Source organism: Streptomyces tropicalis (genome assembly GCF_029269835.1).
Classification (GTDB): domain Bacteria; phylum Actinomycetota; class Actinomycetes; order Streptomycetales; family Streptomycetaceae; genus Streptomyces; species Streptomyces tropicalis.
Genome location: NZ_JARJBB010000007.1, coordinates 1 through 57,671 on the forward strand (window position 1 = coordinate 1; position 57,671 = coordinate 57,671).

Consider the following 57,671-nt stretch of genomic DNA (forward strand, 5'->3'; position numbering starts at 1 on the left):
GAGCCTGTCGGCTCTTAAGTTGGCCTGACGGCCAACTACGGGCCTGACGGCCCGTTAGGTTGCTGTCGCCGTGCCTGACGGCACGGCTGTGTATGTCAGTGCGGGGGTTGGCCCGGGCGGGCCAACCCGGTTGGTATCTAGGGACGTTGGCGGGCCTGGCGGCCCGCTCGCCAAGAGAGAGTGTTCTGCCTGGCGGCAGAAAAAGATACTTAGTGAGGGCCTCCCCTGACGGGGAGGGGCAGGTGGCTGGGCTTAGGTGCCGGCGCCTGTCGGCGCCGTGATGTCATAACGAGGTGGTTGCACAGTTATCTGGGTTGCCTACGCTCCCCTGCCGGGGAGCTGGAATGAGTGGTGTCCGGCTGGCGCCTGACTCGGTGTCTGTTTCCTTTGATGAAGTGGGCGTTCTCGCTTTTCATTTTGTTTGAACGGGGAGTACACGCCTGACGGCGTGCTAGTTGATCGGCATGGCAGGTTGGAAGGAGAAGACCGGAGCGATCTCGGTGGCGTCCTGGTGGGCTAGCAATGCCGGCCTTCCCGGAGCTGAGACGAGGGTGCTGCGCAACCGGGGACGGGGGATCTGTGCGTTGATCACGCTCAGCTGCGGGAGCCTGAGGAGCGGCCGAGCAGTACGGCGAGCACGCGGAGAGCCGCCTGCCGACGGCTGCGTGTACGGGCGCACACCGCGATCAGGGCGAGTTCGGTGAGCGGGAGAGCGCGGGTGGCCAACAGCGCTGTGACGAGAGGACTATTGACCAGGGTGAGCAGCCTTCGGTGAGTGGGAGGTGCACCGCCCCATCGAGGCGTCGGAGACGGTGCCGGGCGTGCTGCCGCTGTATGTGCGGCGCTCCCACGACGAGGTGCTGCGTTCGGTGGTGGCGCGAGCCGGATGGCGGTGCTGGTCGGTGAGTCGTCCACGGGTAAGACGAGGGCGTGCTGGGAGGCGGTGGCGGAGCTGCCGACCCGGTGGCGGCTGTGGCATCCGTTCGATCCGTCACCGGCCCAGGCGCTGGCGAACGAGATGCGGGAAGGGATCGCTGCGCGTACCGCGATCTGGCTCAACGATCTGAGTGAACTGGCCGCGCTTGCCACAGAGCCGGCCGAGGTAGAGGAGGCCGCCCGGGGGGCTTTCGCCGTGGGCGAGGCCACGTTGTTGAAGGAGCTGGCCGAGCGAGCCGAGGCCGACGGGCGCGCCGCTGACGCGGCCCGGTTGTACGGGGACGCGATCGGCATCTTCGAACGCCAGCGTCGCCAGCGGGAGGAGGGTGTGGGTCTGATCGAGGGGCCACGACCTCCTTCTGCAGACGCGCCGGATCGGCCACGTAGGCCCCGGGCCGTGCGCACCATGGCAGTCCTGGGCCTCGCCCGCACGCCATCGGCCGGTGGCCCTGCCAGACAACCGGCGCGGTGGTGGGAACTGGGCGAACTCGCCGCGCATATCACCGGCGACGCGCACGGGCTCGACGAGGGGCGTCTCGCCGGCACGCTGACGCTCAAAGGGATCGCTGCGGCTTGCGGCCTGCCCGGATCGGAGTCCTCGGCAGGCCGGCGACTTCTGTGGGAACAGGTCGGGGTCAGTGCCGACATGCTGTCGGGCACCGTCATCGTGTGGAAGCTGGCACCGCCAGGACCCGATCCCTGGGCCTCGATGATGCGTGCCCGCGGCGACCTCGGCCTGGCCACCCACCTGACCATGCACGAGTTGCGGACCGCCGCCGTCAGCGCGCCGCTGGCCGCGCCGCAGACCACCGTGCGCTGGTGCGAGAACCCGCAGGTCCTGCAGGCAGCCGCACGCTACGGACTTCCCGGAGTTCTGGTTTGCGGGAGCGGCAATCCCTCAAGCGCCGGATGGGAGCTGCTCCAACGTCTCCTCACGGACGGCGCACACGTTCTCTACCACGGCGACTTCGACTGGGCCGGAATCACCATCGCCGAGCGTGTGCTTCGGCTGGGCGCCTACCCATGGCGCATGAGCGCCGCCGACTACCTCACTGCGCTCGCCTACCTGTCGACAGACCGTCTCGCTCCGCTGGCCGGAGAACCCGTGGCCACCCCCTGGGACCCTCGCCTCGAGCAGGCAATGAGCGAGAAAGGTCTCGCCGTGCACGAGGAGGCGCTCCTGCCCCGCCTCCTTGCCGATCTGTCCGGCTGAGACCTCGGGGTGACAGACACGTCCCGCCGGCCCCGGAATCCTGCCGTGTCGGCTGTCACACCGGTCGCCATGCGGATCCCGCTTTCGGCCGCTCCCGTAATCGCCGGGCTGTGGCGGAGCAACTCCTCGAAGACCTAGGACACCAACGCTGAGCGTCCCCTGGTACAGGCACATGTCGGTGATCCGCTCCAAGAGGCATGCCGGCGCCAGTCTGGGAGCCGGCGGCCGGTGGTGTTCACAGGCCGAGCTCGGCCAGGGCGGCTTGGCGCTGCGGAGTGAGACCGGAACGGCGCCGTCGCAGGTTGCTCAGCCACTGTCCCAGACGCACCTGTTGCCCTTCCACCTCCTCGATGTGCCGCTGAGGGACGTCGAGATGCCCCTCCCGCTCGCGGAACACCCGGGCGGCCGCCAACCCCCGCTGGAAGGCGCGTTCGCGCGCCGACAGAGGGTCCTTTGTCGCCGGTTCCGCGGGCGCATCGGGCAGTTCGAGAAGTCCCAACTCCTGAAGCACTCTTCTTTGTCCAGGCTGCAGGCGGTCGAAGCGCGCGCGCTGGGCTTCGAGCCATGCCTGTGTTTGGGAGGTCGTGTCGTTGTCTGCCAGGCTCTGGCGGGCGGCGTGGTAGGCGCGTTGCCAGGTGATCGGCCAGGACGGGTTCCACCACGGGTCCAGGGCAGTGAGGGCAGCGGCGCGCTGGTCGGTGAGGGCAGCGGCGCGGGCGCGCTGGGTGGCCAGCCAGCGGCCGAGGGGAAAGCCGTCATGGACTTCCTCGACGGGTGCGGCCAGATGGCCCTGGCGGGCGGCGTAGGCGGCGGCGTGGGCGAGTGCGCGGTCGAAGGCCTGCTGGCGGGGGTCCCAGATGATGCCGAGGCGTTCGAGGGCCTGTACGCGTGCGGTGTCGAGCGTGCCTTTGGTGTGCAGGTGGCGTTGCCAGGTCAGCCAGCGTCCCAGGGGGTAGCCGGTGAGGTCTTCGTAAGTCTGGGGGACGTCGAGGTGGTGGTGGGTGTGGCGGTAGGTGCGGGCTGCGGCTAGGCCTCGGCGCCATTCGGCGCTCTTGGGGGCAAGGACCCGCAGTGAGAGGGCGAGGGCGACTTCGTCGGCCTGGGTGGGGCGGTCGAAGCGGAGCCAGGCGTCGGGGTCTTCGGAGGGGATGGTGGGGCGGTGGGTGCGGGGGTCTGACAGGCGGGCGTCGAGGCGGTCGTCGTGGGCGCGCAGTGCCTGGATGGTGCGCCACAGTGGGGTGTAGGCGTCGGCGCCGAGGAGGTCGTCGGGGTCTTCGTCGGGGGTGAGGTAGACGGGGACGACGAGGGTGGCTTTCTTGCCGGCGCCGGGTTGCTGGCGCAGGGCGCGGCCGACGGCCTGGACGGTGTCGACGGGGCTGTTCTTGGGGTCGGCGAAGACGACGGCGTCGATGGCGGGTACGTCGATGCCCTCCCCCAGGACACGTGCGTTGGACAGGACGGCCGGGGCTTGGGGGGCGGTGTGGGAGGCGAACTCGAGTAGGAGGCGGCGGCGGACCTGGGGGGTGTGGCTGCCGCTTATCCAGTCCGCCCACAATCCCTCGGGCCGCAGTTCGGTGGGGAGCGTGGCGGCGGTCTCGTGCAGGGTGGTGGCGAAGGCGCGGGCGTCGGCGACGCGGTGGTGGAAGGTGAGGATGCGGCGTAGCCGGTGGTCGTGGATGGCGCGCAGGGCTGCGACTTGGCGGCCCGCCAGGCGCAGTCCGTCGATGCCGGCTCCGGGGCCGGTGGCGAGCCAGTCGCGCAGGTCTTGGTCGGTGACGACGGGGACGAGGATCTGGTAGTCGGCGAGTAGGCCGAGGTCGATGGCGTCGGAGAGGTTGAGGTGGTAGGCGACGGGGCCGAAGAGGGTTTCGTCGTCCATCGAGGCCACGGTCTCTGCGCCGTCGCCGTCCTGGGCGTCGTCGGGGTCCCAGATGCGGGGGGTGGCGGTCAGGTAGAGGCGGCGGGTGGCGGGGACCTGGTCGTCGTGGTGGACAGCGGCCCAGGCCTTGCCGAGACGGCCGGCGGTGCGGTGGGCCTCGTCGACGACCACGAGGTCCCAGGCAGGAAGGCGGTGGTCGTGGTGGGCGGCGACGACGGCGGTCAGCGAGGCGTAGGTGGCGTAGGCGGTGACGGGGCCGGGGCGGGGCGGGGTGGCGAGTGCGGTGAGCTCGCCGGGGTCGGTGGTGAGGGGGATGTCGGCGCCGAGCGGTTCGTGGTCGAGGGCCTGGCGTTGGGAGCACACCGCGATGGCCGTGCCTTTGCGTCCGGCGTTACGCCAGGAGCGGATGGTCTGCGACAGCAGGTCCAGTGTCGGCAGGAGTACCAAGACTCGTCCGTGGTGGGCGATGCGGGAGGTGGTGCGGGCGGCGATGAGGGTCTTGCCGGTGCCGCAGGCTGCGATCACGCTCGCGCGGGCGTGGTCGCGGAGTGTGGCGGTCGCGGCAGCGATGGCCTCCTTTTGGTGAGGCCGTAGTTCGATATCGGGGGCCATGGAGGGTGTATCGCTCCGGGGGTCGGCTGGGCGTTCCAGGAGGGTGGGGGCGTGAGCTGCACCCTCCTGGATGCAGGTTATTCGGCTGCTTCGGTCAGGTGGGCGAGAGTGGAGCCGGTGGGGCCCTTTTTGACGTGCAGTCGTTGGGTGATGCGGCGGCGTAGTTCGGGGATGTGGCTGATGACGCCGACGGTGCGGTCGTGGGCGCGCAGGGAGTCCAGGACGTCGAGGACGTTGTGGAGGGTGTCGTCGTCGAGGGTGCCGAAGCCTTCGTCGATGAAGAGGGTGTCCAGGGGGTTGCCGCCGGCTTCGTGGGTGACGACGTCGGCTAGGCCGAGGGCGAGGGACAGGGAGGCGAAGAAGGATTCGCCGCCGGAGAGGGTGTCGGTCTTGCGGGGGCGGCCGGTCCAGGAGTCGGTGATTTCCAGTCCGAGGCCGGAGCGGGCGCCGTGGGCGGCTTGGTGGTCGGAGTGGCGGAGGGTGTAGCGGCCTTCGGACATCAGGTAGAGGCGTGTGTTGGCAGCGGTGACGACTTGTTCGAGGCGGGCGGCCAGGACGTAGGCCTCCAGTTGCATGCGGACTCGGGTGCCGGATGCGTTGCCGGTGGCCAGGTCGGCGAGGTGGCGGGCGGTGTTGTGGGCCTGTTCGAGTGTCTCCAGGCGCTTGACCGCTTCGCCCAGGGTGGTAGCGAGGTCGGTGAGTTCGGTGGTGCGGGTCTGGGCGGTACTGGCGGCGGTGACCGCTTGGGCGTGCTGGTCATCTGCGGCGGCGCGCTGGGACGCCGCAGCGTCGACGTCGGCGGCTGGTTGGGCGGTGGCTTCCTGCAGGGCAGGGTCGTCGAGGACTGCTTGGTGGGCGGCGCGGGCCTGGCGCCACTGGTTGATCTCTTCGTCGATGTTGTTGAGGTCCTGCTCGTTGAGCAAGGCTTCGTCGGCGGCAGCGAGCGTGTCGAAGCCTTGGAGTGTGGCGGCGTCGGTGGCCTCGCTGGTGCGGGTGTGCAGGGCCTGGGCGGCGGTGGCGGCGGTGCGGGATGCTTCGGCTGCCTGCTCGAGGTGGTCGGCGGTGCGGGTGAGGTCGTCGATACGCGCGGCCAGGGTGGAGGCGGTGCCGCGGGCGGTCTGAAGTTTCTCGGTGAGTTCGGCCTGCCGCTGGGACTGGGTGTCGTAGGTGGCATTGCGGGCGGACAGGCCGGCGGTGGCGATGCTGTCCAGCTCGGTCATGGTGGCGTGCTCGCGGTCCAGCTTGAGGAGTTCTTCCTCAACGGTCCTGCGGTCGGCGGCCTGCTGAAGGGCGTCGGCCAGCTGCGTGGTGAGGGCTTCGTGTTCGGTCTTGAGGTCGGCTAGCGGAGTGTCGCCAGCTTCGCCGCTGGCACTGGCGGCGTTCTCGCGTAGCTGCTGCAGCTGGGCCGCGATCGCGTCACGCTGCTGCTGGGCTCGCTGGTGGGTCTTCTCGGCGGCTTGTTCGTCCTCGCGCGTGGGCTGTCCGTCGGCAGCCTGAGCGGGCGCCGGGTGGGAGCACGAGCCGCAGACCGGGCAAGGCGTGCCGTCGGTGAGGCTGGCGGCGAGTTCGGCGGCCATGCCTTCGGTGCGTTGGCGGCGGATGTCGATGTGGGTCTGGGCGGCCTGCTCGGTGTCTTTCTGCGCGGTGGCCAGGCGCTGCTCGGTGGTGGTGATCTGCGCGAGGTGGGCGTCGCGGCGTTCGGCAGCTCCTACGCGGTCGTTGAGGGTCTCCAGCTGGCCTTGGTGGCGCCGGCTTTCTTCCTCGGCTTGGCGGGCAGCTTCCCGGCGGCCTTCCAGGGCAGTGCGCTGGGTGGTCTCCTGTTCGAGCCAGTCGCGGGCGGTGCGCTGCTGGACGGTGAAGTCCTGCCGCTCGGCGTCGATGCGCTTCAGGTCGGCGGTGAGTTGGTGGAGGGTGGCTTCCTCGGGGAGCAGGGTGTTCAGCACGGCGATGTCGTCGCGCATGTGCTGCCCGGCTGTGGCCAGGTCGGTGGCCTCCAGCGCGACGTGCTCGGGAAGCAGTCGGGAGCGGGCGGCGCTTTCGCTGTCCTGGGCGCGGGTGTGGTCGGCGCGGGCGGTGGTGGCGGCGTGCAGCAGTGGTGCTAGCTGCTGGGCTCGCCGGGCCTGTTCGCGGCGCTGGTCCAGGGTTTCCTGGTGGGAGGTCTGCTCGTCCAGCAGGTCCAGCTGCTCGCGGGCGGCGGCGTGGGTGGTCTGCTGCCTGTGCAGTTCGCGGGCGGCGGCTTCCCGGCCCTGGTGGGTGAGCTGGTTCTTCTTTGCCGTCTCGGCGTCGCCCTGGGCGGTGAGCGCGTCGGCCTGGCTGGCTTGGATGAGGTCCTGGGCCCAGGTCAGGGCGGGGCCGGTCAGGGTGTGCGCGGCGTCAGAGGTGGGGGCGTCGTGCTGGGATTTCAGGTCCGGGCCGGCGGCTTGGTGGATGCGGGCCGCTAGGTGCAGCACCTCGTCGCGGGTGGCGTCGCGGTTCTTCTGGGTGGTGCGGCTGTGGTCGTTCAGCCAGCGTTCGATGAAGGCGTACCGGTCGGTGTGGAAGAGCTTGCCGAGGAGGTCGCGGCGCTTGGATGCGTCGGAGTAGAGGAACTTGGTGAATTCGTTCTGGGGCAGGAGAACCACCTGGCAGAACTGGGTCCGGCTCATGCCGAGCAGGTCTTTGATCTCCTTGCCGGCTTCCTGGTGGGACTTGCTGGCCGGTTCCCAGTGGCCCTGCCCGAGAGAGTCGGTTGTCCACCTGCTGAGCCGGGTCTCGGCCTTCTGGGCGGTGTCGCCCGTGCCGTTTTTCTTGGGGCGCATCTGCTGGGGGACGCGGTCGATGAGCAGCCTGTGGCCGGCAATGGTGACGTCCAGGGTGACCTGGGTCAGCACGTCGGTCGAGGCGTGGTGGCTGCGCAGCGTCAGGTCGCGGTCGACCGGGGGTTCGCCGTACAGGGCGAAGCAGATGGCGGTGAACAGGGTGCTCTTGCCTGCGCCGGTGTCGCCGTGCAGGAGGAACAGGCCGTCGGCGGACAGTGCGTCGAAGTCGACGGTGTGGGTGCCGGCGAAGGGTCCGAAGGCCTGCAGGGTGAGGTGGTGCAGGCGCATTAGACGGTTTCCTTCTGCAGTTCGTTCACGCGGGCGGCGTCGACTGCCTGCTGGAGCAGGGCGTGTTCGTCGGGGGTGGGGCCGGTGCCGCGCATGTCGGTGAGGAAGTCGCTGGCGATGTCGAGTTCGCTGCGGCCGCGGAGGCGTTCGGTGTAGGTGGGGGTGTCGGTGGCCTGGGCAGGGATGAAGACACGCTGGTGCTTGAGGCTGAGCGTGTGGGGGAAGCGGCGGCGCAGCCGGGCCATTGCCTCGAAGGGCAGGGCTGTGTCGGTGAGTGTGACTTCGATCCAGGCGTCTTTCAGGTGTTCGTGGGCGGGGTGGGTGAGGAGATCCTCGAGGAGGCCTTCGATGCGTTCCAGGCGGTGGGGGGTAGGGCAAGGCAGGTGCCTCAGGGCGGGAGCCGTGCCGGAGAAGGTGAGGTCGACCAGGGTGACGGACTTGTTGTGGGTGGTCTCGGAGAAGGAGTAGGCCAGCGGAGAGCCGCAGTAGTGGACGCGGTCGGTGACTTTCTGGGGGCCGTGGAGGTGGCCGAGGGCGACGTAGTCGATGCCGTCGAAGACGTCGGCGCCTACGTGGGCGACTCCGCCGACGCTGATGTCGCGTTCGCTGTCGGACTCCTCCGCCTGGGGTTCCTCGCTCTGACCGGTGCCGGGGGTAACGAAGGCATGGGCGATGACCACCGAGCGGGTTCCGGCTGGCTGGCGGTTGGTGAGGTCGGCGTGGATCTTGTCCAGGGCGGCGGTCAGCACTGCGCGGTGGGAGGTGGCCTCCGCCTCCAGCTGGGTACGGACCATGGAGGGCTCAAGGTAGGGGATGCCGTACACGGCGACGGGGCCGTCGGTGTCGTTGAGGAGGACTGGGACGTCGCAGGTGGCCGGATCGGTGCGTAGATGAATTCCGGCGCGGGCGAAGAGGCCGGATCCGACGCCGAGGCGGTGAGCCGAGTCGTGGTTTCCGCTGATCATGATGATCGGCACGTCGAGGTCGGCGAGCTGGTGCAGGGCGCTGTTGAACAAGCGCACAGCGTCCAGACTGGGGATGGCCCGGTCGTAGATGTCGCCGGCCACGAGGATGGCATCGATGTCCTCGGCGCGAGCTGTGTCGACTAGGCGGTCGAGGAAGGCGCGCTGGGCTGGGATCAGGTCTTCTCCGTGGAACCGGCGGCCCAAGTGCCAGTCCGAAGTGTGCAGAAACCGCATGAGCACAGACAGTAACCACCGAGAGAGAGGTTACGGGCGGTTTTCCTGATAAACGGGCGTCGCAGCGCAAGCCGTGACGTGACGTGGGAGGCCTCTGTGTCAGTGGCAGGGGGCAGGATGTGCGGTGGGGGAAGGAGGATGTGATGTCGTTATCGCGTTCTACCAGCAGTGGATCCATGGCGGCGCCGGGCGGATGCCGCTGGTGCGGGATCGAGGCACGGGGTCACGGCCGGCAGCATGTGGCGGAGGCGGGATGGGATGAACGTGCAGGTCATCGCAGACCCCTTCGGCCGACTGCTGTGGGCCTCACCGGCCCTGCCCGGTGCCGTCCACGACATCCGCGCGGCCCGAGAACAAGGCATCGTCGGCGCCCTCGCCGAGGCCGGCACCAAGTGCTGGGCCGATAAGGGTTACCGGGGTGCCGGCGGCACGGTCCGCATCCCGTGCTGGGGACGGTAGGAGACCCTCTCCGCAGGCCAGAGGGCAGTGAACCGGTCCCACGCGAAGATCCGCGCCCTCATCGAGCAGTCCGTCGCCACCCTCAAGCCCTGGCGGCTCCTGCGCAAACTACGGTGCTCGACCAACCGGATCACCAGCCTCGTCCAGGCCGTCCTCACCCTCCATCTGACCAGCTCAGAGCGAGGATGGAAAAAGCTCAGTCTGCAATGCGCGGGTTAATGAGAATTTAATGCCACCAAGAGCACAACCGGCCTCGATCGCGACAATTCGTAATTTTTCTGACAACCCATGTGAATGAGGTCGGTTGGACCCGCTGACGGCACACGTCGGGCATCTGGACCATTGTGGAGAGTCCTTGCTCGGGTCAAATGGCACCGTTAGGGTGTGATCTGATGGGCAACCAGGTACTTCGTCGCCGGCGCCTGTAGGCCAGGTGGGTCGTCGCGCAGTAAGAGCCGCATTGCGCTTTCGCGTCGCCGTATCGGCCTTTCGCTGGATGATCACCCACATCGAAAGCTATATTTTCTGAACAGCCTGGGGGATGCTTTTCCATGTCCATTTCCTCGCCAGATGCGGACGACGTCGTAAAGGTGGTCGAGGACCTGTCGAAGCGGGTCCTGAACGTCTACCGGGCGGATCCTGGCCACGTCCTGGAACACGCGAACAACGAGCGGCGCATCACGCAGGGTGGCTACGGCGAGCGACAGATCTACGAGCTGGTCCAAAACGGCGCGGACGAGAACATGGACCGCTCGCCCGGGGGCGTGGGGACCATCCACGTGCTCCTGACCGCCAACCGCCTTTACTGCGCCAACACCGGCACGCCGATGACCCCGGCCGGTGCCGACACGATCCTGCGGATGGCGGTGTCGCGGAAACGGACCGGGAAGATCGGACGCTTCGGGGTCGGTGTCAAGTCTGTGCTGAGTGTGTCGGACACGCCTTGCTTCTACAGCGCCTCCGGCTCGTTCGGCTTTGACAAGGAGTGGTCGGCCAGCATCATCCGGAAGACGGTCCCGGGCCTTTCGGTGCAGGACCCCACCCCGGTGCTGCGGATGGCGCAGCCGCTGGACCTGGACGCGGAGCGTCGGCGTGACGAGCGGCTCGACGAACTGATGGCGTGGGCGTCAACGACGGTGGTGCTTCCCCTGCATGACGGTGCGGACGAGCGGCTGGGTCGGGACATCGTCAACTTCCCGGCGCACTTCATGCTTTTCTCCCCGCACGTGGACCGCCTCGTCCTTGAGGACACCCGTACCGGCCACGAGCTGTGCCGGGAGATCAGGCAGGAGACGCGGGGCGTCGAGCACCGAGTCATGGAGCAGCGCAACGAGGCGCTTCACAGCAGCGAGCGCTGGTTCGTCTTCAGCGTCGACCACGAGCCCAGCCCCACCGCCGCGCGGACGGCGGGAGAGCTGCACGATCGGCCTGTCGTCACCATTTCCTGGGCGGTCCCCGACAAGGGTGTCCCGCAGCGCGGGAAGCGTGGAACCTTCTGGGCGTACTTCCCGACCCACTACGACACGACCCTGACCGGCATCCTCAACGCTCCGTGGAAGACGCCTGAGGATCGCCAGAATCTGACCAAGAGCGACTTCAACGAGGAGTTGGTGACCAGAGCGGCGGAGCTCGTGGTCAACTCGATTCCGAATCTGTTCGAGGAGAAGGACCCGGGGTCCTACCTCACGCTGCTCACGGCGCGTGGCCGGGAGGCCTCCCAGTGGGGCGACGCGATGCTGAGCGAGAAGGTACTGCAGGTGGCCGCCTGCCGGCCTTCCCTGCCGGATCAGGACGGATTTCTACGACTCCCCAAGCAGCTGCGGCTGCACCCGGAGAATCTCGCGCCAGCCTGGCTCGAACAGTGGGCGAGTCACCCGGGGCGTCCCAAGAACTGGTGCCACCACAGTGTGGAGAGTCGGGAAAGGCGATCGAGGGCACGGGACATCCTCGAGCAGGCCCTCGTCGCTCCGTCCTCGCTGCGCGAGTGGCTGGAGGCACTCGTCTCGGACCGCAGCGTGGAAGGGGCGACGTGTGCGCTGAAGCTGGCGGCCTCCCTCGTGGAGACGGGCAATCAGCTTCAGGCGGCCGAGGCGCGGGAGGCCAAGATCCTGCTCACCGAGCGGGGCGACTTCCGCTCGCCTTCCACCGGCAGGGTGTTCCGCCGGCACGGTGGCGTCCGCCTTCCCAACGAGACCACGGTGTACCTGCACGACGCGATCGCGCAGGACCCCGAGGTGCTGCACGCGCTGCAGGTCTTGGGCGTGGAGGAGGCCAACGCGGCCGGACGGTTGCGAGCCGCCGTCAGCTCGGGCTTCGCCCGGTACCGCAACAACGACTGGGAGGACTTCTGGGCTCTGGCACGTACGGTCGAGGGCGACGAGATGGTCACGGTCGTCAAGGAGCGCCACCCCGAACCGGAGAGCGTGCTCAAGGTGCGCACCGCCACCGGTCAGTTCCGCTTCGTACGCGACTGCATCCTGGCGGGACCTGTGGTGCCCGAGAACGGGTGGCGCGATGCCTCGGTTCTGGTCGACCCGGTCTTCCACGCGGCCGACACGGAAGTACTCAAGGCTCTGGGTGCGGTGGATCGCCCGCTGCCTCGGATGAGCCCTCGCTCGGACGCCTGGTTCAACGACTACAGCGGCGTCGTGTATAACCGGTTCTGCGCTTCCCTTTCGCCGCGGGTGTCCCGTCCTCGGCCGTCCTCCGTGAGCCTGATCGGCCAGGATCCCCCCGGCCCCCTGCACCTGCTGGCGGAGCTGTCGACGGACGGTAGGGCCGCCTTCACACGGGAGCTGCCCGACCTTGGGATCGTGCCCGACTGGCGGTGCATGCGGACCAGCGGTCAGGGTGACGTCCTGCGCGTGGAGTCACCCCTGGTCTGGATGCTCCGTGAGCAGGGCATGCTGGGCACCTCAATCGGGGTGCGGCGGCCGCATGCCGCGGTGAGCCCCGAGCTGGATGTGGACGGCCGTCTCCTTCCCGTTGCCGAGGTTGCCGTGGCGTACGCGCGTGCGCTGGGGCTGCCCTCCAAGATCCACGATGTGCCCGCCGGTTTGTGGAGTGAACTGGCCGAGCGCGCGGACTCGGGGACGGATGCCGCCTTCGTTGGAGGTGCCTACGCTTTTCTGGCCACATCGGCGCCTGCAGGCACTCTCGAGGACGGGCGCCTGTTCCGCTGCCGGGTGGGCGAGAACTGGGAGATGCAGCACAGCAAGAGTATCGCCGTCACGTTCGAGGAGGATCAGTACGAGGTTTTGCTCCGTGAGCGCGTGCCGGCGCTCCTGGTCCCCACGGACGCCGACGCGCATCTGCTCGTCGACCGGTTCCGTTTCCGGGTCCCCTCCGAACTGCTGATCGAGGAAATCCACTCCGTCCCGCTGACGGAGCCGGTCCCGGTGACGGACGTCTTTCCTCGGCTGCGCCAGGTGCTTCCTCGGGGAGCGGCCTGGAAGCTGGCGCACTGCTCCGAGCTGGTCAGGATTGTCCGTGGCCCGGAGGAGGGGCGGCGCGAGCAGGCACTGACCGAGACGCTCGACGGGCTCACGGTGTTGTTGTGCGGGGAGCGTGACGAGGAGTCGACCCTGCAGGCCGTGGACCGGCTCCTCGGGCTGCGGCTGGGGGCCGATGGATGTCGGGGGCTCCTGCGTCAGCAGGCGCGGGACCGTGACGACAAGAGGTTGCTGATGGTCCGCCAGGAGGCGGATCTGTCCAGGAAGCTCCTGCTCGCCGTCGGCGATGGCCGGTTGATAGACGAGCTGCCCCCGGGGCTGGCGCTCGCCGATGCGGAGCTGCGCAAGGTCCCGGTCGACGGCCTGCGGGCGGCCGAGCTGCTCCTGGCGGCTCATGGGGAGGACGTCTTGCGCGTCCTTGCACCGGCGCTCGCCGAGGCGGGTTTCAACGTGCCGCAGATGTGGACGGGCGGTTCGACTGCACGCAGTTTCGTGCGCACGTACGGCTTTCCGGAGTCCTGGGCTGGTGACCCGCAGACCCCCGGCAGCCCGAACCCGTACGAGACGGTCCCAGGTCCGCGTAAGCCGCTGAAGTTGCACGCCTACCAGGAAACCCTGGTGCAGCGCATGTACGACCACCTCGCCCAGGGCGAGGAAAAACGAGCCATGCTGCAGATCCCCACCGGCTCGGGCAAGACGCGGATCGCCGCCGAGGCCGGCGTCCGGGCGCTGCGCGACGGTCTCCTCGACGGCCCGATCCTGTGGATCTCCCAGAGCCAGGAGCTGGCGGAGCAGGCGATCGAAACCTGGGCCTACGTCTGGCAGACCGAGGGAACGGATCAGCCGCTGCGCATCACCCGCTTGTGGGGCGGCATCCCGGACGCCGTTCCCGTCGCCGACGGGCCGCAGGTGGTCGTCGCCATCGACGACACCGCCGTCAACCGGCTCCCGAAGGAGGACTACGCCTGGCTGCGCGAGTGCGCCCTCGTCATCGTCGACGAGGCTCACTTCGCCGTGCCGAAGACCTACACACGGATCCTCGACGCCCTCGGCATCGACCAGTACCGGACCTCGCGCCACCTGATCGGCCTGACGGCGACCGCCTTCCGCGGGGACAGCGACGACGAGACGCGGACCCTGGCCTCCCGTTTCGGGCACAAGCGCCTCGACTTCGGCGTCTTCGACAACGACGACGCCTACCGGCACCTGCAGTCGTTGAAGGTTCTGGCCGAGGTCGAGCACGAGGAACTCCCTGGCGGTTCCTACGTGCTGTCGTCGAAGCAGGTGAGCGAGATACAAAGGACGCACGCGATGGCCCTGCCCGCGGACGTCGTCAGTCGCCTCGCCAAGGACGTCGAACGCACCCGGCGCATCGTGGACCGGATCGAGGAACTGCCCTCCGACTGGCCGGTCCTGGTCTTCGCCACCTCGGTGGAGCACGCCCAGGTCCTTGCGGCCCTCCTGCAGGACCGCGGCATCACGGCGGCATCGATCGAGGGGCGGACGCCGCCGAGCATCAGGCGGCGTCGCATCGCCGCGTTCAAGGACAACAGGATCAGAGTTTTGACCAACTACAAGGTGCTGACCCAGGGATTCGACGCCCCGGCCGTCCGTGCCGTCGTGGTCGCCCGCCCCACGTTCAGCCCCAACACATACATCCAGATGATCGGCCGGGGCCTGCGCGGTGAGCTCAACGGAGGCAAGGAATCCTGCCTGATCCTCAACGTGGCCGACAATATCGAGAACTTCGGTCGGGGACTCGCCTACACGCGCATGGAGCACCTGTGGCACGGGGAAACCCTCTGACCGCATCCACGACCGTCACGGCGGACGGACGGATGCCCGGTACCGCGTCGTCGAAGAGCCGGCACAACGCACGACGTCAGTGACCGTAGGTGCGCCAAAACCGGCGAGCACTTCACGCCGGTCGGGTGGATCGGACCCCTGGCCTTGGAGGGCCTCGCCGGCGAGACCTTATCGTCCCTGCCTTCGCGTACACCGCCTCGGTGGGGTGCGGAAGCGACTGCGGTCGCCGGCCGGGCCCGCACCCCCAAGGCAGCTTGAGCTCCCAGCGGCTAGGCCAGGGCCTCGCCTCTGCCCAGGCCGGGGCCCTCCTCCCCGTGCCGCCCGGATGGTCAGTACAGTGATCGCCACTATCGACGGTGGGGGTACGGGGGGCGTCATGGCGCGGCTCGGCATACACCGCGACTTCCTGATGGAATTCGCGGGACTCGAAAAGCACGTGCAAAAACGCGTCTTCGAGGTGTTCGAGAAGTTCGCCGCCGCCACGCACGCCGGGCTCCACCTGGAGAAACTGACGCACCAGCGCGATCCGCGCCTGCGCACCATCCGGATCACCGACTTTTGGCGCGGCGTCGTCCTCAAATCCGATCAGGGGGATGGCTACCTGCTGCTGAAGGTGTTGCCGCACGACAAGGCCAACCATTGGGCGGCAAACCATCGCGCCTCCGTGAACGCGGCCAGTCAGGGCATCGAGATCCGTGACGACGTGGCCTTGGAGCGGGCGACCACCGAACTCTGGGCGGCGACACGGCAGGACGGCACGCGGCTGTTCGGGGAGTCGGCCTACCCGGACAAGGTGTTGCGCAGCCTCGGCGTCGACGCCGAGATCATCCCCATTGTCCGGCTCATCCCCGACGAGGCTCACTTGGAGGCCTTGCATCGGGTCCTTCCCGAGCAGCAGTACGACGTCCTGCTCGGGCTGGCCAGCGGGATGTCCCCCGAGGCCGTGGACCGCGAGGTGGTGCAGGTGTATGCGACGGCGTCCCGGGATGCGACCGACCAGGCGGCCGATCCCCTGGATGCGGCCATGACCCACGCGCGCGGCCGCATCGCCCTGGTGTCGGGCACGGAGGAGCTGCGCGAGATCTTGGAGAGGCCCTTCGATGCCTGGCGCGTGTTCCTACACCCCAGCCAGTACCGGATCGCCTACCAAGAGTCCTACCGCGGTCCCGCCCAGGTTCTCGGGGGCCCGGGCACCGGGAAGACGGTGGTCGCCCTGCACCGCGCCTTGCACCTGACTCGGCGGCTGCCGGCCGACGCGCCGGACGGCTGCATCCTGCTCACCACCTACACCCGGGCGCTGGCGGTGGAACTGGAGCGCTGCCTGGGCCTGTTGATTGCCGACGACCGGCTGCGTGCGAAGATCACCGTGATCAACGTGGACGCGCTGGCCTACGACGTCGTGCGCGGCACGCACGGCGGCAACCCCGTCAAGCTGGTCACCGACCAAAAGGAGATCAAGGCCCGCTGGGCCCGCATCATCCGGCGGCTGAACCTCAACTTCGCCGACGTGTTCTTGGACCAGGAGTGGCGCCATGTCGTCCTGGCCCAGGACCTGCGCAACCCCGAGGCCTACCTCAAGGCCCCCCGCCACGGACGCGGCACGGCCCTGCCGCCCATCCAACGACTGCAGGCGTGGCGCGCCATCGAAGCGTTCGAACAGCAACTACACCAGTTGGGCGAGCGGACCTTCCTGCAGATCTGCGCAGAAGCCACCAGCCGCCTGACCGACCAGGCCGAACCGCCATTCCGTCACGTGATCGTGGACGAGGCACAGGACCTCCACCCGGCCCAGTGGCGCTTTCTGCGTGCGCTCGTCCCGGAGGGTCGCGACGACCTGTTCATCGCGGGCGATGCCCATCAGCGCATCTACGGCAACAAGGTGTCGCTGCGGTCCCTGGGCATCTCGATCACCGGGCGTTCCCACCGGTTGCGAATCAACTACCGAACCACGCACGAGATCCTGGACTGGGCCTCGTCCCTGCTCACCGGTATTCCCGTCGACTCGGTCGACGACGACGCCTCGCTGGCCGGCTACCGCTCCACTCTGCACGGTCGCCGCCCCACCCTCGCGCCGCACCCTTCCAAGGCCGAGGAGATCGCCGCGGCCGTCGCCCGGATCGCCGAGTGGACGGCTTCGGGGGTGGCCCCCGAGGACATCGCCGTGGCCGTGCGCTCCATCCAGCTGGGCCGGGACGTGGCGACCGCGTTGGAGCGGGCCGGCCTCCCCACGCACGTCCTGGGCAGCTCGGCACCCGGAGCAGGGGTACGCATCGCGACGATGCACCGGATGAAGGGACTGGAGTTCCGCTGCGTCGCCGTGCTGGGCGTCAGCGAAGGCATTGTGCCGATGCGTGCCGCGATCACCCCCATCGACGTCGACCCGCAACAACACCAGGAGGACATCGCCACCGAACTGAGCCTGCTGTTCGTGGCCTGCACACGCGCTCGAGAGGACCTGCTCGTCTCCTGCCACGGAACCCCGAGCCCGTTCCTCGCTCCCGTTGCCGACGACGGGATGGGAGCAAAACGGTGACCGCGCAGCCGGGTCGTGGTCGGCGAGCACGACCTTCCCGATGACGACGAAGGTGCCTTCCCGCATCTCGGACACGTCGGGGCAATTGTCGTAGCCGGTCGACCCGCGCTCTGCCGGGGGGACCCGACACGGCACAGGGAACTCCCAGGTGACAGGATCGGCGCCATGAGCACCGAGACCAACTAGGTGTACCGCGTGGACGAGCCGCGCGGCTCGGCAGGCCGGCACTCCTACGGCGACGACCCCGAACGGTGGCGGAGGACGATCACGAGCGCTCACCCGACCGAGGGCCCCCAGCACGCCGCCGCCCTCGTCGTCACCGACCTGATCACCGAGTGGGACCGGGAAGGCTGCAAGTTTGGAACACACGTCCACGTGCTCGTGTGGGAAGGCGTGGAGGGAAGCAAGGAGGACGTCACCCTCCGCGGAGGTCCGGCCGGACCTCCTCGGAGGGTGACACAGGCACGTGGGAGTGGTCGCAGGTCTGGCGACGTGGTGCGCTGCGGATGCCGCCCCTCGTGCTCTTGCGCCCTCCGTCTGAGCACGTGCGTGCAACCGCCCGGACCTCGTACCCGGGGGCGGGTCATCGCACCGAAGCCTGCTGCGCGAGGAGAGTGCCCGGGAGAGGTCTTGGTTCAGCTCAGATTCCCGGTTTCGGCCAACTCCGCCAGCGCGTCATCGGCGCGGCGCAGCACGATGCGGCCGTCACCGGCACTGTAGGCAAGGACTCGGGTGCCGGGGGTCAGGCCAGCCTCGACCAGGATGCCCATGGGGATCTCGGCTCGGCCGTTTTCGTCGATCTCCACTTCGGAGGGTTCGCGCAGCATGGAGCCAGTCTTCCACTCTGACTGTGTCCTGTTCCGCCGCCGATCGGCCAGGGCGGGGTTGCATGGTGCGTCGGACCTGTGGCACAAGGCCGCGCCACTCGCCGAGGGTGTCGGGCTAGTCTCGGCACCGTCCGCCAAGATCCCTATGTTTGGTCTGGAGAGGTGCACGCGGCATGACGATGGCAGGGTTCGACGATGTCGAGAAGCCGGCACCGCCACAGCAGCATCGTGCCGACCGTCTCGTCCCGCGCCTGCGTTCATTGGAGATCTGTGCCGGTGCGGGGGGACTCGCGCTCGGTCTGGAACGTGCGGGTTTCGACCCGGTGCTGCTCTTGGACGACCGACCGGTGGCCTGCGAAACACTCCGCGCAAATCGTCCCGAATGGGATATACGGGTCGTCGATCTCATGGCCTTCGATCCCGCGGAAGAGCAGCAGGTGTACGACGTCGACCTCCTCGCTGGCGGGCTTCCCCGAGTCAAGGGAACCGCGGCGGTCAACCGCTCACGCGGTAGTGCCATCGAACTGGGCCTGTTCAAGGCGGCCATCGAGCTGGTGTACGGGGTGCAGCCGCGGGCTGTGTTGTTGGAGAACGTGCCGGATGTGGTGACCAAGGAGGCGTATGCGCCGTTGCGTGACTTCGTGGCGGCGGAGCTGGGGCATCTCGGCTACGAGCACGCGTGGTTCGTCCTGAACGCTGCCGACTACGGTGTTCCGCAGGATCGGGAGGAGGGGGTGCTCGTCGCGTTCAAGGGCGATGGTCTGGGCCGCTTTCGCGCCCCCGAGCGCCTGCTGGAGCCGCCGCTCACGGTGGGAATGGCGTTGGGTGAGTCGATGGCCGCCGGCGGGTGGGACGGTGCGGCCGCGTGGGCCGCGCAGGCTGACCGTCTGGCCCCGACCATCGTCGGGGGGTCGTGGGAGCGCGGTGGCCCCGATCTCGGCATGACGGGTTCCAAGCGGGCGTGGGCGCGCATGGGTGTGGACGGCGGCACGATCGCGGATGCCGTGCCGGGGCCGGACTTCCACTGGGATCCCGCATTGGGGCGCGAGGGCATGATGGCGCTCACCGTCGAGCAGGTCGCCCTGCTGCAGGGCTTTCCCGACGACTGGAAGATCATGGGGCGCAAAACCGCCCGCTACCGGCAGGTGGGCAACGCGACCCCGCCTCCGCTCGCCGAGGCCTTGGGGCTGTCAATCCGAGCTGCCCTCCTGGCTCAATGAGCAGGTGCGGCACCGCCGCCGGCCGGGTCGCTATACACTCCCAGATCATGACCGCCGCACAGCCTCACCAGTCCTCATCTGCACCTTTGCGTATCGTGGACTTGTTCGCGGGCCCCGGAGGTCTGGACATCGCCGCCAAGATCCTCGATCAGAAGACCATCGGCATCGAGTGGGACAACGACGCCTTCGAGACGCGGAAGGCCGCCGACCTGCTCACCGTGCACGGCGATGTCCGTGACTACGGTCCGAACAGCGAGGAGGTGCGCGAGGCGACCGTGCTGGCGGGCGGGCCACCGTGCCAGACCTTCACCGTGGCCGGCTCGGGCGCCGGGCGCCGAGCACTGGACCTGGTGTTGTCGCTGGTGGAGGACCTCGGCAGGGCAAAGGACGTCGAAGGCCTCGACCTGGTCATGAAGGAGGCCGAGGGCTTCGACGACGAGCGAACCGCGCTGGTTCTGCAGCCGCTGAAATGGGCGCTGGAGGCCCATTTCCGGGAGCAGCCGTACGAGGCCATCGTCTTGGAGCAGGTGCCCGCCGTGCTTCCGGTCTGGGAGGCGATGGGCGAAGTTCTCGAACGGATCGGCTACCAGTTCCCCCTGGTCGAGCCGGCGACGCCGGAGGAGGATGGCCAGCTGCTTTTGGGCGAGGTCACCGGTGCGCGCCGACCGGCCAAGCCGCCTCGGCGCGCCTTCGTGCTCCACACAGAGGAGTACGGGGTGCCGCAGACCCGCCGCCGGGCCGTGCTCCTGGCGCGTGTGGGTGAGCGTCCACGTTTTCCCGAGCCCACCCACCGTCGTTACCGCAAGGGCGTTGCCGCCTCCGTAGGTGCCCCGGAACTTGAGCCATGGGTATCGATGGGCAAGGCCCTGGGGCGCAAGGACCACTTCGTGGTCGTGTCGAACTACGGGACCGGCGGGGATCCCAAAGCGCGAGGCCGGCGCGAGGCGACGACCCCGTCGGCCACGGTCACGGGGAAGATTTCCCGGAACCGGTTGCAGACCCGGGACGGCAGGGACATCGGTCGCTTCACCCATCAGGAGGCGGGCCAACTCCAGTCGTTCCCCCGGGCGTACCCGTGGCGCGGCGGCGCCATCGCCCAACAGATCGGGAACGCCATCCCGCCGCGGCTGGGCGTGCACATCCTCAGCGCCGCGCTCGGGCTCGAGCCACCTGGCCAGGAGGTGTGGAAGCGCTTGGAGAACTGGACGCCTCCCGCGTCTTCCGGCACGGAGCAAGCACCGGGCACGGCAGGTTGATCACAGGCTGGGCGCTGGGCCTCGGTTGCCTGCTACGGGATGACGCTGGGGTCCGCCGGTCGCAGGGTTGGCCGCTGTCTCCTGGGGGCCTCGGCCAGGAGTTTGTCGAACAGGGCGACGAGGGTGTCCACGGACTGTGCGCTCACGCGTCCGTCGTCGGGCCCGTCCGGCAGCCGCTCAAAGGGTACAGCCGGGGCGTCCTGGGCCTCGGCGATCCAGTCCAGGACGGCTTCCTCCTCTCCCCCGGGGTCGGGTGCCAGAACGTCGTAGACGAGGGTGCTGCCTGCGGTGTTGACGGCGGAGGACAGCGCGTTGACATGATCGCCCGGGCGTGGGATGCCGTCGGCGATCAGGCGGTCGAGGATCCGCACAATCGCCAGAGCGGTGGGGCGGTGGTCGATGACGTCCAGCCGCAGGGTGGTGTTCAGGACGTCCTGCACACGGCAGGCGGTTTCCACCGGGCGGTAGTCGGCGCCGTCGCGGAAGAGTTCCGCCGCCCACCACAGACGAGAGAAGGCCTGGGTGTAGTGCGCGCCGCTGAAGCGGGAGGTGGCGGTGGTTTCGGTGCCCTGGTGGCGCCAGAGGACGTAGTCCGGTGCGACGAGCAGGGCGAGGTAGTTCCACAGCCGGCCGTCGGCGGCCTCGGCCCGGGTCAGGCGCAGGGTGGCGTGCAGGCGGGGGGCGAGCCAGGCATCGGCAGCGGTGCGCTGGTCGTCGAAGCGTCGCATCGCCTCCTCCAGCAGTTGCCGGAGGGGGGCGGTGTGCCGGCGTGCCTCGGTGGGGGGCAGCAGGGTGGCGGCCTTGCGCAGGGCGACCTGAGGCGGTGTCTCCTGCCCGGATTGAATGGCGTGGCTGAGGTATTTGGCCACGACCGCGTCGGGGAGCAGGCCGAGCACCTGGGGGATGTGGTGGGGGGTGGCTCGGGGCATCAGTTCACGCCCTTGTCCGTGCGGTCGACGGTGCGCACCGCGTTGGTCAGTTTCTTGGTGACGCGGCTGCGTTTTCCGGCCGCGTACTGGATCGCGCTCTGCAGTTGGGACCACCCGAATCCCTGGGTGCGGCGCTCGTTGATGTCGTAGAGGGCGTCGGTGGGTTGGCGGCCGGGCAGGACATCGGGGAGCATCGTGCGAACGACAGCCTCACGCCAGCCCGTGGGCATGACCGGGGTGCCGTCCTCGTCGACGTCGAGGTCGCTGATGGCGGTGTGGAACATGGCCGTCCAGGCGTCCTGGGCGATGTGGCTGGCGGTCATGTCGCGCAGCACGCGTTCGGCCGTGGTGCCCCCCTTGGCGGTCAGGACCTCCATCAGGCCTTCGACGGCGGTGGTGTTGAGGTAGACGGTCGGGGTGTCGGCGCTGGTCTCGACGATCCAGGGTGCCCCGTGGAAGGGGCGCAGCCACTCGTGCGGGCCGTCGCGGAAGTCCACCTCGACGATGTCGATCTCCCGGCGTCGGATGGGGGTGGACTCGCGCAGGTCCACATACCAGTCCTGTTCGGCGGAGCCGACCAGTCGGCCGGCTACACCCTCGACAGTGGCGATGGCGTGCACGGTGAGCGTGGCGCGGCGCAGGTGGTGGTCTTTGCCGAGGTCGATGGTGCCGTGCCAGTCGCCGCCGGGCGTGCGGGCCAGGCGGGCGGTGGTGCGCGTGTTGGTGGCCTTTTCAGTGAGGACGGCCAGGCAGGTGACGGCTGTGAAGGGGCCCTCAGCGAGCTCGGACTCGGGGAGGTGGGCCTTGAGGTGGAGCGTGGCCCGCGTCCAGTGTTCGCGGCCTGATCGGTGCAGGGCGACAGTGCGTTCGCTCGTCGACACCTGCGCGTACGGCAGCGGGGTGCCGTCCACGGTGACGGCAGTGATGTCGAAGGCGATGTCGCCGAACAGGGTCGGGTAGGGGAAGACGGATTTCACGCGGCGCCTTTGCGGGGCTGGAGGATGTCGACGGCCAGGCGTGCGAAGGCGCCCTTGACGGGGTGGGTGGCGGGGTCGGTCACGCCGGTGAAGACTGCGGTGCGCACGCCGGGTTGGACGATGATGTGGCCGCCTTCGGCGCGGCAGCTTTCCGAGCCGACCAGCAGCGACCAGTCGATGGTCGGCCTGCCGCCGGAGCGTACGTCGAATTTGGCGACGGGGGTGAGCAGCCAGGGGTCGTCGGCGTCGGGGAGTTTGAGGGTGACCGTGACGTTCCAGGCCCCGGTGTCTTCCAGGTGGGCGCTGAGGGTGCGCACCGTGGGGAAGGACTGCGTGCGGCGTGGGCCGGCGCCCGCGGTGGTGTCGGTCTCGAGGGTGAGCAGTTCACGCAGGACGCTCGGTCCGCCGCTGCGGGTGGCCTCGCGACGGACGGCGAGGGAGCGTGCCGCCTTGTCGATGCCGTGGCGGAATTCTTTGATGCGGCTGAGCGCGCCGCGCTCGTAGCTGGTGGTGAGTTCCTCGGTGCGGTCCCAGCGGTCGTGCTCGGGCGGTTCGGAGGCCCGCAGGAACGCCTCCGCCAGGTCGACGTCCTCGCCGGTGCGGCCGGTGGCGTAGCCGGCCAAAAGGACGGCCTGGAACGGCATGGTGCCCAGCGGCAGGTCGCGGGGCCGCTGTTCGGTGATCGTCATGCGGTTGCCGCGCATGCACACGATGCGGTTGAAGCGCTCGTCGGCGTCGTCGGCCGGGGTGAGCAGCAGGACGGCCAGGTGTTCGCGGCCTTTGTCGCGGACGCGGCCGGTGCGTTTGAGAGGGGTGACGATGAGGGGAACCTCGGCGTGGGCGACGTGATCACCGGCGGTGAGCTCGGGAACGGTCTCACCGTCGAGGTAGGCCTGCAGGGCGCGGGCGAGGGCCGGATGGTGAGCGTGAGGGTCGACGCGCTCTTCGGGTATGACCACCTGTCCGTTGCGCAGCGTGGTAACGCGGGCCTCCAGCAGGGAGCCGGCGTCGCGCCCACCGATCATCGCGGCCCAGAAACCGTCGGCGAGGGAGCGCACGCACTTGTCGTGCATCTCCTGCAGTGTCCCGGCATCCCCGGAGGCGTCGTGGGCGCCCACCACGAGGAACGACGTGCCGGGCTCGTCACTTATGCGCTCCAAGTGCAGGTCGCGCACGGTGGACTCCTCGGCCCACCAGGATCGGGCGACGTCTTTGCGTTCGGGATCGGTCTCGGGCTCACCGAACCATGCGGGTCCCGCATAGGCCTCGCCGTCAAGGGTGTGCCACGGCAGGTCCAGACGCCCCACGACGCGGCGGTGAGTGCGGCCCTCATGTGCCTCGCCGAGCGTGGAGTTCACGAGGACGAGGCCGAAGCGGCTGGTGGCCCAGAGCGTGGCTTTGCCCAGCCCGTACGAGCCGCCGGCGCGACCTCCAGCGGTCTTGTGCGAGTCGAGGGTACGGCGCACGACCGCGGCGTAGCGGCCATCGCCGTATTCGGGGCCTGTCAGGCCAAAGGCGTTGTAGTCATCGATGCGCAACAGCAAAAGGGAGCGGCTGTCCGCCAGTTCATCGAGCGCGGCGCGCAGCCCGCGGGAGACTTTCTGTCCACCGGCGGCGGCCTGCTCGTAGTGCGCGCTCAGCTCGTCCCAGTGCACGGACTTGAGGAAGGCGTCCAGGTGGTCGCCGCTAAGTTCGTGGAGCATGTAGTGCACGCGCACCGGCTGTTGTGCCTCGAAGCGTTCGTCGAGTGAGTTCTGCGTGGCCTCGCGCGCGAGGACAGACAGGTCGGCGTCGAAGGCGAAGGCGGCGACATTGCCGTATTCGCGGCCGCCGTCGGCGTGGGCCGGCCGGTGCTGCCATACCAGGGGCAGGTCGAGGGGGACGTCGGCCGTCCTGGTCACCAGGGAGGCCAGATCGGTGCCGAGGATCTGCGCGATGTGCGCCTTGACGTCCTCGCGTGGCTCGGCGCGTCCGGTGATCCACGCGGAGACCGCGGCGCGTGTCTTGCCCAGCTCGACGGCGAGCTGGGCCTGCGACATGCCCGCGCGCCGCAGTTGCCGTCCGAGCCACGGCCCGAACGCTTCTGACTGTTGCCCTGTCATGGCGGTGGGTCGACCTCCGTCGGTCTCGTCGGCTCATCCCGATGCGGGCATGCCGGGGGATGCTACCAGGCATCTTTGACATCCACCCGCGCGTCAAAAACCAATAGACGATGGTCCTGCCGGTGGCCCCTATAGCAGGCGCCACTGACAACACCACTGCCAGTTGACGGGACCTCAGAAGTTGCCCGAAGCGACTGGACATCGCAGGCCACACGGGTATAGCGTCCCGCCGACGACGAGGACAGCACCCCGATCGGGCTTGGGGAAGCCCTGGTGGTGCACCGCTTTCGTCGGAATGCCAACACACGGCTAAGGGGGGCCTTACTCGTGCACAACCATCGATTCCTCGCAGGACCACCTCGGCGACCGTCGGGCCGCTTCGCGCTCGCGTAACTACCGCAGACCCGACGCTTCACGCAACCACAAGCGCACGGCAGTGCGCCCGAGCCGAGCGCTCCCCCGGCCCACAAGGGCTCGAGCCGCCGTCTCGTACACCTTTCCGGCACCCGGCCCAAGGCCCGCTTCGCTGTCGAGGGTCGGTGCCGGTGTCGCCATCCGTCTTCGAGGAGTACGCACCTTCGTGAACAGTCATGCGGACAGAGCCGTCCTGACGAAGATCGCCGAGCTCACCGAGCTCGCCCTGGGTACCTACGCCTTCAATCCCGACCGTGTCGAGGAGGACGCCAACGGCGAGCGCCGTATCCACCAGGGCGGATACGGGGACCGACAGCTCTTCGAGCTGGTGCAGAACGCCGCGGACGAACTGCGCGAGCAGCAGGGGGGCAAAATCCACGTGATGCTCACCGAGGACCACCTGTACTGCGCGAACGAGGGAACCCCGATCACGCCGGACGGCGCGGACACCATCTTGCGCATGGGCGTCTCCCGCAAGCGAGGCGGACAGATCGGCCGCTTCGGGGTGGGCGTGAAGTCCGTCCTATCGGTGACGCGCACCCCGCAGTTCTTCAGCACCTCCGGGTCGTTCGGATTCGACGCGGACTGGTCGGCGGCCGAGATCCTCGCCGCCGTCAACAAGGGACGCGCCGATCGGGGACTCGCGCCGGTGGACACGGTCGGCGAAACCCCGGTGCTCCGCGTGGCCAGGCCCCTGGACGTGGAATGGGAGTGCGCCCGCGACGAGCGCCTGCGCGCACTGCTGTCCTGGGCCACGACCGTCGTACGGCTGCGCCTGCTGCCGGGAGCGGCGGAGCGTTTGGGCCTGGACATCCATCAGGCGGGCCGGGGACGCAATGACGGCGCCCGCGAGGAGTTCCCGCGTCTGTTCCAGCTCTTCTCCCATCATGTGGGCACGGTGGTGCTGGAGGACGTCCGCGTGATGCCGAAGGTGCGCCGCGAGATCACCGTGGAGCACGACGGCGCCTTGCACACCGTCCGTGAGGCGCGCGGCGGCTCCCCCGCCCAGGTGGAGAGGTTCCGTGTCTTCATGGTGCCGCACCAGGTGACGGACGAGTCCCGTAACGCCGCCGGTGAGCTGCACGCCCGCGTCACCATCGACGTCTCCTGGGCGGTACCCGAGTACAAGGTCAACGACCAGGGCATCCGGCAGGTCCCCAACGAGCGCGGATGGTTTTGGTCGTTCTTCCCGACCAAGTACGCCACCACGCTCAGCGGTGCGCTCAACGCGGCCTGGAAGACCAACGAGGACCGGCAGAACCTGCTCACCGGCAGCGCACTCAACGAGGAGCTGCTGCGGGTCGCGGCCAACCTGGTGGTCGGCTCCCTGCCGGAGCTGGCCGAGCCCGAGGACCCGGCGGCCTACCTCCCGCTGCTGCCCGGCCGCACCAAGGAGTCGCCGAACTGGGCGTGTGCCCGACTGACCGAACTCGTGTGGAGGTTGACGGCCCAGAACCCGTCCCTGCCCGACCAGGACGGCACGTTGCGCATCCCGGCCGAGCTGCGTATCCACCCCGAGGGACTGCCGAGGGAGGCTCTGGAGCTGTGGCGTGCGTATCCCGGTCGTCCCCGTAACTGGGTGCACCACTCCGTGGAGGTGGGCGGGCGCCGCGGCAAGCTGACCCATTTCCTGACCGCCGCGGACAGGCCGGTGGAGTCGGTGCGCGACTGGCTGGAGACGCTGGTCGAGGACGGCACCGTCGAGGCCTCCGCCGCCGCGATCCGTCTGCTGTCCCATCTCCTGGACAAGCTGCCGTCCGACCAGACGCAGGATGCCCGCCGGGCGCGGATCGTCCTGACCGCCGGGCACGGTTTCGTCGCGCCCGTTGCGGGCAGCGTCTTTCGCAACTCCGGCATCGACGGCCTGCCCGACGACCTGGTGTACGTCGACGAGCGGATCGCCTCCGACCCGTCCCTGCTCCTGCACCTGGACCGTGTGGGGATCCGCGACGCGGACAGCCGCGGCCGGTTCGAGAGCGTGCTCGACCAGGGCTTCGCCGGCTACACCGCCGACTCGTGGGCCCGTTTTTGGGAGTTGCTGCGCAGCGCCGGCGGCAGCGCGCAGGTGCTGACCATCCGTGCGAAGGTGCCGAAGCACGACGAGATCCTGCACGTCAAGACGGTCGCCGGCGCCTTTCGTCCCATGAGGGACTGCCTGCTGCCCGGCAAGGTCGTACCAGCGGACGGCTCTCGGGACGCGGAGATCGCCGTCGACCTGTCCGTCCACGACGCCTCCACCCTGCGGGAACTGGGCATGAAGGACCGCCCCGCGCGGGGCCACCACCCCGAGCAGGACCCCTGGTTCGAGACCTACCACCGCGCCCTGCACGAGGCGTACCTGGAAAGCCTCGACTCCACGGCCCACCGTGTACAGATGAGTACCGTGCGTCTGGAGGGCTCGCCGACGGCCGGTCCGCTCCACCTCTTCGAGCGTCTTTCGTCCGAGGGCAGGGCCGCGTTCCTCGACGCCGTGCCGACCGACGGGCTCGTGGAGTCCTGGACGCGGCAGATCGGCCGCAATGTGAGCACCCGCACCCGGGTCCCCTCCCCCATCCTGTGGCTGCTGCGCCGGAGCGGGACGGTGCACACCTCCAAGGGACTGGTGTCGGTGTGTGACGCCGTCGGCCCGCAGCTTGCCGCCTACGCGCACGTCCTGCCCGTTGCCACCCAGCTCGAGCAGGACAAGGCGCGCCGTCTGGGACTGCCGACCTCGGTGGAGGAGGTCGCGCCGCGACGCTGGTCCCACCTTCTGGAGCTGGCCAAGAGCAGTGAGGACGACGCCCTGGTCGGCCGCACGTACGCCACGTTGATCCGCGTCGCACTGGAACTGGTGGTGGTCGAGGAGACGGTGCGCTGCCGGGTGGGCGAGGAGTGGCAGATGCGCCCGGACAACGAGATCGCCGTGGCCCTGACGCGCGCCGAGTACGAGGAGCTGATCCGGGAGAAGCACCCCGCGCTCCTCGTCGACGCCGAAGGCGATCGCGAGCAGGCCGAGTTCATGATCACCGAGTGGGGGATGCGGCGGGTTTCGGACGTCGTCGAGAAGCGGGTGCGCGTCGTGCCGGTGGGCCTGCCGGTGCCGCTGGTCGACGAGTACCCGCCGCTGCGTCAGCGCCTGGGCAGCCGCGCCAACGGTCTGATGTTGCAGCGCTGTTCGGAGCTGGAGGAAGTCGTCCGCACCCCCAACGGCAGCCGGACCAAGCCGCTGGACGGGACCCGGCAGGAGCACACGGTGCTGGTGCCCGACCGTTTGTCGGTCGAGGAGGCACTCGTCATCGCCGACCGCGAGTTCGGCTGGCACATGGGGGTCTCCGGGTGCCGGGCCTTGATCCAGAAGTACGAGGCGGACCAGGCCGACCGCGCCTATCAGGCCCGCCTGGCCGCGATCCGCCGCAGCGACAGCGTCATCGACAAGATCGCCATGATGATCGACGAGGAGGACATCAAGAGGGAGTTGCCCACCGGTCTGCTGGCCAGCGAGATCTCCGAGACCGGCCGTGAGCCCGATGCACGCCGGCTTGCCGAGATGGCCTACAACGCGCACGACGAGTCGGTGCTGCGAGTGCACGCCAAGGACATCGCCGCCCAATACGCCAACGCACCGCGCTACTTCGATGGCAGCGCCTCGGCGCTGCGGTTCGTGACCGATCTGGGCTTTCCCGACTCCTTCGCCGGCGCGCGCGTGCCCTCCCCGCCGGCCAGGGAGGAGGCGCAGGGGCCCACGGAATTCCCCGCTCTGCACGCCTACCAGGAGCGTCTGGCGTCGAAGCTGACGGAGCTGTTGACGCTGCCGACGCCGCAGCGGGCCATGCTCAGCCTGCCGACCGGAGCGGGCAAGACCCGTGTCACGGCCGAGGGCGTCATCCGTTGGATCCGCGAGGCGGGCACCCCGGCGGGGCCGATCCTGTGGATCGCGCAGACCGAGGAGCTGTGCGAGCAGGCCGTGCAGTCCTGGAAGTTCGTGTGGGAGAAGGTCGGTGCGGACCAGCCGCTGGTCATCGACCGACTGTGGAGCAGCAACTCCGCCACCCCGGTCACAGGCCGCCCGCATCTGGTCGTGGCGACGGATGCGAAGTTGCGGGTGTGCCTGCACACGGACGAGTACGCGTGGTTGCGCGGGGCGTCTCTGGCGCTGGTCGACGAGGCGCATGTGGCGACATCGCCCGAGTACACGAAGATTTTCGAGCAGCTCGGCCTGACCCGTTGGGGGACCTCCCGTCACCTGGTCGGTCTGACCGCCACCCCGTTCCGCAACGACGCCGAACGTACCCGGCAGCTCGCTCAGCGGTTCGGCAATCGCCGACTGGATGAGGGGGTCTTCCTGGGCGAGCCGATTCCGAGTCTGCAGCAGCTGGGCGTGTTGTCGCAGGTCGAGCACCGGGAGCTGGACGGTGCGCGGATGCAGCTCAGCCCGGACGAGTTGCGGACCGTCGAGCAGTTCAACGGCTTTTTGCCCAAGGGTGCCGAGCAGCGTCTGGCCGAGGACGAGGCCCGCAATCAGATGCTCCTGGACGAGATCGCGGCGATGCCCGAGGACTGGCCGGTGCTGGTGTTCGCTACGTCCGTCTCGCACGCCAAGTTCCTTGCGGCCAAGCTCGGCGACCGGGGCATCCGGGCGGCGGCGATCGACTCGGCGACTCCGACCGCCGAGCGGCGCAAGCGCGTGGAGGCCTTCCGCAGAGGCCAGATCCGTGTCATCACCAACTACGGCGTGCTCACGCAGGGATTCGACGCGCCGGCGACGCGGGCCGTGGTCATCGCCCGTCCCGTCTACAGCGCCAACAGCTACCAGCAGATGATCGGCCGTGGTCTGCGCGGGCCACGCAACGGTGGCAAGGGCACTTGCCTGATCCTCGACGTGCGCGACAACATCGTGAACTACGACGCGGGTCTTGCCTTCACCGAGTTCGAGTACCTGTGGAAGAAGGGACAGCAGTGACCGTCTCGGAAGGGGTGGGCCTCTCTCTCACCCCCGCCCAGCTGTCCGTCGTGACCAAGCCCTGGGATGCAAGGTCGCTCGTCACGGCGGGCGCGGGCGCGGGCAAGACGACCACCCTCACCTACCGGCTGGAGCATCTGACCGGCACCGAAGAGCTTTTGGCGGGCGAGATCCTCGTGTTGAGTTTCTCGCGCGCCGCCGTGCGCGAGCTGCGCGAGCGCGTCGACAAGCTCGCCACCACCGCTCGTCGGGTGCGGGCCCAGACCTTCGACGGCTGGGCGCTGTCCGTGCTGCTGCTGGAAAACCCTCAGCGTGACGACCTGGGCGGCACCAGCTTCGATCGGCGCATCGCGATGGCCACCGAGGCGATCGAGCGGGGCGTGCTGGATGCCTCGGAGCAGGGGGTGCCCGCGCACGTCGTCATCGACGAGGTGCAGGACCTGGTGGGCGTGCGCCGCGACATGGTCGAGGCGCTCCTCGACCGGTACGCGGACAACTGCGGTTTCACCGTGGTCGGCGACGCCGCGCAGGCGATCTACGGCTTCCAGGTCGCCGACCCCGACGAGCGTGCGAACGAGACGAATCTCTTCTTCCGCTGGGTGCGCGTTTCGTTCAGCGACGATCTGGTCGAAGTGACCCTCGCCGACAACTTCCGCGCCCGCACCAAAGAGGCCCGTATCGCATTGCCGTACGGGCCGCGACTGCAGACCCTGCCGGCCGAGAGGGGCGAGGCGGCGAAGGAAGCCGAGGCGGTGTATGCGCAGCTGCGCTCCGACCTCGCCCTCGCCCCCGACTTCGGCCCCCTTGATGATGCGTTCACCCTGGCCTCGTTGCGGCAATTCGAGGGCACCACCGCGATCCTGTGCCGTGACAACGGCCAGGTCCTGCACTTGTCGGAACGGCTGCACACGCTGGGGGTGGATCACCATATCCAGCGCTCGCCCCGCTCGCGTCCCACACCGGCGTGGGTGGCCCAGCTGCTGCTGGCGACCAGCGCCGCCCAGCTGACCGAGGACCGTTTCCGCGACCTGGCCGTGCTTGCGCCCGCCTGGGATGCGTCGCGCACGTGGCATGCGCTGCGGCGCTGCGCCGCCGGTCCCCGAGGCACCCTCGACCTTGAGGCGCTGCGCCGCGCCGTTGCCGAGGGCCGGCTGCCCGACGAACTGACCGCACCCCCTTTCCATCCACTCGTCATTTCCACCGTGCACCGGGCCAAGGGTCTGGAGTTCGACCGTGTCCTGATCGTCGAGCCGCCCGCGCCGTCGGAATGGCGCGGGGAGCACGCGGACCCGCCGGCCGAGGCGCGTCTGCTGTACGTGGCGATGACCCGGCCGCGCGACGACGTCTACCGGCTCGCCCGCCCGCACACCTGGATGATGCGCAAGCACAAGCCCACCGATCGGTGGTACGTCGGCGGCCGACAGTCCTACGCGCGCTCCGGAATCGAGGCGGGCGATCTGGACGTGTGCCGCGCCACGCCCGCGGGCGCCGACGATCCGGTCAGCGACCCCCCGGCCCTCCAGCAGTACCTGCGCGAGCGGGTGCACGGCGGGGACGCGGTGGAGCTGCGCCGACTCCACGACCTGCCCGCATCCGACGTCGAGACCCCGCCGTATGGGATTTTCCACGATGGCCGGCCGATCGGAGTCGTCTCCGAGCGTTTCCGCCACGACCTGTGGCGCCTTTTGAAGATCAATGTGGGGTGGAAGGTCGAGCGGTGGCCGTGCCGCGTCACCGGACTGCGCATCGACACCGTGGAGAGTGTCGCCGGCTTCCCCGCTCTCACCGAGCGCCTGGGCCTGGGCGACAGGGGCGTCTGGCTCGCCCCGCGCCTGTGCGGCTTGGGCCGCTTCGACTGGACCCACGCCGAATCCGTCCCGGAAGGACACCACCACCCGTGACCGCACCGTCGCCGCACACGGCGCACTACCACCTGCGTTCCGACCTGCGCGCCGCGCTGCGCAAGGACCTGCTCGGCCCGCACGGGACCGAACAGGAGGTCCTCACCGACGACGCGCCGATCACCGCCTATCCGATCGGCGTCCTCTTCCCCCAGCCCTCCGCCGACGACATCGATGCGCAGCAGCCCCTGACGCTCGACGAGGAGGACGGCGTCGACACCCCGCCCGACGTCGTTGCCGGCGACGACGTCGAGCAGGGCGCCACCGACCTGGGCATCGCGCTGGCCAATCTGCGCAAGCCCTCCTCCATGGGCTTGACCTTCGCCGTCGATGCGACGGAGTCCCCGCAGGTGACGGTCACGGTCACGGCGGCCCGCTACGTTCCCGAGGACGAGGCCGGCCACCGGATCGAGCCGCGCCGCAGCGAGGCCCGCAGCACCGAACGGCAAAAGGAGCGCTGGCGTCGCGAGGTGCTGGTGTGCGAGCCGGGCGAGTTCGACGTGCGATGGCCCGGTTCCATCAAGGGCAAGCTGTACGACGGCCTGGAATGGCGGGCTCTGGTGCGCCCAGCTGTCGAGGGCACGGTGACGGTCACGGTGACGGTGGTGAACACGCTGACGGCCGGCGAGTTCGATCTGCAGGACGCCTACTGCTTCTTCCAGCCGGAGGTCAGCGTCCACGGCGCGGAGGGCACCCGTCCCTTCGTGGAGCGCCCCGCCCGCCGCGGCCCGGTCGACGACGAGCAGGCCCTCAGCCGACTTCTGCATCGCCACGCCCCCGTGTTCGCCACCGGCCACGGCACATCGGTCGCCTGGGACTGGCAGGCGCCGCCGCTGCGCACCCCCCTGCCCAAGCGAGCCGCAGTCGCATCGGTGCGCACCGAGTTCGTGCCCACGCACGACGTGCTGCTCACCGACTCCAACCCGCACATCGACGACCGGGCGCTGACCATGCACGGCCTGGGCCAGGGAACACAAGAGGACGTGGTGGCTGCCCTCACCCGCCTGCTTCAGGGGTATCAGGAGTGGATCGAGGCGCGCGAAGAAGAAGCCCGCGCCCTGGCCGGCACACCCCACGAGGCGGCGGCGCGGCAACAACTGGAGCTGTGCCGCCTGGCGTTGGGGCGGATGCGGCGCGGTGTGGCCTTGCTGGGCGACGACCGCAAGCCGAATGTCTTTGCCGCCTTTCGGTGGGCGAACCAGGCGATGGCGCAGCAGCGGGCGCGCACGGCCTGGATCAAGCAGGGCAGAAACGGCCAACCGCAGATCGAGAAAGGCAGGTGGCGGCCCTTTCAGATCGCGTTCATGCTGCTGTGCCTTGAGGGCATCGTCGATCCCAACCATGAGGACCGCGAGGTCGCGGACCTGCTGTGGTTCCCCACCGGCGGCGGCAAGACCGAGGCCTACCTCGGGCTGATCGCGTTCACCACGTTCTGGCGCAGACTGCGCGACGGGGCGCGCGGTGGCGGGGTGACCGTGGTGATGCGCTACACCCTGCGTCTGCTCACGCTTCAGCAGTTCGAGCGGGCCGCTGCACTGATCTGCGCGATGGAGCAAGTGCGCGCCGAGCACGAGGCGCAGTTGGGCATCGAGCCCATCTCGCTGGGCATGTGGGTGGGCAAGTCGGCCACCCCCAACGATTTGGACAGTGCCCAGGACCGCCTGGACAAGCTGTGCCGCGAGCCGGGCAAGTCCCTGCAAAAGGAGAACCCGGTCCAGCTGCAGACCTGCCCGTGGTGCGGCCAGCCGCTGACCGCCTTCGACTACGAGGTCCGCGCAAGCACCCACCGCATGATCGTGCGATGCCCGAGCACGAGCTGCGCCTTCCACACCGATGCCGGACTGCCCGTCCACCTGGTCGACGAGGCGATCTACGACGCGCATCCCACCCTTGTCATCGCAACCGTCGACAAGTTCGCCTCGATGCCGTGGCGCCCGGCCACGGCCGCGCTGTTCAACCGGGACGAGCCGGCCGGTCCGCGCCCGCCGGAGCTGATCGTCCAAGACGAACTGCACCTGATCTCCGGCCCGCTGGGGACGTTGACCGGCTTGTACGAGACGGCCGTGGACGTACTGGCGGACAAGCCCAAGGTGGTGGCATCGACGGCGACCATCCGCCGGGCCACCGAGCAGGTCGGAGCCCTGTTCGACCGTCGCACGGCCCAGTTCCCGCCCGCCGGCCTGGACGCACGCGACTCCTGGTTCGCCGTCGAGACCCCACGCAAGGACAAGGCATCCCGCCGCTACATCGGACTGCTCACCCCGAGCACCAGCCAGGCAACCCTCCTGGTGCGCACCTACGCCGCCCTGCTGGACGCCGCCGCCCGCACCGACGCCGATCCGAAGGTCAAGGACGCATACTGGACCCTGGTGGGCTACTTCAACAGCCTGCGTCTGCTGTCGGCCGCCGAGCTACAGGTCCTCGACGACGTCCAAGACCGCCTGGAACTGCTCGGCACCCGCGCCTCGGCCACACCCCGCCTCGCCTCCCAACTGATCGAGCTCAGCAGCCGGGCCGACTCCAGCGCCATCCCCCGCCATCTACGCCAACTGGAACGAGAGTTGCCCGAAGCGGACACGCTGGACGTGCTGCTCGCCACGAACATGATCTCCGTCGGGGTCGACATCGACCGGCTCGGCCTGATGGCAGTCATGGGCCAGCCACAGACCACCGCCGAATACATCCAGGCCACCAGCCGCGTCGGCCGCCGCCACCCCGGCCTGGTCGCGGTCATGTACAACTCGGCTCGCTCCCGGGACCGTTCGCACTACGAGAGCTTCCCCGCCTTCCACTCAGCCCTGTACCGCGAGGTGGAGTCGACCAGCGTCACCCCCTTCTCCTCACGCGCCCGCGACCGAGGACTGCACGCCGTCGTCGTCGCCCTGGCCCGACTGCTGTTGCCCGCCGCCCGCCCCAACGAGGCGGCCGCCCACATCGCGGGATTCGTCGACGATCTCAACGCCCTCGTCCGCCCGTGCATCCTCGCCCGCGTCAACGCGGTCAACGATCTCGAGCGCAAGGCGACGGCCCAGAGCTTCGACCAGTTCGTGCAATGGTGGCTCAACGAGGCAGCCGACCACCCCGAGCTGGTCTACGAAGCCAAGCGCGGCACCCACCAACCCGCCCTCCTCGCCGGCTTCGACGACGAGGACCCCGAAACGGCTGGCTGGTCCACCCTGTGGAGCCTTCGCGACGTCGACGCCGAATCCACCCTCTTCCTGGAGCACTGACCACCATGACCCCGCCCCCTCCCCCGCGCCGCCGACGCGGCACCGGCGCCGCCGTCGTCCGCCCCCGCAAGCTCGGCGGCGTACGACGCTCCCAGATGGTGACGACCTACGGTGTCGGTGCGATGATCGCCGTGGACAACGAGTCGTTCATCGTCGCCGGACTCGACTCCTGGGACATCTCTCAGGCCCCCGAGGTCCTGGAGCGTCGCCTGACCCGCCTGCTGAAGGTGCGCTCCTTCCGCCAGCCGCCCGCCCCAGACCCGGACCGAGCAACGGACGGGGTGCACGTCCGCCGGTTCCCGAACATGTACTCGTGCCCCAAGTGCGCCACGCTCCAGCCGTTCTACAAATTCAACTCCCCGCCCCGTACAGCGCGTTGCGGGATGTGCGAGGAGGACCTCGTGCCCTCCCGCTTCGTCCTGGCCTGCAACAACGGCCACATCTCGGACTTTCCGTACTGGCGGTGGGTCCACCGCGGCAGCGGCCACACAGGCGGCCTGTGCGGCGGCACCCTCTCCTTGGGCACCAACGGCAGCACCGCATCCTTGCGGTCGGTCGTCGTCTCCTGCAGCTGCGGCGTGCCGGACGTATCCATGGAGGGCGCCTTCCGCAGCCGCGTCCTGAAAGATCTCGGCATCCGCTGCGAGGGCGGCCGCCCGTGGTTGAAGGAGGTGCCCCCCGAAGGGTGCGACCAGGCACCGCGGGCCATGCAGCGAGGCTCCTCCGCCGTATGGCATCCCCTCGTCGCCAGCGCCTTGTCCATCCCGCCGTGGGGCGAGGGCCTGCACAAGCTGGTGGAGAAGCACAAACTCCTCGGCGCATCCGAGGACACCATCCGCTGGTTCGCCAAGAACCACGCCGCCCTGCTCAAGAGCGTCAACGCGACGGCAGAAGACATCATCCATCTCGTCCAGGCCATCGAGGACGACGATGTAGCGGCCGACCAGGACGACACTCCCACACCGAAGGCCCGCAGCGCGCTGCGGCAGGAGGAGTACATCCGGCTGGTCCGCGGCAACCCCGAGCGGTACACGGCCGAATGGCAGCCCTTCGTATGCGAAAAGCCATTGGGTTCCCCGGCCGTGCTGCAACCACTGGGGCTGCGCGACACCATGCTGGTCAAGCGGCTACGCGAGGTGCGGGCCCTGGCGTCGTTCATGCGCGGTGACTTGCCCTCCGAGGCGGATCCCGCCCACCGCATGGCGCCGCTGACCCTGTCCGACGACATCGACTGGCTTCCGGCCGTGGAGGTGATCGGCGAGGGCGTGTTCCTGCGCCTGGACGAGAACAGGCTGCGTTCTTGGGAGACCGATGAGACGGTGATCGCCCGCGCGCGGCGCATCCGCGACAATCACCTGACGCTTCTCAGGCGCCGCACCGGTGCGTCCAAGACCGCAGGAGGGGAGCAGCAGGACGCGGAAGAGATCGACTCACCCGTCTCCCCGCGCTATCTCCTGCTCCACACCCTCGCACACATTCTGATCAACGAGTGGAGCCTGGACGGCGGCTACCCGACATCCGCCCTGCGCGAGCGCCTGTACTGCGACGACAACATGGCGGGCCTGCTGCTCTACACCGCCACCAGCGACTCGGCCGGCAGCCTCGGCGGCATTGTCGCCCAAGGCGAACCCGACCGCCTGGCCCACACTCTCAAGGCCGCCCTCGCCCGCACCGCCTGGTGCTCCAACGACCCGCTGTGCATGGAGTCCGAGGCCACCGGCGTCGACAACGTCAACCTCGCCGCCTGCCACGCCTGCGTCCTGCTGCCCGAGACCAGCTGCGAAACCAACAACAGCCTCCTCGACCGGGCCATGCTCGTAGGCACACCGACCGGCACGGTGCCCGGATACTTCCACGACCTCATGTAAGCCCCCGCTGGGGTGGGGCGAGGCAACCCGCCCCACCCCACTCCGGCAGAAGGGCCTCAACGCCGTCGGCGCCGCTCTTCCACCACCGCACGCACCCGCTCCGCCGCCTCCCACGGCGACTCGTGCTCCCACACCCGTACCGCCAGCCACCCGGCCTGTCCGAGCCGCTCATCGGTGTCCGCGTCCCGTACCCGATTCCCCTCGATCTTGGTCCGCCAAAAATCCGCATTCCGCCGCGGCCAGGTGCCATGCTCCGGACACCCATGCCAGAAACAGCCATCCACGAACACCGCCACCCGCGCCGGCCCGAACACGATGTCCGCCTCCCGACGCACCCCCTTCACCGGCCGCCTATGCACCCGAAACCGCAGGCCCGCCGCATGCAACGCACGACGCAATGCCAGCTCCACCTGGGTATTCCGGCTCTTTTGCAGGCTCATCCGCGCCCGAACCTGTGCCGTCGTCTCCAACGCCTCCACCCAGACATTGTCCACCCGCCCCACCTGCCCGATCCAAGCGAGCAGCGCCACCGGGTGGCGCGAGCCCCCGACCAATGCGCGAGCCCGACACCAACCAGGCCACGCCACGCTGCCTCCCAGGTCGGGGATGTCGTGAACGCAGAAGCAACGCCAGTCGAGACAGTGCATGTCAGCCAAGGCTGTCGCACCCACTTGCCCAGCGTTAAGCAACCCACCTGCGCTACCGGCCACAGGACTCGCTGTCGATGCAGTTCCGCTTCGACGACGTCGTGCGCACCCCATGCCCCGGGTACAGCCAGGCCCAGCGCGTACATACCGCCCCACCATCGCCGGCCGGCCGCAGCGCCTGGAGCTGATCAAGCCCTGCACGCCCTGGCCCGGGCTCGCCGACATCGAACTCGCCACCGCGGAATGGGTCGACTGGTTCAACAACAAGCGCCTCCACACAGCCATCGGAGACATCCCGCCCCACGAGCACGAAACCAACCACTACACTCAACCACCAGCCTCAACCGGCGGCTGGAGTCAACGCATAGAGCCTCCACCGATCCCGGAGCGCTTCACGCGGGCAGGCCACAATTGGGCTATCAACACCGCAGTTCCGCCTGATCACGGATCGCGTCGCCTCATCACGCTGACGTGCCCATCCGGTCCCCCAGGGGACGCATGCCACGAGCGATCAGACCGAGGATGGGCGCGGGCTCGTGCCTGTGCGGTCCCACCGGTTGCAGATCGTGCCGGCGAGAAGTTTGCCATCTCACCGACATACGGTCTCGGCTCCCTCCTGCATTGGTGTCCCTGGCACGCTGCAACCTGGCTGCGGTCCGCGACAGCTTTCAGTGTGCTGACCTCGCTGTATGCCGGCTCGGATCCGCAAGACCGGAATCGGCCCGGGCCTAGATCGTTCCCTGTGGCATGTATGTCGCAGAAGCTGTCACCTGCATTAACAGCCACTCTCCAAGTCAGCCGGTGGTCGCGCCGGGAACGGCGAGATACGGCGAGGCGCCATCCTCGTCCTGTCGTGCGCCGGAGCCGCCCCTTGGTCTCGACGACAACACCAGCGTCACATCGTGAGCTGCCGCACGCCGAGGCACCCACTGCCTCGGCGTCAGGCAGCGGCGGCGCCCCACCACTAGAGGGCATCTACGAGCGCCTGGCGCGCTCCATGAGAACAGACAGTGAGGGCAGCGGTCGGCGCCAGCATCGGCTTGAGGCCCCTCCCCCAAGCCCCGCCAGCGCGGCCAGGGCCCGGTCCTCACCCAAAAGTGGGTAACAACGCCGCCACCTGCCAGGCACGGGCCTACACCGGCCCCACAGGCCTCGGCCCCAAGAAGGTCTCCCTGCGTTGCGCAGCCTGGGCGACACTGGGCCCAGCCGTAGCCGCGTCACCTGGGCTCCATCCGGTCGGGGTGTGGCACGGGTGGCGCAGCGGCTCACTCGGACGCCTCATCGAGCACGACCGTGGGGGAACCGCGCTTTAGCGTCGTAGTGCCCTGCCCATGACAGGACGGCAGCGCTAAGGCGGCCCCCTACCTGCGCCCTGGTTACGGGGCCGCCCATCACCCGCAGATGAGGTCCAGCAGCAGTCACCGGGTCGCACCTCGAAGCGTCACCCACCCGGTGCTGACGACACCCGCCGGCAGGACACGGCCACACCCTCCCCGGACAGAACGCCCAGCGGTCATGGGACCGGCATGGATTCAGGTGAGCCCTTGGAAAGCAGAGGCACCTGGGCCTCCACGGATTACGGCAGGTCAAGCCCTGCCCCCGCAGCCGCCGAGTTGACCTGGAGGTCTTGGCGGCGCAGGTGGCCCAGTTCGCTGCTCCCCGCACCTGCACAAGCGAACGAAGCACTACCAGATCGTCGCACCCCATCCCCGCAGCAACTGTCGCGCGTTCCACGTGTCACGAGGGCGTAGATCCGAGGAGAGAACTTCCACGAAGTTACCGTGGTCGACGAGCACGATGGAGCCTCCAGGATCCGCGAGCGTCTCGTCCACACTGGCGGTGCTCATGGCCCCGCACGGCGTCGCGGAGGACACCCGAAAACAAGTGATCTTCTGGTCGTAGCCGAGGATGACCCGGTCACCGACCACGACGGGCACGGAGGCTCCCTGGACGTCCACATTCCAGACGAGTTTGCCGGAGCGCGCGGCAAACCGCCGCAGGTGGTCATCGTCTTTGAGGAACAAGGAATCACCGGAGACCGTGAAGCCCCCGGGCGAAAAACTGTGCGCGAGCGACGTGCTCCAAAGACGCTTCCCGGTGAGGCCCTTGAAAGCCGAAAGTGTCTTGCCGGAAGCTGCGTAGACGACATCGGCCGTCGCGGTGATCCGCACGGTGTCGTATCCGCTGTCGTCCCCGGGTATGCCGATCTTCCAGCGGTCCTTGCCCGAACCGGCATCGTAGACCTCGACCGCCCCGGGCCGCGCCAGGTACACCCTGCCGTGGTTGACCAGGAACGGTGGAAGGTCTTCGAGGGAGTACGGTGTGCCGTCGCCGTTCTCATCCACGCCCCACCTCTTCTTCCAACGGAGCTTGCCGGTCCTGCTGTCGAGCACCCTCAACGTGCCGTCCGTGGCGGCAACCAGGATCTGCCGGCCGGCCACCACGGGCCTGCTGAACTGAAGCTCCGGCGTGTCTTTGGGCGCGGAGTACGTCCACCGGACCGAGCCGTCCCGGGTTGCCAGCGCATTGACAGCGCGGCCTCCCACATACACGTTGTCCTTGCCTTCGTCGTGGGACGTTTTCCCGCCGGAGCCGGCCTTGCTCTCGTTTCCTCCGTCGCCCTCCGTCCGGGTGGGCAGCGGGACCCGCCAGTTCTCCTCCCCGGTCAGGGCGTTCCGGGCGGAGAGCGCGCGGCTGCCGTTCTCCTTCTCGTAGGTCACATAGGCGACGCCGTCAGCGAGAAAGGCCGAGGTGACGTCACCCATCGTGTACCACCGCACCCGCGGGTCGGCCGGCGCAGCCAGCCCGGCGAGGAGAGCCAGAAGGACCGCCATGAACAGCACGTAACGGCCGAGCCGCTTGCGAAGGCGTGGGGTCGCCCGCGCCGTCCCGGCAGTAGCCACGGCCAGCGCCTCCCGCGGCCACTGCCGGGACGGCGGGGCCAACAGCACTTCGCCAGGCAGCCGTACCTCGTCCCGCACCGCTCCGGTGGCTGAGCCAATCCATGAGGCCTCGGTCCGGACCACCGTTTGGTCCGCGACGGGGCAATACGTTTCCCTGCCCTGCTCCGCTCGGGCGGCCGGCAGCCATTGCCACAGCAGCAGGCCGACCACTGGCAGGAGCAGGGCGAGCGTCGGTGCCAGCACGGGGATCCCGACGGCGCCGAACGCTCCCCATCGCTCGTCCCGCAGCAGAAGCAGATCCGGCCAGGCGAACGCGCCGAGAATGGCCGCTGGCCACATCGTCCAGGCCAGGGCGTCCAGCCGGGTACCCCGGACGGGCCAGGCCGTGTGCCGTCGGTGGCCGTTCCGCGCGCGCACCAGGGCCAGGCCCGACCAGAGCCCGACCGGAACGGCGACGCAGACGGCGACTGCAGCACTCGTCCCCAGCACCGTGGGCCCGCCCAGGAGGACGAACGAAACCGGCGCCACCACCAGCCATCCCAGCGCGGATAGCACGACGCCCAGCACGAGGAGCAGCCCCACGGCCCCTACGACATATCCCATCAGAATTCTCCATTTGTATGAAAAGGCAGCAAGTCCCCTGGGTCGGACTGTGCGCGCACCCGGCGCATCGCCTCGTCAGGCCGGGTTTCGGCGGGGCCGGTCCGCTGGAATCCCCCGGGCCGCGCCAGGGGAACCCGAGCGCCGGACGGGAGGTATTCGGTGCGGTCCTCCGCTCCGACGGCGGCTCCCAGCCACGAGGCATGCCCATGCGCCGGCCTTTGCGGGCTGAGCGGACCCGTGGCAGCCGGATGGGCCGTGGCTGTTCGGTCGGCGGAATGAAGGACCGGCAAGTCCCGCGGGCCGCCAAGGGGAGCAACGGCAGCACGGCCTTGCCCCACCGCGCCGACGTGGCCGACTACTCCCGGGCACTGCGGGTCCCGGTGAGGAGCGGCCACACGAGCAGCACGGCGCGGCCAGCCACGGTCGCCGCCCAGAGATCCCGGTCTCTCCGTACGTCCAGCACCGGCCAGTTACCGGAAGAGCGGTGACAGTTCTGTTCACGCACCCGTGGCAGCGCGACTCGCAGCACCCGGAACAGTAGGCACACGGGGACCAGGCTGACGCCCCAAGCCAGTAGGGGCGCCCGGTTCTGCATGAGGAACTGGATCAGGGCGGCCACGGCCCAGATCGCCAGGACGACCGCAGCGAAAGGCTCGGCGAAACCGCCCAGCCAGTCGCTGTCCCTGGACTTCATGTCCCCAGCCCGTACACGGCGTTGTCGGCGAGGAGCAACAGCCGTGCCTGGTCCGCTGACTCCTCCAGACCCCGGCGCAGCACCTGGGCGGCCAGCGGGATCCGGACCCGGTCGTGGGTCTCACGCGCGTAGAGAGGGGTGTGGTTGAGGAGTCTGCCCACGGCACGGCGGGAGAGCGGGCGGCCTCCCGCGAGCACGCTGTCGACCGTGGTGAGTGCGGTGGCGGCGTCCTCCGCTCCCGACGGATGCACACCGGCAAGGGTGAGCACCTGCACGAGGGCAAAGCCGTGGGTCCGCAGCGGCTCCAGCGCGGAGGTGCCGCCCGCCACCAGGCAGTCCGCCATCTCAGGGGTGTGGGAGTGCTCCTTGAGGAAGTGCACCACCTGAGTGCTGTGCTCCCCGCACAGCAGCGGAAAAAGCCCCCCGCCGTGCGCGGCTAGGGCCTCGAAGGTTCCCGCGCTGCGGTTCTCCGCCCGGGCCAGGGGCGCCATGTGGTCCGCACGCAGCTCCAGGGCCGCCACTCGCACAGGCGGCAGCTTCGCCATGGCCGTCAGCAGCAGCACCCGGTCGAAGACAGGCATCGGCGCCAGCGCCGCGTGCAGCGCCGCGGAGCCGTACCTCTTCACCAGGCCGATCACGTGAGGGCCGCCCCTCAGGGCCAGGTGCGTCTCGGCGACCTTGGCGTAGACCTCGTTGTCGAGTTCCAGCGCAGCGAGGGACTGCAGCTCGGAGGGCTGAAGGTCGGAGACCAGAGCCCCGATGAGAACCAGCTTGGCCATCTGCTCCGGAGTGGCCTCGGGGAAGGCCCGCCGGACCAGGGACACCACGTGGAGGGGCTGCCCCGATGCCTGGGCGATCCGACCGTCGCGGACGGGGTCCGAGGACTTCGCCAGGCGGTCGACGTCGTCCGGGGTGAGCTGGTCGGGCAGATGTTCCAGCAGCGGCATCAGCTCACGCACGGAGGCCGGGCGGGCCTGGGACAGGCTGCGGGCCAGCACCGGACGGCGCCCCAGCACCTCACAGGCCGCGTTCAGTCGTTTGGCGTCCACCTCGACGAACTCCGCGGCGGACTCAGCCGCCAGCCCCAGCGCGCCGGCCAGCCGGAGCGCCGCCACCGGATACCACAGCGCGGCGGCGCCGCTCCTGCGGTAGTGCGGCAGCCGGTCAGGCCATTCGGCGAGCAGCCCGGGAAGGTCGGCGCCCTCACGAACCGCGGCCCGCACCATCTCCGCGAGCTCTCGGTGGTTCTCGGGCAGTTCCCACGAGCCCTCGCTGTACAGGTCCGCCACCTGCGCCGCGTGGAGGCCGACCTCCTGGGCGAACCGGCGCGTCGCACGCAGGGTCTCGGCGTTGAGCGGCCCGCCGAGCCATTCGGCCAGTACCTGGAGGTCACCGTCGGCCAGCTCAGCAAGTTCGGCGAGCTCGTCTGCGGTCCAGCGCCCTTCGGCGAGAGGCAGCAGTAGCTGCAGGTCGCCGAAGGAGTCCCACCAGGCACGCAGCAGGTCCTGGTCGACGCGGTGGGCATCGGCCCACACCCGCTGGTCGACCTTGAGGAGTTCCCGGGTCACCAGATGCACCTTGCTCTCGGTGACACCCACCCGGCGCAGCAGCTCGGGCAGCCGACCGACGTCGTAGCCGACCTCGCCGGCGCGGTTGACGATGCCGGGCGTCGCGGTTCCCCACACCCGCAGGTGCTTGTCGGAGGTCCGATCCTTGTCGAGCAGCCGCACGGCCTCGGATGGAACGAGGTACTGGGCGTCCTCCGCCGAGGGCAGGGCACGGCAGAAGTCCACCCGGTCGATCAGGGCGAGCACCCAGTCCCGGACGTCCGCTGCAGTCTTGCCCCCGGAGGGCGCCGCCGCCAGGGCGTCGGCCAGGGTCCGGGCCAGCACCGGACCGGCGTCGTGGAGCACCGAGGCCGCGCGGCCGATCACGTCCTGCGCGTGGAAGGCGCGCAGGGTGGCGACATCGGCGTCGGCAAGTACCAGGTCGAGCAGGAACGGCCGGAGCTCGGGCGCGAGGGTGATCGCCTCGGCAACGGCGGCAAGCTGTCCGCATGCACGGCGCAGGTGGAGCCCCTCGGTCGCCAGCACCTGGCACAGCTCGTCCCAGTCGGGGGCGAGGACGTCCAGCCAGCCGGAAAGACCCATCAGTGCCGGGATGGCGGTGCCCACCTGCCGGTCGCCCACGGTACGGACCACATCGGAGACCACCGGCCCGACCAGCGGGAGCGCCGACAGCAGATGACGGGCGTCGGCCAGGTTACGCAGGTGCTCCTCGACCCGGGAGGTGCCGAGGGTCCTGCGCCGGGCGGCCAGATCGGCCGCGGTGAGCACCAGGATGTCGGGGCGCCGGTGCAGCTTGTCCTTAAAGATGTCGTGCGTCGAGGTGATGAACTTGGACGGCACCTCGGGATCTGTCGCGCGGGCTGCGAACGCCACGGGGAACGCCTGCCGCGCAGCGGACTTGCCCGCAGTGCTGTTGGGGTAGACCTCCTTGCGGACCATGCTGAGGTCGATGTCGTACACGAAGGGCAGTTCCTGCCACCTCACCGGCAACGTGGTGCCATCGGAGGCGGACTGCACGGCGAAGGTCACCTCCGCGTCGGGGACCAACTGATGGATCCGGCACGCCGCGCGGGCCCTCGGCCCGAGGGAGTCCTGGGAAACGCTCACCAGATACACGTCCGGGGCGGTGCCGGTCTCCTCCTGACACAGCTCCACCACCCGCTCGAGGAGGTCGGCCGGCCCGTCCTCGGTCAGCACCCAGCCGGAGGTGCCGAGCAGCCCCGCCAGGTCGCCGGTGATGTCCCGACTGCCGATGCGCGCAATTCCCAGAACGGGATTTCGCCGTTCCAGAAGCGCGGCAAGCCGAATCGCCTCCGGGTTGACCGACTGTCGTTCGGGCAGACTCACGGGCGTGCCCTGCAGGACCTGTCGGCCTCGCAACCCGCGGTGGTTCCCGTGCTTGTCGAGCCCTAGATCGTACGACGTCACCTCGACGAGGATCCAGGTGTCGATCTCGGCCGTGTGCGCGGCCGTGACGTTCTTCGGCTGGATCAGCCGCACCGGGATGTTGCCCGGCAGCACGGCGCGGTACACGACGCCGTCGGACTCGGATCTGGACCTGACCCTGGCCCGGTATACCCCGCCCGTCAGGCTCCGCAGGTACTTCTCGTCGTACCGGGCGTGGAGCGCCGCGCCCGCGTCGTAGACGACGACGGCCGCGCTCCCGGCGATCTCTGCGACGGCGTCCGCTCCGCGCTGTTCCCGGACCGCGTCGGTGAGGACGGCAGCGGACATTGCGCGGTGCGCGAAGGGGTTGATCCGGAATCCCGCCGACCTCAGGTACGCCTGGAGGTGCTCGTCTCCGGTGACGGCCTGCCAGGTGGCGGGCGGCCGGCCGGAGCCGAGCCACCCGGCCAGTGCCCAGAGGGCACGGAACTGATAGCGCCTCAGTGCCTCTGGGTCAGCGGGCGGTTCCTCGTCGCCGAGCAGTCCCCTCGTCCACTCGGAGGCGTTGGCCCAGGCGGGTCTGATCCCCCGCTGGGGCGCGTAACCGTGCCGGGAGAACCCGGTCAGCCGCAGTGAGCCGTTGTCGACGATCAGATGGTCCGGGGAGAGCTCCACGGGGAACAACCCCCGCTCGGCCGCCTCCTCCAGCAGGGCTCCCAACGGCGCGATGAGCTCCAGGGCCTGGGTCGGCGACGTCCGCAGGCCCAGCGCCATCTTGTGGGCGAGGCTGTCGTCCTCCTGCCGGGTGGCGTCGGTCTCGATGGCGTCGCCGGTGGCCCAGGTGGTGATGTACCGGGTCCCCTGGCCGGTGCTCGCGGGCAGCACGTCGAGCAGTACAGGGACGACGAGCTGGCTGGTCCCCATCAAAATGCGCACCGCGATGTCGAGGCTGTCCTGGTCCTGCGGTGTGGCGGAGCGCAGCGCGCCGAGAGCGCTGTCGTCGGACGCCTTGACCATCCGGACCTGAGCGGGCTCGCCCACCGGACGGATCATGCGCTCTACGGGGTCCCAGCCCCGGCCGGAGCGCCCGGCCAGCTCGGCGTCGGCGCCGGCTGTCATCCGCGCCCCCTCGGCTTCCGGGGCGTAGAAGGTCCCGGTCGGGCCTTCGTCCGCCGGCACGTCTATGCCGTCTGTGTCGTCCGTGTCCCAGAAGAAGTCCGGTTCCAGGGACGTGTTGTTCAAATCGGTCATCGGGAGAGCACCTCAGTGGCGGCGAAGGCGTTGACAGCGGCGAGTTCCCGGCGGAACGCCTGAGCGGTGATGCGGTACGTGGCTTCCTCACCGAGACAGGTCGCAATCAGCCGGATGAGCGCAGGGTGCACACTTCGCCGGGCGAGATCGGAGGCGATCTCCCTGATCTTGACGTCCCGCCCGGGCGGCTCCTGCGTCAGGGCGAAGACCAGGGTCGCCGCGAGGGAGTACATGTCGAATCTGTCGGTCAGTTTCTCGTCCGCGCGGGGCGGGGCGAAGGCGTCCGTCGCGGCCTCGACCTCGGGCGGATCCCCCTTCGACACCCGCTGCGCCGCGCCGTGATCGATGATGGTGAAGCGGCGCGGATGGCCGGAGACCAGGATGTTTCCCGGCTTGAGGTCGGAGTGGGCCCAGTAGTGGCGCTTGCTCCCCGGGACGTGCATCGCCTCCAGTCCGGCGGACACTTGGTCGGCCAGGGCCACGGCCTCGGCCGAGTCCAGCGGGCCCTCCGAGTCCACCAACTCCTCCAGCGTGCGCGACGTGCGGTCCGCCTCCCCCACGAACTGCATCACCAGGAACGACTCGTGGTTGATGTCCGGCGTGCTGTATCCGGGCGGCACCAGGGCGCCGTGCTTCCTGCGGGTCGGCGACACCTCACTCACCAACTCGACCACGGCAGGCACCGATTGGGTACGGTGCGAGAGCTCCAGCTGGATCTCCACAGACCGCCAGAACGCGTGCTCGCGGTCCTCCCTGGTCTTCTGGGCGATGGCGGGCTCGAGCTCGTCGTCCCGCCACCACGCGCCCTTCACCACCACCAGTCCGTCGGACCAGGTGTCCTCGCAGAGTTCCGCGTATCCCTGCCCGCCGGCCGACAGACTCTGCACCCACCGGTAGCGGCCCTCGGAACCGTACGTGTCGGGCACACAGGCGAACTTGCGCCCGCCGAACTGATCTATCTTCTCGCGCTCGCGCACGGTGCTTCACTCCTTTGGTCGGTGAGGGGGCGCGTTGGGAACGGTGCGTCAGCCGTGCGCGACGCGCAGGCGGACCTGGATCTGCCCGTCGAGGATGGAAATGCGCTGGCCAGTCCAGGGCACGTGGGAGTCGCGGGCCATGGGTTCGCCGTCGAGGCAGACGCCGTTGACCGAGGTGTCGAGCAGCGACACCGTGCCTTCCTCCGTGAAGCGGATGACCATGTGTCGCCGGCTGACGTCCCAGGCCTCCTCGCCCAGGTCCGACGAGATGTTCAGGCCGAGTTCCCCCTTGGGGAGGGTCTCGCGTGCGGTGGGCAGCCGCCCCAGGACGACCCGCCCCGGCGGGACCGTCTCGGTGTGCACGCGACGGCCGCGGATGTCTATTTCCAGGTGCAGAAACCGGGAGACCATGGCGTGGTCAGGTGCGGAAGCGGGCGCCGGAATCGGGGCGGACGCCTGCCACGACGGAACGGGCGCACCAGTCGGCTCTCCGATGCCGTCGGACGTGCCCCAGCCGATGGTGTCCGGCGGGGAAGGCGCGAACATCGGCTGCGGCACGTCCGCCACCGCAGCGCGGGGCGGAACGCTTGCCGCCGAAGAATCCGTCGTTGGCCCGGCACGGACCGCCCCGAGCTCACCACTGAGGGGGAGTCCGTCCAGCGGCGGAAGCCTCAGCAGCTCTTCCGAACCCTCGGTGGCACGGGCCTGCTGGCGCTGCGACTTCTGGTTCTTCCACCGCTTGACGGGCTCGTTGCGTCGCCCGATACGCACCACCTTGACCGAGCACTTGGGGCAGAGCAGGTCGCCGGTGCGGCCGAGAGGACGCATCGGGAACACGGCGAGCTTGTCCTTGCGGCCGAGCGGGCACGTCGGGTTGGTGCACCGGTAGTCGTATTCCAGATCCTCGTCGGTGAGGTTGTTCGCCTTGATGAGGTCGTCGTTGGCACCACGTCGGACGCTGCTGTCGCTGATGTCGGAAAGCCGACGCGGGATCAGACTTACTTTCACCTGATTCCCGACCAGCTTGGCCTGCGGCTCCCACAGCCGGTCGGTGGTTCCGTTCAGCCAGTCGTGGGCACCCTCACCGCGCTTGCCACGGAAGTTGTCCTTGCTGATCACGACGGCGCGCAAGGTCTTGGCGTCACGCAGCAGCGGATCGTCCGCCTCGGCGGCCTCACGGATCTCCTGGGCGGCGACCAGGTGGCGGTAGAGCTCACGGTCCGCTTCGCTGAAGCGACGGATCAGCGAGGAGTCGGCCCAGCCACGGATCCTCGCGCTCTTGCCCCACTTGTTCCGCGCCGCCTCGCGCACCGCGAGGTACCGTTCGAGGACCGCCTCCCGCCGCTCCTTCACCGGGGGCGGAGGCGGTAGATCGGCCGCCCTGGCGAGCTGGATGTCCGTTGTCTGCCACCCGCGGTGGTCACGACATACGTTGCTCACGTCGATCAGTACGTGCACGCCGGTCACTTGCCTTTCGGGTGGTCGGCCGCGCGGTTGCGGGGTGCACGGGCCTTCGTCTCGCCGAGGACATCGGCGACCGCGGTTCTTGCGCGCGCGGCACGCGCGCGGGTGGCGGACTGCACGTCGACGGCGTGGTTTCCCTCGCTCAACGCCTCCAGGGCGTTCTGGAATTCGTGCGCCAGATCCGTCATGCCCCGTTTGCGGGCACGGGTGGCGCCCTCCTCGTAGATCCTGGCCTCCTGCCCGGTGGGCATCTGCGAGACCTTCAGGTCGACCTCGTCGACGAGCCGTGCTCCCTCGACCAGCCGGGCGAGCATCGGGTCGTGCTGCAGATAGACGGAGTTGGCGTCGTTCGGTACGACCTGGATCCTCACGTCCTCGGCCGAGGCACCGTCAAACTGTTCTTTTTCTCCGGCTATCAGGATCACGCCGTCCGCCTTGACGATCTGCCGCGACGGCTGCGGCGTGGCCGGGGCGATGAGCTCCACGACGAAGGCCGGGCGCCAGCGGTTTCCGCCGAACGCCCCCAGCGGCAGGGTCACCAGGGTGCTCCCGTTCCGTCCGGGCGTGACGCAGCCGGACAGCATCCGCTCCTGCGGATGGGTCCGCAACACGGCGCCCACCCGCCATGCAGGGTGCACCGACACACGGATGCGGCCGCCCTGCACATACGACTCACGGCCCCACTGGACCAGTTCACGGCACATCCGCTGGAAATCCGCCGCGTCGTTGCTGGTCGCGGTGGCGTGCGCGGTCTGCCCGGTGTCGCCGACCAGGCTGCTGAGCAGCGAGTCCCGCGACTCCTCACCGATCCCGAGAGCGTCGATGTGGATTCCCTCGGTGGCGAGCCGGCTTCCCAGCTCGGCCAGTTCCTCTGGCAACGCCCCGTCGGTGGGCTCCCCGTCCGTGAACAGCAGAATCCTGCGGATGCCCCGATGAGGGCGCAGCTCCGTGGCGCACGCCAGGAGCGCGGCCTCGAAGTTGGTAGCGCCGCCCACCTGCGCCTCGACGGCAAGATCCGGCCGTGCCGCCAGCTCGCCCGCCGTGCCTCGGTAGACGACGTGCGCCCGGGTGGCGAACCGGACGACTGTGACAACGGCGTCCTTGTCCAGAGCGCCTGCGGCCGCGGCCATGCCCCGCTTCATCATGTGTCGCCGAGGCGGCTCCCCCGGGGCGAAGGGCTTGTCCATGGAGCCCGACTCGTCCAGGGCGAAGGCCACCGCGGCCACCGTGGGTTTCGGGGGCTTGGGCATGCGGGGCGGGCCGACCGAGATGAACACCGATCCACCGGCCGCGACCATGGACCTGTCAACGCTGCAGAGCATCCTCACCGGGAGCCCTCCCCTTCCTCTGCTCGTTCCACGTCACGGTCCGGGGACAGGGCGGCGGTCGCCGCCCCGGGCTCCTCGCGCCCGGAGGCCTCGTCGATGGCGGAGTCGACGGACTCCATGCCGGCACCGTGGTCTTCTGCGTCGTCGTCACCGGTCGTGCCATCGTCTTCGCCGTCGACGTCCCGGTCGGCGTCCTCTTCGTCGTTGCCGAAGTCCTCGTCGTCTTCGAAGTCCTCGTTTTCGAAGTCCTCTTCTTCGACCTTGCGGTCAGCGTCCCGGTCTCCACCGTCGTCGTGGAGGTCCCCACCGTCGTCGAGGTCCCCGTCGTCGTCGAAGTCGTCCTCTTCGCCATCGAAGTCGTCCTCTTCGCCGTCAACGTCCTGCTCGACGTCCTCGCCGCGCGGGACGTGTCCGCTGTCTTCCGGGCCGGTCTCGCCATCGCCTCCGAACGCTTCGGTGCCCTCTGGGGCTGATCCGTCGAACTCCGCGAGGAGGTGCCCATCACCGTCGTATCGGGCTTCGGCCTTCCCCTGCCGCCGGGAGCGCGCCCGGGTCACGGATGCCTCGGGGAATTCCACGACCAGGACAGTCGCGTTGTCGCGTCCGCCCAGGGACTCCGAGCGCATGGCCAGCAGTATCGCCAGATGCTGCGGGCTCACAGCCTGCGCCATCGTCTCCTCGAGAGCCGCGGCGAACAGCCAGTCGTCAAACCCCAGACCCACAAAGCCATGTTCAGAGTCCCCACCCGAGTGGCCGGTGGTGACACAGGCGCCGTCACTGAGCAGGACCAGCCAGGATCCGGACCGCAGTTCGGGCCACACGACGTGCGGCCGGCCCTGCACTCCGTTGTCATTGAGGTACGACGTCACCACGGATGCCTCGCCCGGCCTGGGCGATATGCCGTCGTTGAAGTCCTCGAACACGGCGCTGCCCTCTCCGCCGAGCCGCACCGCCCGGCCGGTGCCCGGAAGCAGCGCGTAGGCGCGGGCGTCACCGACGAACGCCAGGGTCACCTGCTCCGGCTCTCCGGGCACGACACTGCACAGCACCCCGACCGTCGCGGCGTCAGCGTAAGTCTGCGCCTCCGCCTCATTCTCGGCCAGACCCTCGCCCAGTCCCCTGAGGATCTCCAGCGGATCATGGAAACCCCGGGACCAGTCCCGCTTGATGAACTCGAGGGCACGCCGCGCGGCCCAACCGCCGCCACCGTCACCACGACCCGTGACGCCGTCGAGAACGGCGGCCGCCAGACCCCCGCCCGACAACTTGAAGAAGCCGCTCGCGTCTTCGTTGTCCTCGTGCCCACGCCCGCGCGCCTTCGACCAGCCGGTCGTAGTCGCCAGCCCCACCCGGCCTACCCGCAGGCGGTCGTACGTGGCGGGTCTCCCGTCGTGTCGGGCGACCTCGGGCACGACAGTGACGATGAGATGTGCCAGTTCCTGCGGCGTCGTGACGGCGAGTTCGGGAGCGAGAGCCGCCCGGACAACCGCTTCCACGCCCTGCGGCCAGGCGCCCCCACACACACCGGCCACGGCCAGGCGCGTGGCGTCGTGATCCTCACCCTCGCGATGGGCTGCACGGCGGAAGGTCTCCCTTCCGATGTGCCGGATCCAGCCGACGTCGTTGTCTGCATCTACGTCTTGCGGACGCCGTCCAGTTTGCAGGGCATCGAGTTGCGAGGCCAGCCAAGCCGTTACACCCACATCAAAGCCTTCATCGCCGATCACAGCGAGCCTGCCTGGCGTGTTGTCCACATGCTTCCTCGGGTCATACATAGGGAACCGCCAGCCCGGCGCCCTCTGGTGGGCTGCTGGTGACGGGGCGTCACAGGGGGGAGAACGTACGTCTGGCTCGGCCCGGCATGGACACGGGCAGCTGACCGCACATTCATGGAGATCATATGGATGATACGTGAAGTTGTCACGTACAATCCAATCTTGGGATACGCAGGTCATTCGGGTAGGCGTGATCCTCGCCGGCCGCCCGCGCGCGGCGAGGCGGCCTGGGACTTGGAGCAGGGTCTTGCACAGCCACGTACCGTTCGAACCCGTAGCCATCGCCGATCGCTACGAACTGACCGAGCATCTGGGCGCCGGCGGCATGGGTGAAGTGTGGGCGGGTTTCGACCGCGCGCTGAACCGCAGGGTCGCCGTCAAGCTCCTCAAGAGCAGCGCGTTCGACGGCGGCCTCAACGCGCTTCATGAGCGGTTCCTCCGAGAGGCGCAGCTCTTGGCGCGGATCGGCCATCCCGCCATCCCCGCTGTGCACGATGTGGGCACCCACTCGGGCCACGCCTACATGATCATGCAGCTGATCCACGGCACAACCCTGTTGCAGTTCATGGAAGATGAGGGACGCCCCAGTGGGACACGCATCGTTCAGTTCGCCGTGCAGATCTGCGAGGCGCTCTCGGCCGCACATCGGGAAGCCGTGGTGCACCGCGATCTGAAGCCGGAGAATTTGATGATCGACGCCGACGACAAGATCTGGCTGCTGGACTTCGGTGTCGCCGCCTCACTCGCCCCCTCCGACCCCCGACTCACGTCGATCGGGATGGCGAGCCCCGGCACCGCCCAGTACGCATCGCCCGAGCAGCACCTTGGCCAGTACGAGATCACCGGCGCCAGCGATCTGTACTCACTGGGCTGCGTCCTCCACGAACTGATCGCAGGGGAGCCACTGTTCATCGGTACGACCGCACGGTCCGTGGGTGCGCACCACATCCAGACCGACCCGACTCCCCTGCGAGAACTGCGTCCCGGCACGCCCGCTGCGCTGGAACGGCTTGTCCTGGCGCTGCTGGCGAAGCAGCCCGAAGAACGCCCGGCCTCCGCCACCGACGTGAAGGCCGCGCTGGAGGCAATCCTCCTGGAAAACGGAGACGACCTCGCCAGCGGGGAGGAGCAGCAAACCGCGCCCCTGCAGCCGCAGCTTCCCCTGTACAACGTGGCGGCACCTACAGTGCACGTCGGCGTTGACGCGGATGTCGTACCCACGCTGCCGCAGTTGGCCGCCGAGGAACTCTCCGCCCTCAGAGTCTTCGCGCTGACGGCCTACCTCGACGGCCACTTCGCACTGGCCCTGCCCAAGCTGCAGCAACTGGTGCAGTACGCCGGCATCGAACTGGGCCCCGATTCCGCCGAGTCCATCGATCTCGGACTGGTGTTGGCGGACATCTGGACCGCGCTGAACGAACTCGACGAGGCAGAAGCCTGTCTGCGCGAGCTGCGTGAAAACTGCCCCTGCAGCGCGGGCGAGGGCATGCCGCACGAGAATCAGAGCGCCGACCGTCTGCGCCACCTGGACATCGAGCACATGCTCGGTCAGATCCTGCACGCTCAGGGCAACCCGGAAAGCCTGCCGCTGCTGGCGGGTACTCACGCCTCGCTGCTTTCCATGCATGGGCCAAACGCCCCGGAAGTCCGCTCCCTCCGCACCCTGATGGACAGCTCGGCGGCGGTTTGAGCGCCCTCGCCGCCCAGCTCGCCCATGAAACCGCGGAAGACCGTCCCGGGCAGTTCGATCCCGCTCCCATCCACGCCAAGATCTCCGTCGCCTTCCGCGCCGGAGACCGTTTCCTCTGCCCCCCATCGCCTCAACACACCGACAGGGGGCGATGCCCGAAGCCTGGCGGCACCTCTTGCAGGATCTCGAGACATGGAACAGTGCCGACAAACCGGCCCAGGTCAGAACGGGCAGGCAGAAGCGGGAACGGCTTGCGCGGCTTGATCGACATCATTAACGTACCGACCAACATGAGACAGATCCGGTGAAGAACCTGTGGTTTTTCGGGATGCCGGCCAACTGACCTCACATCAGGACGACTCGCCGAGTGGGCGCAGCGAGTGGCTCAGCCGGGGAGTGTGCACGATGAGGGTTACGGGGGCGGTCGTCGATGTCTCCAACGTCTGCTGGTCGGACGCGCTGCCACCGGTGGGCCGGCATTTCCCGCTGATCGAGCGGGTGTTCTTGGTGCGCGAGGCCTGGCGCCGCCAGTTCGGCGAGCACACGTCGATGACCCTGGTCGCGGACGGCTCCCTGCGCCGGCAGCTTTCTCCCACCGACCAGCTGCGGCTTCGGCAGCTGGAACGTGATGGTGATGTGCAGTTCGCGCCGATGGCAGACCCGGTGCTGCTAACCCTTGCCGAGGAACGGGGGCTGCACGTCATCAGCCGCGATCAGTTCACCGATCTGCGGCGCGCCTTCCCTTGGATCGAGCGGTCCCCCGGCCGTTTCCTGACCTGGAGCACCGACGGCGGCACGGTCCGCCTCATGCCGAGCGGCATCCGCTCCGTCTCCCCGCAGGCCGTCTCGCGGGCCCTGGAGGGCAAGGCCTTGAAGTTCGAGCAGCACCTCGACCACCGCGACGCCGCTCACAGGAAGATTCTGGGCCATCACTGGCGCTGCGAGAACCGGCGGTGCCTCAAGGCACTCTACTGGCCCGACCGACTGCACGACTGGCCGCTGCTTGGCCGCCGCGGGGTTCCGATCTGCGGCGGCTGTCGGGACGAGGTCCGGCAGCTGGGCGTTCGCACCCGACCCCGCTCCTTCGTCGTGGCGGACCTGCGCACCGGCGAGGAGTACCTGCGTTTCCCCGTCGGCGAGGGCGACGCCCTTGAGGTAGGCCGCGGCGCGCTACCGCACGGCATCAACCTGGGTTCGGACGAGGTGAACACGCCCTCTGAGGTCAACCGGGTGAGCCGCCGCCATCTGATGCTCAGTGTGGAGAGCGGCTCCGTAAATTCCCAGGTGACCGCCGTCGACCTCGACTCGGCCAACGGAACGGTACTGGAGCGCGGCATCACCTCCCGGCGTCTGAAGCCTGGAGAGCGGATCGCCTTCCGAGAGAAGGACCGACTGGTGCTGGGCGGTGCGGTCACCCTTCGATTGTCTGGGCAGCAGCACTTCTCCGACGAACAGCAGGCGCTGCCCCGACTGGGCACCGCAGGCGGCGGACAGACCAGGCTGCTGACACCGGTCGATATTGAGGCGTTGGAGATCTGACTGGCGTGCCGTCGGACTGGGGCGGTGTCCGACCCGGCTCAGCGCGGCGCGGCCGGTTTGCGTGTCATGGACGGCCTCGCACCGTGATGAGGGCAGGCTTGCGGACTGCTGGGCGCCGGTACGTACCTCGGCGCCCCGGACATCGAAACGACGAAGCCACCCGGCTCGTACTGGGTGACGCCACCCCGCTTCCGGCACGACCTGTGCCCGCTGTCTGCCGCCTTCGACTTCATCGTGCGCGGCCGCCACGAACTTCGAGACCAGGAGGACAACGTCGCCGGGGACGGAGCGCTCCATGGATAGAGACCTCACGGCGCGCCGGACGGAGGCCGAACAGTCCGCCACCCATGCAGCCGACTACTGCGCCCTCACCCACCCCGACGGTCGCGCATCCACAGGAGAGGTGGCCGGGGTTCTGCGCGCGTGGCCTGCTAGCTGAGGTGGAGTGTGCTCAGTGCCGTGGTCCAGTCGGTGGCGATCGCCTGCTGCGCCTGGACCAGGGTGATCTTCCCGGAGCAGAGGGCGGTGTGCAGCTTCGTCTCCACCGGATCCTTCTTGTTGTTCACCCCGGCGCCCTTCTTATGGCCCGGGTCGGCCGGCTCCACCCACAGGTTGCGGGGATCGTTGGGGTCGCCGCCAAGCTGCAGACTGATCAGATGGTCGTACTCAGCATCCCCCATACGGCCGGTGAAACCGTACGACGCAGCGTTCAGCCGCTTCTCCTTGCCCGTCACATAGGCAGAGGGACGCACGCCGGAGGTATACCCCCCCTTGCGGCAGACCGTCGACTTCAGATTCGCCTGCGTCACCGCCGGAGAGATCGCGCCAGGAGTGCACGTGCGATCCTCCAGCGGCTCCCCGTGCTCATACCGGTAGTGGCAACTGCCCGCGGCCGGCTGCTGCTGCACCGTGTACGTCTTCTGCGGACCCGCACCCACCGCGATCGCCCGCGACCCACCCGGCGCACCCGCCCCAGACCCTCCCGACCCTCCAGCACCGGACGACGAGGGACCCGAAGAGCCCAGCGGAACCGACGAGCAACCCGCCAACAACAGACAGGCAAACAGAGCCGACGGCACCGCACGACAGATGGAACGCATAACGACCCCTCACGGGCAGGTGATATCTGCACAGATGCTGCCCTACCAGCAAGGACATACACCGGCCGGGTCCCCACCCGTGGAGCACAAGGGGGCTGGCGGCGCGCTTCTACAAGGCGGGGACACTACCCGGGGGTGTCGGGATCGACCACCACTCGGAAGCGTTCGGCAACGACGAGAGTGGCATCGTCAATGACGGGCGTGCGACCCAGGAACTCGCTCACGCCATCGCTACGGAAGAACTCTTCGTGGGCCTTCCGCCACTGGGCAACGTCGGCGTAGCCGCGCCCCTCGGCTCGAGCGAAGTCGTCGTCGATCTCCTTCATGGGAACGACCCGTACGTCGACGAGCTCGATCGTGACGGCTGAATAACCCTCGGAATCGAGCACCGAGAACCGCTGACCGGTCTGCGGCACCGTCTCTCCGGCGTGCTCGTAGATCTCCAGGAGGCCCGTGAGCGCGGTCTTCTGACCGCTCAGGATCGCCGCCACACCACGGTCACGTTCAGGACCGGGAAAGGCAAGTTCAAGAGCAGGAAGGTCCTGATGTCCCATCTGGAGATGGTACGAAGCCCGATCGCCTTGATCAACAGACACCGCACTGCTGGCCATCGAACTCGCAGCAAGCGCTCTCCGCGACACGCGGAGGGGATGTTCCCTATGCGGTGCCGGGGCCGTCGAGGAAGCGAAGCAGCACGGCGGCCTCTGCGCGGAGCCGGGCGGCTCGGTCAGCGTGTGCGGGCGCAGTCAACTGCGCTGCAGCCTCCAGTCGCTCGGCGGCCTCGGCGCGCACGACATCCACCACACTGGGCTCGCTCAGCTCACGCCGAGCCGCTTCGGTCACGCCGACACCAACGGGCGACTGCTCGAGAGCCAAGCCGTGGAGCTCCGCTTCACCCACGGGTACTGCCTCAGCGTTGTCCAGTGCAGCGAGTGTTGCGCGCAGGGCGCTCATCGCGGCTTTGTCGCGGGCGCGGATCGCTTCTGGCAGTGCTTGACGCAAACGGAGACGTAAGGACATGCCGGTGACCTTATGGCGGCGGCCCGGGACCCACAACGCGATATTGGTGCAGGATCAGGCTTACCGCCGGCTGAGGCTCTGCACCCCCGACACCGGTCGGGAGGTCAGACGGGAGTGTGCTGAGGCACCCAGGGCTCCAGGCGTATTCATGTCCCGGTCGGTGCGGGCTACTCCTGCCAGGCAGCGGCACTCTGGTCGAAGTCCTCCTTGTAGGTGCGGCGTTGGGTGAGGTCGGATTCGGTCAGTTGCGGGTGTACCGGCGGTTGCTGCGGGGCGGCCCAGAGTTGGATCAGGTGGCGTTCGCCGCGGTCGCCGACGCCGGGCTCAAGGTTTGTGGTGTGGCAGTACAGGCGCATCCGGATCCACGCCGGCACGTGGTCGGTGGGCAGTCGGAGCGGGCCGTCCTCGGGTTCTGCCTCTTCGAATTCGCCGCTGCCGAGGAGGTAGATGACGGGGGTGTCTTCGGTGGCGTGCAGACTCATCTCTTCCGGGGGTCCCCAGGCCGGGTCGGTCTGGGGCGGGGGCGGCTCGTTGTGGGTCTGGACGGTGATGGTGATGGTGCCGGTATCGGTGTCGGTGATGATGTGCGCAGTGTCGCTGCCGATGGGCCCGCACCGCCAGCCGTAGGGCCACTCGGGCGGCCACTCGTAGTCCTCGCCGAGGGCGAGGAGGTAGCCGTGCTCGCCGGTCTCCGGCGTCAGGGTGGTCTCAGTGATGATCACGGTGGTCTCCTCACGCGGAAGGGGCACCCCCGGCTGGCGGGGGTGCCCCATGGTGCCGTACGGCCCGGCGTGTCAGGGTTGTCAGGCGACGACGTAGAACGGGTCGTTGTCCATGACGTGCATCGGCCGGCGCCAGTTCGTGATCCGGGCACCCTGGGTATTGTTC

Annotated in this window: 31 protein-coding genes and 2 pseudogenes (1 of these 33 running past the window's edge); 13 read left to right on the forward strand and 20 right to left on the reverse strand. The window is 69.0% G+C overall.

The window, feature by feature from the left end; all coding sequences use genetic code 11:
• Positions 1 to 886 precede the first annotated feature (886 nt).
• On the forward strand, positions 887 to 2,149 hold the full coding sequence (locus P3H78_RS15605) for a DUF2399 domain-containing protein (protein ID WP_313884408.1): 1,263 nt from the start codon (positions 887 to 889) through the stop codon (positions 2,147 to 2,149).
• Between the two features lie 235 nt (positions 2,150 to 2,384).
• Here the strand turns inward: P3H78_RS15605 and P3H78_RS15610 are convergent, their stop codons facing one another.
• The 3 genes from P3H78_RS15610 to P3H78_RS15620 form a co-directional block, all read right to left on the reverse strand.
• Positions 2,385 to 4,640: a DEAD/DEAH box helicase gene (locus P3H78_RS15610; protein ID WP_276109589.1), complete on the reverse strand. Its 2,256-nt coding sequence runs from the start codon at positions 4,638 to 4,640 to the stop codon at positions 2,385 to 2,387.
• 77 nt (positions 4,641 to 4,717) lie between these two features.
• The gene (locus P3H78_RS15615; protein WP_276109590.1) at positions 4,718 to 7,726 is read right to left on the reverse strand and encodes an AAA family ATPase; all 3,009 of its coding nucleotides are present in this window, start codon (positions 7,724 to 7,726) and stop codon (positions 4,718 to 4,720) included.
• Positions 7,726 to 8,925 (reverse strand): exonuclease SbcCD subunit D, encoded by a 1,200-nt coding sequence (locus tag P3H78_RS15620; protein WP_276109591.1) that lies wholly within the window; start codon positions 8,923 to 8,925, stop codon positions 7,726 to 7,728. Before P3H78_RS15620 ends, P3H78_RS15615 begins: the two co-directional genes overlap by 1 nt.
• A 237-nt stretch (positions 8,926 to 9,162) precedes the next feature.
• Here P3H78_RS15620 and P3H78_RS15625 point away from each other — a divergent pair.
• The 3 genes and pseudogenes from P3H78_RS15625 to P3H78_RS15635 all read left to right on the forward strand — a co-directional run bounded on the left by P3H78_RS15625 (position 9,163) and on the right by P3H78_RS15635 (position 17,175).
• Positions 9,163 to 9,603 (forward strand): annotated as a pseudogene (locus P3H78_RS15625) (transposase family protein).
• Positions 9,604 to 9,974: 371 nt separating this feature from the next.
• Entirely contained in the window at positions 9,975 to 14,642 is a 4,668-nt protein-coding gene (locus P3H78_RS15630) for a DEAD/DEAH box helicase (RefSeq protein ID WP_276109592.1), read from the forward strand.
• A gap of 376 nt (positions 14,643 to 15,018) precedes the next feature.
• Positions 15,019 to 17,175: a UvrD-helicase domain-containing protein gene (locus P3H78_RS15635; protein ID WP_438827980.1), complete on the forward strand. Its 2,157-nt coding sequence runs from the start codon at positions 15,019 to 15,021 to the stop codon at positions 17,173 to 17,175.
• A gap of 635 nt (positions 17,176 to 17,810) precedes the next feature.
• On the opposite strand, the gene P3H78_RS15640 is transcribed toward P3H78_RS15635, so the two are convergent.
• Positions 17,811 to 18,002, reverse strand: coding sequence for an AbrB/MazE/SpoVT family DNA-binding domain-containing protein (locus tag P3H78_RS15640; protein ID WP_276109594.1), 192 nt, complete (start codon positions 18,000 to 18,002; stop codon positions 17,811 to 17,813).
• 179 nt (positions 18,003 to 18,181) lie between these two features.
• Here P3H78_RS15640 and P3H78_RS15645 point away from each other — a divergent pair, with 179 nt between their 5' ends.
• Positions 18,182 to 19,222, forward strand: a complete 1,041-nt coding sequence (locus tag P3H78_RS15645; RefSeq protein ID WP_276109850.1) for a DNA cytosine methyltransferase — start codon at positions 18,182 to 18,184, stop codon at positions 19,220 to 19,222.
• A 47-nt stretch (positions 19,223 to 19,269) separates the two neighbouring features.
• Positions 19,270 to 20,478, forward strand: a complete 1,209-nt coding sequence (locus P3H78_RS15650) for a DNA cytosine methyltransferase (RefSeq protein ID WP_276109595.1) — start codon at positions 19,270 to 19,272, stop codon at positions 20,476 to 20,478.
• A gap of 32 nt (positions 20,479 to 20,510) precedes the next feature.
• On the opposite strand, the gene P3H78_RS15655 is transcribed toward P3H78_RS15650, so the two are convergent.
• The 3 genes from P3H78_RS15655 to P3H78_RS15665 are packed head-to-tail and all read right to left on the reverse strand — an operon-like array spanning position 20,511 to position 24,486.
• On the reverse strand, positions 20,511 to 21,407 hold the full coding sequence (locus tag P3H78_RS15655) for a DUF6339 family protein (RefSeq protein ID WP_276109596.1): 897 nt from the start codon (positions 21,405 to 21,407) through the stop codon (positions 20,511 to 20,513).
• The gene (locus P3H78_RS15660; RefSeq protein ID WP_276109597.1) at positions 21,407 to 22,384 is read right to left on the reverse strand and encodes a hypothetical protein; all 978 of its coding nucleotides are present in this window, start codon (positions 22,382 to 22,384) and stop codon (positions 21,407 to 21,409) included. The genes P3H78_RS15655 and P3H78_RS15660 overlap by 1 nt, the downstream gene beginning before the upstream one ends.
• Positions 22,381 to 24,486, reverse strand: coding sequence for a helix-turn-helix domain-containing protein (locus P3H78_RS15665; protein WP_276109598.1), 2,106 nt, complete (start codon positions 24,484 to 24,486; stop codon positions 22,381 to 22,383). The genes P3H78_RS15660 and P3H78_RS15665 overlap by 4 nt, the downstream gene beginning before the upstream one ends.
• A 580-nt stretch (positions 24,487 to 25,066) precedes the next feature.
• On the opposite strand from P3H78_RS15665, the gene P3H78_RS15670 reads away from it, so the two are divergent.
• From P3H78_RS15670 to drmB, 4 genes are read left to right on the forward strand one after another with little or no spacing between them, the layout of a single operon-like run.
• Positions 25,067 to 29,839, forward strand: a complete 4,773-nt coding sequence (locus P3H78_RS15670) for a DEAD/DEAH box helicase (protein WP_276109599.1) — start codon at positions 25,067 to 25,069, stop codon at positions 29,837 to 29,839.
• Positions 29,836 to 31,740 (forward strand): UvrD-helicase domain-containing protein, encoded by a 1,905-nt coding sequence (locus tag P3H78_RS15675; protein WP_276109600.1) that lies wholly within the window; start codon positions 29,836 to 29,838, stop codon positions 31,738 to 31,740. The genes P3H78_RS15670 and P3H78_RS15675 overlap by 4 nt, the downstream gene beginning before the upstream one ends.
• Entirely contained in the window at positions 31,737 to 34,970 is a 3,234-nt protein-coding gene (locus P3H78_RS15680) for a helicase-related protein (protein ID WP_276109601.1), read from the forward strand. The genes P3H78_RS15675 and P3H78_RS15680 overlap by 4 nt, the downstream gene beginning before the upstream one ends.
• A gap of 5 nt (positions 34,971 to 34,975) precedes the next feature.
• On the forward strand, positions 34,976 to 36,838 hold the full coding sequence (gene drmB / locus P3H78_RS15685; protein WP_276109602.1) for a DUF1998 domain-containing protein: 1,863 nt from the start codon (positions 34,976 to 34,978) through the stop codon (positions 36,836 to 36,838).
• A gap of 56 nt (positions 36,839 to 36,894) precedes the next feature.
• Here drmB and P3H78_RS15690 read toward each other — a convergent pair whose 3' ends face one another.
• Positions 36,895 to 37,332 carry a very short patch repair endonuclease gene (locus tag P3H78_RS15690; RefSeq protein WP_244173759.1) on the reverse strand — a complete coding sequence of 146 codons (438 nt, stop codon included), beginning with the start codon at positions 37,330 to 37,332 and terminating at the stop codon, positions 36,895 to 36,897.
• A gap of 373 nt (positions 37,333 to 37,705) precedes the next feature.
• Between P3H78_RS15690 and P3H78_RS33390 the strand changes: the two are divergent.
• A pseudogene (locus P3H78_RS33390) lies at positions 37,706 to 37,810 on the forward strand (integrase core domain-containing protein); the annotation flags it as partial.
• A gap of 1,360 nt (positions 37,811 to 39,170) precedes the next feature.
• Here P3H78_RS33390 and P3H78_RS15695 read toward each other — a convergent pair.
• The 7 genes from P3H78_RS15695 to P3H78_RS15725 all read right to left on the reverse strand — a co-directional run bounded on the left by P3H78_RS15695 (position 39,171) and on the right by P3H78_RS15725 (position 51,413).
• The gene (locus P3H78_RS15695; protein WP_276109603.1) at positions 39,171 to 40,991 is read right to left on the reverse strand and encodes an outer membrane protein assembly factor BamB family protein; all 1,821 of its coding nucleotides are present in this window, start codon (positions 40,989 to 40,991) and stop codon (positions 39,171 to 39,173) included.
• Between the two features lie 355 nt (positions 40,992 to 41,346).
• Positions 41,347 to 41,685: a hypothetical protein gene (locus P3H78_RS15700; protein ID WP_276109604.1), complete on the reverse strand. Its 339-nt coding sequence runs from the start codon at positions 41,683 to 41,685 to the stop codon at positions 41,347 to 41,349.
• A complete protein-coding gene (locus tag P3H78_RS15705) occupies positions 41,682 to 45,890 on the reverse strand; it encodes a hypothetical protein (RefSeq protein WP_276109605.1) in 4,209 nt (1,402 codons plus the stop codon). The genes P3H78_RS15700 and P3H78_RS15705 overlap by 4 nt, the downstream gene beginning before the upstream one ends.
• Entirely contained in the window at positions 45,887 to 46,867 is a 981-nt protein-coding gene (locus P3H78_RS15710) for a protein kinase domain-containing protein (protein ID WP_276109606.1), read from the reverse strand. The genes P3H78_RS15705 and P3H78_RS15710 overlap by 4 nt, the downstream gene beginning before the upstream one ends.
• A gap of 48 nt (positions 46,868 to 46,915) precedes the next feature.
• A complete protein-coding gene (locus P3H78_RS15715; RefSeq protein ID WP_276109607.1) occupies positions 46,916 to 48,325 on the reverse strand; it encodes an FHA domain-containing protein in 1,410 nt (469 codons plus the stop codon).
• A gap of 5 nt (positions 48,326 to 48,330) precedes the next feature.
• Positions 48,331 to 49,653, reverse strand: a complete 1,323-nt coding sequence (locus tag P3H78_RS15720) for a VWA domain-containing protein (protein WP_276109608.1) — start codon at positions 49,651 to 49,653, stop codon at positions 48,331 to 48,333.
• Between the two features lie 2 nt (positions 49,654 to 49,655).
• Entirely contained in the window at positions 49,656 to 51,413 is a 1,758-nt protein-coding gene (locus P3H78_RS15725) for a hypothetical protein (RefSeq protein ID WP_276109609.1), read from the reverse strand.
• Positions 51,414 to 51,681: 268 nt separating this feature from the next.
• Between P3H78_RS15725 and P3H78_RS15730 the strand changes: the two genes are divergently transcribed.
• Positions 51,682 to 53,124 (forward strand): serine/threonine-protein kinase, encoded by a 1,443-nt coding sequence (locus tag P3H78_RS15730; RefSeq protein ID WP_276109610.1) that lies wholly within the window; start codon positions 51,682 to 51,684, stop codon positions 53,122 to 53,124.
• A 405-nt stretch (positions 53,125 to 53,529) separates the two neighbouring features.
• Positions 53,530 to 54,663, forward strand: a complete 1,134-nt coding sequence (locus P3H78_RS15735; protein ID WP_276109611.1) for an FHA domain-containing protein — start codon at positions 53,530 to 53,532, stop codon at positions 54,661 to 54,663.
• Positions 54,664 to 55,094: 431 nt separating this feature from the next.
• Here the strand turns inward: P3H78_RS15735 and P3H78_RS33520 are convergent, their stop codons facing one another.
• From P3H78_RS33520 to P3H78_RS15760, 5 genes are all read right to left on the reverse strand, one after another.
• Positions 55,095 to 55,415: a hypothetical protein gene (locus P3H78_RS33520; protein WP_438827974.1), complete on the reverse strand. Its 321-nt coding sequence runs from the start codon at positions 55,413 to 55,415 to the stop codon at positions 55,095 to 55,097.
• Between the two features lie 473 nt (positions 55,416 to 55,888).
• Positions 55,889 to 56,317 carry an ASCH domain-containing protein gene (locus P3H78_RS15745; RefSeq protein ID WP_276109613.1) on the reverse strand — a complete coding sequence of 143 codons (429 nt, stop codon included), beginning with the start codon at positions 56,315 to 56,317 and terminating at the stop codon, positions 55,889 to 55,891.
• A gap of 103 nt (positions 56,318 to 56,420) precedes the next feature.
• Positions 56,421 to 56,741, reverse strand: a complete 321-nt coding sequence (locus P3H78_RS15750; RefSeq protein ID WP_276109851.1) for a hypothetical protein — start codon at positions 56,739 to 56,741, stop codon at positions 56,421 to 56,423.
• Between the two features lie 209 nt (positions 56,742 to 56,950).
• Complete coding sequence (locus P3H78_RS15755; RefSeq protein WP_276109614.1) at positions 56,951 to 57,505, reverse strand: hypothetical protein; 555 nt, start codon at positions 57,503 to 57,505, stop codon at positions 56,951 to 56,953.
• Between the two features lie 81 nt (positions 57,506 to 57,586).
• Positions 57,587 to 57,671, reverse strand: partial view of a NucA/NucB deoxyribonuclease domain-containing protein gene (locus P3H78_RS15760; protein ID WP_276109615.1) — the 3' end only. Its footprint extends 941 nt past the window's final position; only the last 85 of its 1,026 coding nucleotides appear in the window; its start codon lies off the right edge, out of view — the gene reads right to left on this strand; it ends in the stop codon at positions 57,587 to 57,589.

What these genes read in the sequence shown, in the direction of transcription:
- P3H78_RS15605 (WP_313884408.1), top strand. Translation starts at nt 887, where the DNA reads ATGGCGGTGCTGGTCGGTGAGTCGTCCACGGGTAAGACGAGGGCGTGC.
- P3H78_RS15655 (WP_276109596.1), bottom strand. Translation starts at nt 21,407, where the DNA reads ATGCCCCGAGCCACCCCCCACCACATCCCCCAGGTGCTCGGCCTGCTC.
- P3H78_RS15735 (WP_276109611.1), top strand. Translation starts at nt 53,530, where the DNA reads ATGAGGGTTACGGGGGCGGTCGTCGATGTCTCCAACGTCTGCTGGTCG.
- P3H78_RS15620 (WP_276109591.1), bottom strand. Translation starts at nt 8,925, where the DNA reads ATGCGGTTTCTGCACACTTCGGACTGGCACTTGGGCCGCCGGTTCCAC.
- P3H78_RS15615 (WP_276109590.1), bottom strand. Translation starts at nt 7,726, where the DNA reads ATGCGCCTGCACCACCTCACCCTGCAGGCCTTCGGACCCTTCGCCGGC.
- P3H78_RS15640 (WP_276109594.1), bottom strand. Translation starts at nt 18,002, where the DNA reads ATGCTGCGCGAACCCTCCGAAGTGGAGATCGACGAAAACGGCCGAGCC.
- P3H78_RS15610 (WP_276109589.1), bottom strand. Translation starts at nt 4,640, where the DNA reads ATGGCCCCCGATATCGAACTACGGCCTCACCAAAAGGAGGCCATCGCT.
- P3H78_RS15695 (WP_276109603.1), bottom strand. Translation starts at nt 40,991, where the DNA reads ATGGGATATGTCGTAGGGGCCGTGGGGCTGCTCCTCGTGCTGGGCGTC.
- P3H78_RS15745 (WP_276109613.1), bottom strand. Translation starts at nt 56,317, where the DNA reads ATGGGACATCAGGACCTTCCTGCTCTTGAACTTGCCTTTCCCGGTCCT.
- drmB (WP_276109602.1), top strand. Translation starts at nt 34,976, where the DNA reads ATGACCCCGCCCCCTCCCCCGCGCCGCCGACGCGGCACCGGCGCCGCC.
- P3H78_RS15705 (WP_276109605.1), bottom strand. Translation starts at nt 45,890, where the DNA reads ATGACCGATTTGAACAACACGTCCCTGGAACCGGACTTCTTCTGGGAC.
- P3H78_RS15700 (WP_276109604.1), bottom strand. Translation starts at nt 41,685, where the DNA reads ATGAAGTCCAGGGACAGCGACTGGCTGGGCGGTTTCGCCGAGCCTTTC.
- P3H78_RS15650 (WP_276109595.1), top strand. Translation starts at nt 19,270, where the DNA reads ATGACCGCCGCACAGCCTCACCAGTCCTCATCTGCACCTTTGCGTATC.
- P3H78_RS15720 (WP_276109608.1), bottom strand. Translation starts at nt 49,653, where the DNA reads ATGCTCTGCAGCGTTGACAGGTCCATGGTCGCGGCCGGTGGATCGGTG.
- P3H78_RS15665 (WP_276109598.1), bottom strand. Translation starts at nt 24,486, where the DNA reads ATGACAGGGCAACAGTCAGAAGCGTTCGGGCCGTGGCTCGGACGGCAA.
- P3H78_RS15645 (WP_276109850.1), top strand. Translation starts at nt 18,182, where the DNA reads ATGGCAGGGTTCGACGATGTCGAGAAGCCGGCACCGCCACAGCAGCAT.
- P3H78_RS15635 (WP_438827980.1), top strand. Translation starts at nt 15,019, where the DNA reads ATGGCGCGGCTCGGCATACACCGCGACTTCCTGATGGAATTCGCGGGA.